This window comes from Defluviimonas sp. D31, from assembly GCF_033436765.1.
Lineage (GTDB): Bacteria > Pseudomonadota > Alphaproteobacteria > Rhodobacterales > Rhodobacteraceae > Albidovulum.
On the sequence record NZ_JAWQFN010000011.1, the window covers coordinates 1 to 52,591 of the forward strand.

Below are 52,591 nucleotides of genomic sequence, written 5' to 3' on the forward strand. Positions count from 1 at the left end.
GCCTTCGGCGAGGCGCTGCGTCCCGAGTTCAAGACCTACGCGGCGCAGGTCAAGAAGAACGCGGCGGCGATGGCGGACGAGCTGATGAAGGGCGGGATCGACGTCGTTTCGGGCGGCACCGACAACCACCTCTGCCTTGCCGACCTGCGTCCCAAGAAGGTGACCGGCAAGGCCGCCGAGGCGGCACTCGGCCGCGCCCACATCACCTGCAACAAGAACGGCGTGCCGTTCGACCCCGAAAAGCCCTTCGTGACCTCCGGCATCCGCCTCGGCGCGCCGGCCGGCACCACCCGCGGCTTCGGCGAGGCCGAGTTCCGCCAGATCGCCCGGCTGATCATCGAGGTCGTCGACGGTCTCGCGGCCAACGGCGAGGACGGCAACGGCGCGGTCGAGGAGAAGGTCAAGGCCGAGGTCGCGACGCTCTGCGCCCGCTTTCCGCTCTACCCGAGCCTCTGAGCCCGGCAGACCCGAACACGGCAAGGCCCCCGCGGAAACGCGGGGGCTTCGTCTTTGGGGGCGCAGCTTGAATTGGTCCGATTCGAGGGACGAACCTGACGTTTGATGTTCCACGAAGAAGCCATTCTTACTCTGCCGGCATCTGGCTTACGTCGCCCTGTGCAGGGCGGATGTAGAGCGACCGGATCCTTGCCCAGAAAGTCGCACGGCGGGATGCACGCCCGGCGACCGACTTTTCGAAACGGCGGTCGTTAGTGAGATACCGTTTGTTCTGCCGGTCTCGCTCTTTCGCGGCATCGAGCGCGTTCATGAATGCGCCGGGAACCGTTGCGTTATAAAGTATCTCGTGCAGCATCTGACTTCTCCCTTTGGTGAGCGACGGCTGATCCGCCGCGCCAACGAAGATCAGTCTCCGCGCCGCCTGTGATTGTCCCGTCAGCGCGGCTGTGAGTGGGCACTTGCGAGCGCTAGGACAAACGTGATTTCGCCGTTATTAATATCCTGATGATCGTTATTTCGCGCAGCCGAACCAAACCATGCTTCGCTTGAGCCTCTTTGGGCGCTTCTCGCTGACCGATGCGGGCGGTGCCGAAATTCCGATCAAGTCCCAGAAGGCGAAGGCGCTTCTTGCCTATCTTGCGCGGCCTCTTGGGCGGGCGCGGAGCCGGGAGGAAATTGTCGCGCTCCTCTGGTCCGACCGGGCCGAGGCCCAGGGTCGCGCCTCGCTTCGACAGCTGCTGACCGGGCTGCGCAAGGTTCTTGGGGCGAAGGCGGGCATGGCACTGCACACCTCGGATGAGGCGGTGGCCCTGAAGCCCGAGTGTATCGTGCTCGACTCCGGTGCGCCCGGCGAGGAGCTGCTGGCCGGCTTTTCCCTCCGCGACCCCGCCTTCGAGGACTGGCTTCGCGACGAGCGGCTGGCGGAGGAGAATGGCGCCGGCACCGGACCGGCGTCGCCCGGCGCGCCGGCGGCTGCGAAGCGCGGTATCGCGTGCTGCCCTTCGCCAATCTCATCGGCGACCCGGCGCAGCAGTACTTCTCTGATGGTATCACCGAGGACATCATTACCGAGCTCAACCGTTTCCGATCGCTCTTCGTGATTGCGTCGAACTCATCCTTCGCCTTCCGCGAGCGGGAGGTCGACCCGGTCGATGTCGGCGAGAAGCTGGGGGTTCGCTTTCTGGTCCAGGGCAGCGTGCGCAAGGCGGGCAACCGGGTACGGATCTCGGCCCAGCTCATCGACGCCATGACAGCGGGCCATCTCTGGTCCGACCGCTACGACCGCGAGATTGCCGACATCTTCGCGCTGCAGGACGAGATCGCCGCGAGCGTCGCAACCATGGTCGGGGGCCATGTCGCGACCGCCGACCGGGTGGAGGCGTTGCGAAAGCCGCCGAACGACATCGACGCCTATGATCTGGTGCGCCGGTCCGACTGGCTGTATTTGAGCGACAGCACTTCTCCCGAGATCCCGAGACTCCTGGAAAGGGCGGTCGAACTCGATCCGAGCTTCGCGGAAGCCCACGCGAAGCTGGCCGCCCATCGGGCTTACGAGGCCTTCACGCAGGCACTACCGTTATCGGAGGTCGCAGCCGAGGTGCAGCGCCACGCGGCGGCTGCGTCGCGGCTGGTTCCCGGCGAGTCTGATGTCCATGTCGAGCTTGCCAAGGCCTATGCGCTGGTCGGCGAGCACTCGACCGCGCGGCATCACCTGAAGCGGGCGATGGCGCTGAACCCCAACAGCTTTATCACGATGGTGCATGGTGCCGAGACAATGACGCTTCTGGGAGACCATAGCGAGGCACTGGATCTGGTCGAGCGCGCGATGCTGCGGGATCCGTTCAAGGGGTTTAGCTTCCGGGAAGATCTGTTCGACATCAATTTCATGCTAGGCCGCTACGAGGCAGCCTTGGAGCAGTTCGTCGGCTGGCCCGACCCGGCGATCCACATGAGGCTCGCGAAGGCGGCCGCGCTGGCACATCTCGGTCGGACGGAGGAGGCCGCAGCGGCCTTGCGCGATCTGGAGGCGCGACGACCGAAAGGCTGGGACGCGCGCGTTGTCGCGCAGAACTGTTGTCGGATGTGCGCCCGGCCGGAAGACGGGGAGCGCTGGCTCGAGGGGTTCCGCAAGGCCGGATTGGTGGTCTAACCGCTCTGCAGGTGCAGCAGGACGGCTTCTCCGGGCTCGGACCGGACCAACACGACTTGGGACATGCCCTTGTCATTTGGGGGCCGCAATTCGTTCCGGACCATACCGAGCGCGGCCTCCTCACACCGGCCCGCCGCCCGGATTTTCCTACGCCGCGCGCCGCCAATCACCTATCCTCGACCGATATACGGAAAAGCTGAAAGGGCGTTCAGGATGGGAAACTGCGTGAAATTGCGGCCCGGCGAGACCTATTCGGGCAAGCAGGGTTTCGATTACTTCGAGGGCATCGCGAAGGAGACTGTTGGAAGCACTGGCGTCTGCATGCATCTTCTGACCATCCCTCCGGGCGGGCGCGCCAAGGCGCACAAGCACGAGTCCCACGAAACCGCGATCTATGTGATTTCCGGCTCGGCCAGGATGTACTGGGGCGAGAAGCTGGAACATGTCATGGAAACGAACGCGGGCGACCTGATCTATATTCCCGCCGACACGCCGCACCTTCCCTTCAACGACGGAACCGAGCCCGCGGTCGCGGTGATCGCGCGCACGGATCCGAACGAGCAGGAAAGCGTTGTCCTGCTGCCCGAACTGGAGGCACTCGTACCCGGCTGAGATTGTGGCCCCGAGCAGCAGCAAGGGGGCGACAACGCCCGCGCTTCGTGCCATCAACGCCCGATGATGACCCGTGGCACCCACCAGATCGAACGCGCCCTCGGCACCTGGATGCGCGCCCGCCTGCCGCATGGGCTGGCGGAATTCGTGATGTTCGTCCTGAAGCAGGGCTGGGCCTCGCTCTTCGGCGGGCTGCTTCTGGCCGCGCTGATCGTCAGCAAGGCGATCTGGCAGCCGGACTGGGCTCTCCAGCGTTACGACGCGCTCCTGATCTTCGCCGTATCGGTGCAGGCGCTATTTCTCTGGGCGCGGCTCGAGACCTGGAACGAGGCGAAGGTGATCCTGCTCTTCCACCTCACCGGCACTGCGATGGAGATCTTCAAAACCGGCGCGGGATCCTGGAGCTATCCCGAGCCCGGCCTCCTGAAGCTCTGGGGCGTGCCGCTCTTTTCGGGCTTCATGTATGCCTCTGTCGGCAGCTACATGGCGCGGGTGATCCGGATCTTCCAGATGCGTTTCACCCCCTATCCGCCCTACTGGATGACGATCGCGCTGGCGGCGGCCATCTACGTCAACTTCTTCGCGCACCACTACCTGCCCGACATCCGCCTGGTCCTCTTCGCCGCGACGGTCCTGCTTTTTGCCCGCACCCGGATCTGGTTCCGGATCGGCGAGCGCGACTACTGGATGCCGCTGCCGGTCGCCGCCCTGCTCACCAGCTTCTTCCTCTGGGTCGCCGAGAATGTCGGCACCGGAACCGGAACTTGGCTCTATGCCGGGCAGAACCCGCTCGACCGCGTCTCGTTCGCAAAGCTCGGCTCGTGGTACCTGCTGCTCTATGTGAGCTTCGTCACCGTGACGCTGGTCTACCGAAGCGTGCTCGGGGCCACGGCACCCGCCGCCGGGGACGCGGTCACAGGAAACCCCGCCACGACAGGAGCGCCGCAACCACAAGGGCGGTGACGAGCAAACCCGTCGCGATCCCGGTCAGGATGTCCATGACAAGCGCCTTGCGGCGCAGCCCGGCGCCGATCGGCTCAAGCTCGCGCAGGCAACGGTCATAGGCCGAGGCGATCCGCTCGTGATCGAGCCGCACCCGGAGCTTTGGCACCTGATCCTCCTCGGCGGCGCGGGCCAGATAGCCAGCATCTCGGCGCAACTTCCGCGACAGGCCACGCCCGCCGCGCCGCAGCTTTTCGGCGAGTCCGTCGCCGCGGATCCCGAGCCGGTCCTCGAGCAAATCGGCGATCCGCCCGGCCTTCTCGTGCACGGTAGCTTCACGCATGCCTTCCCCTCCGCCGACCAGACTACCGCGCCGCCGCCCGGCCCGCAACGCACTGGAAGCCGGCGCGGTGCTCGGCTAGGAAGGGGCATGTTGACCTTCACCGATCATGGCGCCCCGACCGCGCTTCCGACTCTTCTCATCGTGCATGGGCTCTTCGGCTCGGCGCGCAACTGGGGCGCGATCCAGCGCCGGCTTGCCTCCGACCGCCGCGTCGTGGCGGTCGACATGCGCAATCACGGCGAAAGCTTCCGCGCCGAGCGCCACGGCTATCCCGAGATGGCCGGCGACCTCGCCGAGGTGATCGAGGCGATCGGCGGCCCGGTCGATCTCGTCGGCCATTCGATGGGCGGCAAGGCGGCGATGCAGCTCGCGCTCACCCGCGGCGATCTCGTCCACCGGCTGGTCGTGGCCGACATCTCGCCGGTCGCCTATGGCCACAGCCAGGTACCGCTGGTGGAGGCGATGCAGGCGCTCGACCTCGACGGGATCGCCGCGCGGTCGGAGGCGGACCAGCGGCTCGCGGGCGCGGTCGCGGATCCCGGCGTGCGGGCCTTCCTGCTGCAATCGCTCGACCTGAAGGGCGATGCGCCGCACTGGCGGCTGAATCTCGAGGTGCTCGGGCGCGAGATGGGCAAGGTCACCGGCTGGCCGGGAACCGAGGGCCGGTACGAGGGGCCGACGCTGATGCTCGCCGGGGCAGAGTCGGACTACGTCCGGCCCGAGCACCGGGCCGAGACCAAGCGGCTCTTTCCGAACGCCCGCTTCGCCAAGATCCCCGGTGCGGGGCATTGGCTTCATGCCGACAAGCCGCGGGAATTCGAGGCGGCGTTGCGGGCGTTTCTCGCCTGACACCCTAGCAATCGAGATCGAACCACGCCACGCCGGTGTCGCCGGGGATCTGGGTGACCATCGAGTTGGGGATCACCCGGCAGCCTGTCACCTCCGCCGCCGCCTCTTCCATCAGCCTTGGCACCGGGGCGCGTTCGGCGCGGGTGAGATAGCCCATCCGCACCACCTCGGCCCGGCTGCCGGCATGGTAGACGACGAAGCGGATTCCGCCCATGGTCACCTCGTCGCGGATCGCGCCGAACATGCCCGGCGAGGGCGAGGCGCAGGCGGCGAGGAGGAGGAGGGCGGGAACGATACGCATGGCGCCACCATGCGCGCCCTTGGTTAACAACTGCTTAACACCCTGATTCTACCCTTGAAATGCTGCCTCCAAGTGCCCAGAATTGCACGGAATAGAACATGGAGAGATGACGATGCTGCGCCTGATCCTGCCACTCCTCGCGCTTTTCGCGCTTACCGCCTGCGAGACGGTCAAGGGCGCGGGGCGGGATATCGAAACCGCCGGCGACGCGATCAGTTCGGCGGCGCAGGACGTTCAGTCGGGGATCTGAACGGGCTCAGTTGGCGATCCGGCCGGCGAGGCCGGCGGCTGAGGCGCCGATCCCGGAAACGGCCGAGGAAGCCTTGATTTTCGGGGCGGAAGCCGGGGTCAGCCGGAAGCTCGAGCCCGGTTTCTGGCTGTCGTGGAGCGCGTAAAGGCCGAGGATGAGGATCCCGGCGACGAGGAACTTGGCCATGTCGGTCCTCCCGGTAGACCGCGACAGGGTAGCCGCACAATCGGGCGGAAATCGGGCGCGGCGGCGGGCGGCTTTCCGTGCAGCCTGCGTCTGCCTTCCGTACCGCCAGCGTCCCGACAGCGGGCGCTCAGGCCCGCGCGTCGGGCGTGAGGCCGGCGGCGATCCGGGCGAGGACCCGCTCGGCCTCCTCGGGGTCGAAATCGGTGCCGTAGCGCTTGCGCACCCCGAGGCCGGAGAGGAGATGGTAGCGGCTGGCGGCGACGCCGTGGCGGGCGAGGCAGTTCTTCACGCAGGCGAGCGCGCAGCCGTCGAGGGCGACGACGGGGCGGCCTGACCTGGCGGTCCGAACGAGCTTCGGCACGTCGCCGCCGACGCCGGCGATGCAGGACATCTCCGCGAGCCCCTGCCGGTCGAGCCGGATCGCGAGGTGATTGGCCATCTGCGCGGCGCTGGAACAGCCCGAGCAGGCATAGACGAGCGGCAGGTGATCGCGTGACGGCATGGCGGGCCTCCGCTTCGGGTCGCGCGGGCAGGCTAGCAGCGGCGGGGCGGGCCGGACGCTTGGACAAAGTGACGCAAGGGGAAGCGGTGTGCCCGGAGGACCGGCAGGTGCGGGTCCAGTGGACCCGCGCCCGGTCCAATTGGCCGGAGGCGTGAGCCGGATGGTGAGGCGTGGTCGGGCCTTGGCCCGATCAATCGCTCCAGTGGAGCGATTGAAACGCCGAACGCCCGGTCTGCAAAGACCGGGCCGGGTGGGGTTATCGGGAAGCGCCGTGCGTTTGGAAATCAGAGCGAAGTGGTTGTTACATTGGCACACCAAACGATTGCGGTAACAAGAAATTTCCCACTTGGCTTACAACTCAAGATTGCTAAGGTGCTCACGTACATTCGAAGGTATTGCCAAGCGAACATCCCAAACTTCGATGCTGGTGGCGCGCTTCCGGCGTTTGTCGGCTCCGACCCGACCAAACCTGCTGTTAGATCGCCCTACAAGACGCACATGGACTTTCTTGTCACACGTTTTCTCACCTCAAAGGAGCGCGCGAAATTACTTCTTGGCCTTAATGAATACAGAAAGCATCTTTGGTCAGGAGGCTTCATTTCCGGGATGCAGTGGATCGACGGCAGTTTCGTTGAAGACGTCGAAACAACGCGCAGACGGCCTCCAAAGGACGTAGACGTCCTTACTTTGTTCAATCGCCCACTGAAGTATCACGGTGATATTATATCCTGGAAGAGCGATTACAAGGCATTCATACATAAACGTTTTTTTGACACTCAAGTTCTAAAACCAATATATGGTTGTGACTGCTATGGCTTGGATCTCGACACTGACGCCTATAACATCGTAGGGAATGCATCATATTGGTTTGGCTTATTCTCCGAACAAAGATATAGCCTTAGAAGAAAGGGCATTGTGGCCATTCCACTAGCAACTGACAGAATGGAATTTGACAAGATAGAAACACAAATTCGGGTGAAATTTGATGTCTAAACTTGTTGATCTCGCCCATCTCAGAAATCAGGTAAACGAAGTAACCTTTTTGGCGGAAGAAGCCGCCGAAAATGGTGATGTCGTGGCCGAAATGAACTTTCGAACTCGAATTGAAGTAATAAAAGACGAGATCAGAGAACTCGAAAGAACTGATACAAATACGGCCGAAATTGCAATTTTGTTTGATGGAAAGCCCGTGGAGGGCAGGATCTCCATTGAGGCGAGATTTGCCGCCAAGGCACTCTCCATGTTCCAAGATATTGTATCAAAGCTTTACGCAAGCGGCACCAAGCTTGGCTTAAAAGGAGCGCGCGGAAAGGTCCGAGGCCTGGAAGGCTCGTCCTTGCGAATAACTGATCTCGCAAGGGGATCATTTGGATTTGTTCTTGAAGAATCTGAGTCAAGACAGTCATCGGGACTACCAACGGCGATGCGGGAAGCACTGGACGAGGCGACCAACACCATCACGGAACTTACAAATAAAGACGACGACGCATTTCTCACCGACGTTAGCGAGATCAACCCAAGGATCTTTGGATCACTAACCAAATTCTTTCGTCATTTGCATACCAACGGAGCAGAATTAAAAACCAATTGCCAAGATAGAAGCTTACGATTTCGACATGAGGATATTGCGAGGGCATATAAGAGACTCTCAGAGTCTCACGCTCAGGTTAAGAAGGAAACCTGGAGAGGCACATTGGTTGGCCTTTCACCGATAAGCAGATCATTCGAGTTTCAACCCACAGATCGGTCTGATGTTCTTTCTGGAAAGTTTGGTCGTCAATTCAGCCAAGACTACCTAGAAAGAATCAAGAACGATGGAATCACACTTGGGAGTGATTTCATCGCAATCATAGAGGTAGTCACCCTTCGGAAACCGAATGGCGAAACCAGCGTGACCTATACAGCCTTAGAACTAAACGAAGCCCGATAGGACCGCGCCTCACCCATCCATCTTCAACGCCGAGATGAACGCCGACTGCGGGATCTCGACTTTCCCGAACTGGCGCATCTTCTTCTTGCCGGCCTTCTGCTTCTCCAGAAGCTTCTTCTTCCGGGTGACGTCGCCGCCGTAGCATTTCGCGGTCACGTCCTTGCGCATCGCGGCAATGGTCTCGCGCGCGATGACCCTCCCACCAATGGCGGCCTGGACCGGGATCTTGAACATGTGGCGCGGGATCAGCTCCTTCAGCTTCTCGCACATCACCCGGCCGCGGCTCTCGGCGCGGTCGCGGTGGACCATGATCGAGAGCGCGTCCACCGGCTCGTCGTTGACGAGGATCGACATCTTCACGAGGTTGTCCTCGCGGTATTCGAGCATCTGGTAGTCGAAGCTCGCATAGCCCTTGGTCACCGATTTCAGCCGGTCGTAGAAGTCGAAGACGACCTCGGCCAGCGGCAGGTCGTAGACCACCATCGCGCGGGAGCCGGCATAGGTCAGGTCCATCTGGATGCCGCGGCGGTCCTGGCAGAGTTTCAGGACGTCGCCGAGGTAGTCGTCGGGGACCATGATCGTCGCCTTGATCCGCGGCTCCTCGATATGGTCGACGTAGGTGAGGTCGGGCATGTCGGCGGGGTTGTGGAGCTCGCGCACCTCGCCGTCGCGCATGTGGAGCTTGAAGACCACCGAGGGCGCGGTGGTGATGAGGTCGAGATCGTATTCGCGTTCGAGCCGGTCGCGGACGACCTCGAGGTGGAGAAGGCCGAGAAAGCCCATGCGGAAGCCGAAGCCGAGGGCCGCGCTGGTCTCCATCTCGTAGGAGAAGCTGGCGTCGTTGAGGGCGAGCTTCTCGATGGCGTCGCGGAGCGCCTCGAAATCGGCGGCGTCGACCGGGAAGAGGCCGCAGAAGACCACCGGCTGGGCGGGCTTGAAGCCCGGGAGCGCCTTGGCGCAGGGCTTCTTCTCATGGGTGATGGTGTCGCCGACGCGGGTGTCGCGGACCTGCTTGATCGAGGCGGTGAAGACGCCGATCTCGCCGGGGCCGAGTTCGGCGATGTCGACCATCTGGGGTTTCAGGACGGCGAGCTTGTCGACGCCGTAGAGCGCGCCGGTCTGCATCATCTTGATGCGGTCGCCCTTGCGGATCACGCCGTCCATGACGCGGATCATGACGACGACGCCGAGATAGGGGTCGTACCATGAATCGACGAGCATCGCCTTCAAGGGGGCGCTGCGGTCGCCCTTCGGCGAGGGCAGGCGGGCGACGATAGCCTCGAGCACGTCGGGGATGCCGATGCCGGTCTTGGCGGAGATCGGCACGGCCTGCGAGGCGTCGATGCCGATCACGTCCTCGATCTCGGCCTTGACCTTCTCGGGCTCGGAGGCGGGCAGGTCGATCTTGTTGAGGACCGGGACGAGCTCGTGGTCGGCGTCGATCGCCTGGTAGGCGTTTGCCAGCGTCTGGGCCTCGACGCCCTGGGTCGCGTCGACGACGAGGAGCGAGCCCTCGACGGCGCGCATCGAGCGGGAGACCTCGTAGGCGAAGTCGACATGGCCCGGCGTGTCGATGAGGTTGAGGATGTAGGTCTTGCCGTCCTTCGCGGGGTACTCGATGCGGACGGTGTTGGCCTTGATGGTGATGCCGCGTTCTCGCTCGATATCCATCGAGTCCAGCAACTGGGACTTCATGTCGCGTTCGGCGACGGTCCCGGTCAGCTGGATCAGCCGGTCGGCAAGGGTGGATTTGCCGTGGTCGATATGGGCCACGATGGAGAAATTGCGGATCTGGGCGAGCTCGGTCATGATGGGCGGGATATGCGCGGGAAATGGCGGGCGGTCAATGGGGGAGAAGGGTCCGGGGGCGCCGGTTGTCTCACTCCTTGCGGCTGATGAGCGCGCTGGCGATCTGGCCGACGAGTGCCACGAAGAGGCCGATGCCGAGCAGCATGTAGAGGATGGTGAAGATCTTGCCGGCATCGGTCTGGGGGACGAAGTCGCCGTAGCCCACGGTCGCCATGGTCGCGACGCAGAAGTAGAGCGCATCGAGCCAGCGCCAGCCCTCGACATTGTGGTAGAACATGGTGCCGCTGAGGATCGTCCCGAGAACGAGGAAGACCGTGGTGCGGAAGGCCGGATCGCGCCAGGACCGACGGATTGCGCGGAAGAGCCGCGCCAGCGTGAGAAAGAACTGAACCATGCGCGCTCCGGGGCTGCGTCACCTGCGGCCCGAGACTGGCGCATGGCGCCGGGGGGCGCAAGTCCGGGGCGCGCGCTTTCGGACGGGAGCGGAGCGGGCGAGGCTGGCGCTTCCCTCCCCCCTCGTGGGGGAGGGAGAGGGAGGGGAGGCTCTGGACGCCGGTCGGATCGCTCTGGTCCGGTGGGGTTTCAGGCGAAGCGCACGCCGCCAGCTTGCGCCCTGAGCCGCGGGTCGCGGGATTTCACGAGGAGCGGCCGGCCCGACAGGGCCTCGTCGCAGCGCTCCAGCGTCTCGCGTTCCAGCCGCGCCATCGCCTCGGCCGTGTAGAAGGTCAGGTGCGGCAGCATCAGGACGTTCGGGAGGGCGAAAAGCGGGCTCATGACATGACCGGAGAGGCTCAGCGGTTCGGCGGAGAAGACGTCGAGGCCGGCGCCGGCGATCCTTCCCTCGGTCAGCGCGGCGACCAGTGCCGTCTCGTCGACCAGCGCGCCGCGCGAGGAGTTGATGAGGAAGGCGGTCGGCTTCATCGCGGCGAGTTCGGCGGCACCAATGATGTGGCGGGTCGTGTCGTTCAGGGTGCAGTGGAGCGAGACGACATCCGATTGCGCCAGCATCTCGTGCAGGTCATCGACCTTTTCGACGCCATGCGCGGCCATGTCCTCCGCGCTCATGCCCGGCGTGCAGGAGATCACTCGGGCGCGGAACCCCTGCCCCGCCATCCGCGCGAAGCTCTTGCCGATGCGACCCAGCCCGACGATGCCCACGGTCTTGCCGGCGATGTCGCTGCCCATCCAGCGCGCGGTGGGCCAGGCCCAGCCCTCGGCCCGCATCTGCCGGTCGAGCGGCACCAGTTTCTTCGCGAGCGCGAGCATCAGGGTGAAGGCGCCCTCGGCCACGGTCTCCTCGGCATATTCGGGGATGTTGACGACCGGGATGCCCCTGGCGATCGCGGCGGGAATGTCGATCGCGTCGATGCCGACGCCGTATTTGACGATGCCCTTGAGCCGGGTCGCGGCGGCGATCACCCGCGCGGTCACCGGCGTGTAGCACATCAGGAGGAGATCGGCCCCGGCCACCTCGGCGGCGAGCGCGGCCTCGCTCACCCCCTCGGGCAGCAGGACGAGTTCGCCGCGCCTTCGCAGCTCGGCGTCCAGGTCCGGCGTTTCAAGTTCGCAATCGGTCCGGACGATCTTCATCGCTTCGCTCCCCCTTGGCGGCCACCCGCGCCGGCCGGTTCCGTGCTATGATAGAGGGGCGGCCGCGCGGACCACCAGAGGAAGCGATGCGATGAAGGAGATTGCCTACAACGTGCGTGTCACCGGCCATGTCCAGGGCGTGGCCTACCGCGCCTGGGCGCGGTCCGAGGCGGGGCTTCTCGGCCTCAGGGGCTGGGTCCGCAACCGCGGCGACGGCTCGGTCGAGGCGCTTCTGGCCGGGCCCGAGGCGGCCGTCGAGGAGATGGTCGCGGCGATGAGCGACGGCCCCGGCGCGGCCCGGGTCACCGATGTCTGGACCGAAGCCGCCGACCCCGCCACGGCACCGGACGGGGAGTTCCGGATCACCGGCTAGCGCGCGCGGCGCCGGATCACCCGACCGGCAGCACCTGCCGTTTCACCATCGCACGGAGCGCGAAGGAGGAGCGGGTCGAGCGGATGCCCGGCACCCGCATCAGCTTTTCCTCGAGGAAGCGGTCGAAATCGGCGAGGTCGGCCGCCACCACCCGCATCAAGATGTCGCGCGATCCGGTCATCAGGTGGCATTCCATCACCCGGTCGAAGCCCTTCACCGCGCGTTCGAAGGCCTCGATCGCGTCCTTCGACTGCTTTTCGAGCTCGACCCAGATGAAGATCGAGACCGGCAGGCCGACCCGGTGCTGGTCGATCCGGGCCGAATAGCCCTCGATCACGCCTTCGGATTCGAGCCGGGCGAGGCGGCGGGCGCAGGGCGTCTGCGACAGGCCGATCTCGGCGGCGAGGTCGGTCACGGTGAGCCGGCCGTCGCGCTGGAGGGCCGCGAGAATCCGGCGGTCAATGGCGTCCATGGTGTTATTCTCCAATATAATCGACTTTTTGGGCGTTAGTTCCCACATTATCAATACAAAAGGGTGTTTATTGGCGAAAACCTCCGCGCGAGCGGTGATATTCTGGACTCCGCATCATTCACGGAGCCTGCCATGCAGATCACGCCGGTCGAGACCGCCGAGCACGAGGAAGTCTATCGCGTCGAGGACAGGGAGGCGGGGCTCGTCGGCTTCATTGCCGTGCATTCGACCGCGCTCGGCCCGGCGGCGGGCGGCCTGCGGATGCGGGTCTACCGCAGCGAGGACGAGGCGCTTGACGACGTGCTCCGGCTCTCGCGCGGGATGACCTTCAAGAACGCGGCGGCGGACCTGCCGCTCGGGGGAGGCAAGGCGGTGATCCTCGGCGATCCGGGCCATGACAAGACGCCGGAGCTTCTGCGCGCGATGGGGCGTGCGGTCGAGACGCTCTCGGGCCGCTACTGGACCGCCGAGGACATGGGGATGACGACCGCCGACATGGCCGTTCTGGCCGAGACGACCGCTTATGTCGCGGGGCTCGCGGGCGGCGCCTTCGCCTCGGGCGACCCTTCGCCGGTAACGGCGCGCGGGGTCTTCAATGCGGTCCGGAGAGCGGCGCGGCACCGGCTCGGACGCGAGGATCTCGACGGGCTGACGGTCGCGGTGCAGGGGCTCGGCAATGTCGGGCGGCATCTCTGCGCGCTGCTCCACGGCGAGGGGGCGCGGCTCATCGTCACCGACATCGACCCCGCCCGCGTCGCCGGCGCGATCGCGGAATGGTCGGCCGAGGCGGTGGCCGAGAGCGAGATCTACAGCGCGGGCGCAGATATCTTCGCGCCCTGCGCGATCGGCGGCATCCTCAACGAGGCGACGATCCCCGAACTGCGGGTCTCGGCGGTGGCGGGCGGCGCCAACAACCAGCTCGCGACGCCCGAGGACGGCGCGCGGCTGGCGGCGCGGGGCATCCTTTACGCCCCGGATTTCGTCGCCAACGGCGGCGGCATCATCAATGTCGCGGCCGAGATCCTGAAGATCGCCGACCGGCCGAGCTGGGTCGCGGCCAAGCTCGACGCGCTCGACCGGACGATGGAGGCGATCCTGAGCGCCGCCGCGGCCGAAGGGGTCGGCCCGAACGCGGTGGCCGAACGCATCGTTGCCGAGCGAATGCGCCGCGCTGCCGCCTGAGCCCTTGACGGCGGCGCCGCGCGGGCCGATCTATGCGGCAAAGCGAAGGGTAAAAGCGATGAAGTTCCTCATCCCGGACATGAGCTGCGGCCATTGCAAGGCCGTGGTCGAGCGCACGATCATCGACCTCGACAGCAATGCCGACGTGGTCGTCGATGTCGCCGGCAAGACCGCCGTGGTGAAGACCACTTCGGCGCCCGAGGCGATCCTGACCGCGCTCAAGGCCGAGGGCTATCCGGCAAGGCTCGTCGGCTGAGACGGCTTGCCGGGCGGGGCATGCCCGCCCGGCCCGGCTTCAGTCGAGCGCCGACTTGAAGGAGGGGGCCGCGTCCTGTGCCGCCTTCATCGCGGCCATCGCGTCCTCGACCGAGATGAGCTTGGTGGTGCGGCCTGCGGACATCGAACCGGACCCCCCGACCAGCATCGAGCCGGCGATCATCGCCTTGTCGTCGGGCGCCTCGACCAGCGCGACGATGTCATCCGTGCCGAAGCAGAAGAACATGTGGTGCAGCTTGCCGCCGATCGCCTCGATCATCTTCGCGGCCGCTGCCCTGCGGTCCTGCGGCTTTTCGACCATCGCCTTGATCGCGGCCGGCGCGTAGCTTCCCTGAAACAGATAAAATCCCATGTCCCGTCCTCCCTTGTGTGATTGTTGAAGGCGGGATTGTATCATGCGCGGCGACAGTTTTCCTGGGGAATAGGGTATCGTCGCCTCAACCCCTGTGGAGTAGACGGGCGATGAGCGCGTCCGAGCCGGATTCGACGAGGTCGAGCACGGTGTCGAAATCGCCGGTGTAATAGGGGTCGGGCATGTCGCGCGGCGCGGAACCCGGCACGCCGTCGAGAAAGAGCGCGAGCGGGGTGGCGTTGCCGCGGGGCCGGAGCGCCTCGAGCGCGGCGCGGTTGGCGCCGTCCATCGCGAGGATGAGATCGAAGGCGGCGAAATCCGCCGCCGCAGCCTGGCGGGCGCGCAGGCGGGAGAGGTCGTAGCCGCGCCGCAGGGCGGCGGCGATCATCGGCGGATGCGGCGGATTGCCGACATGCCAGCCGCCGGTGCCGGCACTGTCGACCGTGACGGAGAGCCCGGCGGCGGCGGCGCGGGCGGCGAAGACCGCCTCGGCGGCGGGCGAGCGGCAGATATTGCCGAGACAGACGAAGAGTATACGGTGCATCGTGGGCCTCCCGGCCCCGGGCGATGCCAGAAGGACGGAAGGATGTCAAAACCCGGTGCCCATATCGTGATCCTGACCGGCGCGGGGATCTCGGCCGAGAGCGGGCTCGGCACGTTCCGCGATGTCGGCGGACTCTGGTCGCGCTACGACTGGCGCGATCTCGCGACGCCCGAGGGATTCGCGCGGGATCCCGGTTTCGTGCTCGATTTCTACAACTGGCGGCGCGAGCGGGTGCGGGCAGCGAAGCCCAACCCGGCGCATCTGGCGCTGGCGCGGCTGCAGCGCGACTGGGAGGGCGAGGTGACGCTCGTCACCCAGAATGTCGACGACCTGCACGAGCAGGCCGGAAGTGCTCCGGTGATCCACATGCACGGCAGCCACCTGACCGCGCGCTGCGCCGCCTGCGGCCACCGCTGGCCGGCGCCGCGGGAGATGGCGCCCGAGGACCGCTGCCCCGCCTGCGGGGCGGAGGCGGCGCGCCCCGACGTGGTCTGGTTCGGCGAGACGCCGCACCATCTGGAGGCGATCGGCGCCGCACTCGCGGCGGCCGATCTCTTCGTCGCGATCGGCACCTCGGGCACGGTCTATCCGGCGGCGGGCTTTGCCGGTGCCGCCCGCGCGGCGGGCGCGCGGACGCTGATGCTGAACCTCGAACCGGCGGAGAACGCGGGGCTCTTCGACGAGGCCCGCCACGGCCCGGCGAGCCGGATCGTGCCCGACTGGGTGGCCGGGCTCTGCCCCGGCGCGGCGCCCTAGCGGGCGCTGTCGACCGGGATCTCGACCGCGACCTCGCCGGCCTTCTCGAAGGTCAGCGTGACGGCGACGCTCTCGCCCTCGGCGGGGCGGCTTTCCAGTCCCATGAACATCACATGGTCGCCGCCGCGTTCGAGCGCATGACTCGCCCCGGCGGGGAGCGCGATGCCGCCCTCGATCGGGTGCATCTGCATCGCGCCGTCGGCGCCCATCGTGTGGGTGTGAAGCTCGGTCCTGGCGGCGATGCCGGAGGCGACGCCGATCAGGCGGTCGTCGCTGTCGCCCTGGTTCTCGATCACCATGAAGGCGGCGCCGGCCATCGCACCGGGCATGACGCGGGCATAGGCGTCGCTGACCACGATCGTGTCGGCGGCAGCGGCGGGAAGGGCGAAGGCGACCGCGGCGGCGGTCAGGGCGGATTTCAGGAATGTCATGTTATTTCCTCTGGTTTCGGTGTCATCGAAGGGCGATCACACCGGAACCGGAGGCCCCCGCGCGCCGAAGGGCGCGAGAACGGCAGCGCCGGGCACCCGCTTCGCCGCGGGCAGGCTCGTCTCGACCGGCGTCACGGGGCGCGCTGCCTCCGCGGGCGCGGAATCGGCGAGTGCTGCGAGGAGGCCGGGCGCGAGGTCGGGGCAGAGATGGGCGGGTCCGGAGGGCGCGCCGGTCGCGTCGCGCGGCACCTGGACGAGGCCCGCGCCGGAGCACAGCACGAGGATCTCGCCACCGGCCCGGACCTGGCCGCGCGCGGCGGCGGCTGCGACGCCCATCGCGGCCATCGCGAGGGCGAGCGTCAGGATCAGTACGGAACGGAGCGGCGGCCGGGTCATGGCCCCGTGATAAGGCCAGGCCGAGCGGAAGGGAAAGGGACAAAACGAAGCGGCCCCGCCGAAGCGAGGCCGTCTCGGGTCACCTCAGGCGGTCCGCTCAGGCGGCGGGCGCGGCCTTCGCGATGTCCTTCTTGATCTTCAGCGCCTTCGCCGACAGCTCTTCGTCCTTCGCCTTGGCGAGGAAGGCGTCGAGCCCGCCGCGATGGTCGACCGACCGCAGGGCCGCGGCCGAGATCTTCAGCTTGTACGACTGGCCAAGCACGTCGGAGATCAGCGTGACATCGTTGAGGTTCGGCAGGAAACGACGGCGCGACTTGTTGTTCGCGTGGCTCACGTTGTTGCCCGACATCGGGCCCTTACCGGTCAGTTCGCAAACGCGCGACATGGGTTCGTTCCTTGTTTCTCGGGCCTTGCGCCCGGCGTTCCTATAACATCAATGGGCGCTGCCGTGGCAGCCCCCCGAATTCCGTTCGCGCCGTTTACGGCCAAAGCCGGGCGAGGTCAAGCGATTCATCCCGCCCGTCCAGCCCGCGCGAGGCTGGACAAGCCCCGGCCGGAGGACCATCCTTCGCGCATGCCCCATGACGACCCCGATCATCCGCATTCCCTGCTGCCCTCTGACCCCGCGCTGAGGGTGAAGGCGCTGGAGACGATCCTCACGGCCAAGGGCCTCGTCGATCCGGCCGCGCTCGACGCGATCCTCGAGACCTACGAGGAGAAGGTCGGCCCCCATCTCGGGGCGCGGGTGGTGGCGCGGGCCTGGAGCGATTCCGCCTTTCGCGACCGGCTCCTGGCCGATGCGACCGCCGCCGTCGCGGAGCTTGGCATCTCCGGCCGGCAGGGCGAGCATGTCGTCGCGGTCGAGAACACGCCCGAGACCCACAACATGGTCGTCTGCACGCTCTGCTCCTGCTATCCGTGGCCGCTTCTTGGCATACCGCCGGCCTGGTACAAGTCGGACGCCTACCGCGCCCGCGCGGTGCGCGAGCCGCGCAAGGTGCTCGCGGAGTTCGGTGTCGCCCTGCCCGAGGGGCAGAGTGTGCGGGTCTGGGATTCGACCGCCGAGGTGCGCTACCTCGTGGTGCCGATGCGGCCCGAGGGGAGCGAGGGGCTGGACGAAGCGGCGCTGGCGGCGCTCGTCACCCGCGATTCGATGATCGGGACCGGCCTTCCGGAGCGTCCGGCATGAGCCGGGTCCATGACATGGGCGGGCGCTACGGCGACGGCGCGGTGGTGCCCGAGCCGCAGGACGCGCCGCCCTTCGCCGTGGACTGGCACCGCAAGGCCTTGGCGCTGACGCTCGCGGCGGGCGGGCTCGGTGCCTGGAACATCGACACCTCGCGCCATGCCCGCGAATGCCTCGCGCCGAAGGATTACGCGCGCTTCTCCTATTACGAGAAATGGCTCGCCGCACTTGCCGACCTTCTCGTCGCGAAGGGGCTTGTGACGCGGGCGGAACTGGCCGCGGGCCGGGCCGATCCGGCGCCCCTGCACGCGCGCGCCTTCCGCGCCGAGGCGGTCGGCGCCGCGCTTGCGCGCCGGGTGCCCTATGCGCGGCCCGGCCCCGCCCCGCGCTTTGCGGTCGGCGACCGGGTAAGGACCCGGCTGCCGGCGCGGAACGCCTTCGTGGCGGGCGGGCATACCCGCCTGCCCTCCTATGCCGCCGGCCAGACCGGCACGGTGGTGCTCGTCCACGGGCCGCATGTGCTGCCGGATACCAACGCCCACGGGCTCGGCGAGAATCCCGAGCCGCTCTACACCGTCGCCTTCGCCGCCACCGATCTCTGGGGCGCGGCCGAGGGCCCCGGCGACGAGGTAACGCTCGACCTCTGGCAAAGCTACCTGGAGGCGCCTTGACCACGCCCGCGCAGTTCGACGAGCCCTGGCAGGCGCAGCTCTTCGCGCTGACCGTGGCGCTGAACGAGGCCGGGCGTTTCGGCTGGGCCGACTGGACCGCGGCCTTCGGCGCCGAGCTGAAGGCGCGCGGCGCGGTGCGGGAGCTTGACGGCGGGGCGGATTACTGGGCGGCCTGGCTGGCGGCGCTCGAAGGGCTGCTCGACCGCTCCGGCATGGCGGCGCGTGGCGAGGCCGAGCGGGTCCGGGCCGACTGGGAGCGGGCCTATCTCGCGACGCCGCATGGCCAGCCGGTGCGGCTGGAGGGCTGAGCGTCAGTCCTCGATCCGGAAGAGCTTGTCGCGCGCGGTGGCGCCGCGCACCAGCGTGAGCCGCGACTTCGCGATGCCGAGCGCCCTGGCGAGCAGCTTCACCACCGCGGCATTGGCCTTGCCGTCCTCGGGCACGGTGGTGACCTGCACCCGGATCGCGCCATCGACGAGCGTGACGGCGTCGCGCGAGGCCTTCGGCGTCACCCGCACCGCGATCTCGGCGCCGGGCCGGGCGAGATGGCTGAGATCGGTCATGGCGTTCTCCTCTGGCCCAAGTCCTAGCCCGCCGCTAGGCTGGCCGCCAGAGCCCGGGAGGATCCGATGACCACCGCCTTCTTCACAGACGAGCGCTGCTTCTGGCATGGCGGCGGCAACTATGCCTTCACGCTGAAGACCGGCGGGCTGGTGCAGCCTGGCGCCGGACTGCCGGAGAGTCCGGAGACCAAGCGGCGGTTGAAGAACCTTCTGGAAGTCACGGGACTCGCTCGGGAAATGGCGATCCATTCCGCGCCGGAGGCGAGCCGGGAGGAGCTTCTGAGGGTCCACCCCGCAAGCTATCTCGACGCCTTCGCGGCGGCCTCGGAGGCGGGGGGCGGCGAGCTTGGCCTTCGCGCGCCCTTCGGGCCGGGCGGCTACGGGATCGCGGCGCTGTCGGCGGGGCTGGCGACCGGGGCGCTGCGGGCGGTTCTGGAGGGGCGCGCGGAGAACGCCTATGCGCTGTCGCGCCCGCCCGGCCATCACTGCCTGCCCGACTGGCCGAACGGCTTTTGCCTTCTGAACAACATCGGCGTCGCGATCCGCGCGGCACAAGGCGCCGGGCTCGCGCGGCGCATCGCGGTGGTGGACTGGGACGTGCATCACGGCAACGGCACCGAGGCGGTGTTCTGGACCGATCCCGAGGTCCTGACGATCTCGCTGCACCAGGAGCGCAACTACCCGCTCGACACCGGCGGGCAGGAGGCGCGCGGCGCGGGCAAGGGCTTCGGCTTCAACATCAACATTCCCCTGCCCCCGGGCACCGGCCATGCGAGCTATCTGGAGGCGATGGAGCGGATCGTGCTGCCGGCGCTTCACCGCTTCCATCCCGAGGCGATCGTGGTGGCCTGCGGCTTCGATGCCTCGGCGGTCGATCCCCTGGGCCGGATGCTGGCGACGGCCGAGACCTTCCGGGCGATGACCCGGCAGCTTCGCGAGGCGGCGGAGGCCTTGTGCGGCGGCCGGCTCGTCCTTGTCCACGAGGGCGGCTATTCGGAAGCCCATGTGCCGTTCTGCGGCCATGCGGTGCTGGAGGAACTGACCGGCTCCGCGATCCGCGCGCCCGATCCGCTTGGCGAGACGCTCGCGGCGCGCCAGCCGGGGCCGGAGTGGCAGGCCCATGTCTCGGCCCATATCGACCGGCTCGTGGCCTATTTCCTTTGACCAAAGCGGCTTGACCCCGGCGCGGCGCTGACCGAAATCAGGGCGAGACCCGAACGGAGCACGACATGCCGATCCCCAATCCCGCCGCGATGGAATTCTTCCTCAACCGCCGCTCGCGGCCCGCGAAGATCCTGACCGCCCCGGTGCCCTCGCGCGAGGAGCTTCTGCCGATCCTGACCGCCGCGGCGCGGGTGCCCGATCACGGCAAGCTCGAACCCTGGCGGTTCCTCGTGCTGGAAAAGCAGGCACTTGCCCGGCTCGCGGCGCTGGCGCGGCGGCGGGGCGCCGAGATGGGGCTGGAGCCGGAGCGGATCGAGAAGGGCGTTCTGCAGCTCTCGGAAGCCGATCTCGCGGTCGCGGTCGTCCGTGTGCCGCGCCCGACCGTGAAGGTGCCCGAGATCGAGCAGATCCTCTCCGCGGGCGCGGCCTGCCTGACGCTTCTCAATGCCGCGCTAGCCTCGGGCTGGGGCGCGTCCTGGCTCACCGGCTGGCACGTCCATGACGCGGAGTTCTGCCGCGAGGGTCTGGGGCTCGGCGCGGGCGAATGGGTGGCGGGGCTGATCCATATCGGCACCGAGACCACGACCCCGCCCGACCGGCCCCGGCCTGATCTTGCGGCGATCACGACCTGGGTGTCGGAATGATCCTCGGCGATTTCCTGAAGGCGCTCGGGCAGCTCTCGGACCGGCGCTTTCTCAAGGTCGTGCTCCTTGGCGTGGCGCTGTCGCTGGCGCTTCTGGTCGCGGTCTACGCGGGCTTCGCGCAGGTCGTGGCCTGGCTCGTGCCGGACACGATCTGGTTGCCCTTCGTGGGCGAGGTCACCTGGGTCGAGAGCCTGATGAGCTGGGGCTCGCTCCTCCTGATGATCGGACTCTCGGTCTTCCTCATGGTGCCGGTCGCCTCGGCCTTCACCGGGTTTTTCCTCGACACGGTCGCCGACGCGGTGGAGGACCGGCATTATCCCAGCCTGCCGCCGGCGCCGAACGTGGCCTGGATGGACGCGCTCATCGACAGCGTCAACTTCTTCGGCGTGCTCGTCGCGGTGAACGTGCTGGCGCTGGTCCTTTACGCCTTCGTCGGCCCCTTCGCGCCGCTGATGTTCTGGGCGGTGAACGGCTACCTGCTCGGGCGCGAGTATTTCCAGATGGCGGCGATGCGGCGGCTCGGGCGCGAGGGCGCGCGGGCGCTGAGGAAGCGCCATTCCGGCCAGATCTGGATCGCCGGGATGCTGATGGCCGCGCCCTTGTCGCTGCCCGTGGTTAACCTCTTGATCCCGGTCCTCGGGGCCGCGACCTTCACGCATCTCTTCCACCGGCTGTCGCGGGAGCGGTAGTCACGGGTCTGTTGGAGCAGTTGGTCGGGTTTGCGGAGAAACCGGGATCTGGACCAATTCACCTGAACGGTTCTATTGGAGCCTCATCGCAAAATCCTGCTGCAAGCGCCTGAAAACAGTGTGGAAACGAGGCGGGCAGCGTATTCTCCCCCGCCCCGTCGATCGCGCATTTCAGGGCTTGTACCAGATCGGTGACGTATAGGCGCGATCCTGAACCGAAGGTGGAACGGAATCGGGCAGCGGGACGCCATAAAAGGCTGCGTCATGGGTCGTCCAGCGCGGCTTCGGTATCTCGATCACCCGCGCATAGTAGAAGGCGTCATTTGCGGCATCGAAATCGGGATCCTGCCAGAAGCCTGCCAGTGCCGCAGCGCCGATCGTGTTGCTGTAGGTCGCATTCTCGATGTCGACGGTCGATCCGACCGGTTCCCGCGCGCGGCCATCCTCTCCGATGACCCGGTCACCGGAGACGACCACGTCATACACGCGTTCGTGCGTTTCGCCGGCATCGTCGATCCAGCCCTTAATGATCTGGACCCGATCCAGGTTTGCGCCATCCGGATCGCGCAGCGCATGGATCAAAAAGCGCGGGGCCGCGCCTTCAGGTGCGTTCGCAAGGTCGCCGCCCATCGGCACTCCGTTCCGGTATCCATTCGCGACAAAGTCGGGGGCGCCGACGTCTTCCGCATCGAATTCCCAGCCCCCGAACACCCGAACCCGGATGCGCGAGCCGGTTGTTGCATAGGCTTCCTTTCGGGTGATCGCGCCATACACCTCATCGCGCGTGTTCTCTCTTGCCCAGACCGCGGTCAGCCCGGCCGCCGATTCCTGGGCCGTCAGGATGCGCAGTGCGGGATCGTCGGCCGGAATGACTTCCATATTGTGCCGGTTTGCCGAGGGCTCGGTGTGCTGGTACTTGCCGAAGTAGTTGTCCTCGCGCGTGGCCGGGATCGCCGTATGCGTGTCGGTCGTTCCATAGAAGCCGAACTTGAACGGGTTCACGCCGATCTCGCGCTCGACCTCGAGGCCGACCTTGAGGGCGGAGCGAGCGTACTCGTACCTGAGCATTTCGGGCTTCTTGGCCGCGGTACCCGAGAGGTTTGCAACATCCCAGGATTCGAAATCGGCGAACTCGTCATCGGGTGACAAGGTCGGATGGGTCTCCTCGTCGCCCTTGATCTGTGTCATCTCGTGCATCGGCTCCCACCGAACGCGCTTGGCTGCGTATTCGGCGTCCATCGGAGTGCCATCGAACTTGGTTGGTGCGAACATGAGCCCGTTCGACATGTTGGCGTTGTGCGGCACCGCGATGACCTCACCGCCGGTTTGCGCCTCGTATCCCGCCAAGTAGTCCCAGAGCAGCTCGGGGTCGGACCCCTCGAAGAAGCTGAACGGCCGGGTGCGCGACGTCTTGTCCGCGCCATCCTTGAAGATCACCACCCGATGCAGATTGTCGCCCTGGGGCGTGAAGGTCCATTCGAACCCCGCCAGGGACGTGAACGTGCCGGGGTCATTGTATTCGTCCACCGTCTCGACGATGTCGAGCCACATGTCTCCGTCCAGATCGAGACCTGCCGTGGGATCGCGGCCCTGAACGGTTCCAATGTCGATGATGTCCGCGAAGGCGGTCATGCGCCCTTCCTGGCCGGAGTTGAACAGCTCGTAGGTGCGCCGGCCCCACTCATCCGCGAGAAGGCGGGGGTCGGCGGTGCGCATCGCGGTTGCGAGGCCAAGCATCTCGGCGTGTTCGGTGATCGCCAGAAAGTCGAGCGGGCGGATCAATTGCACCGGCTGACCCGTGTTGGAGATGATCCGTTCGCCCCGCGCGACGCGGAAAGCATCATGCATGTTCAGCGAGGTGCCGATCAGCCCGGCGTCGAAAGAGATCTCCGTGTGGAAATGCAGGTCGCCGAAGAGCACCCTGTCGGGATAGGAGCGGCCGACAAAGGGCGAGTAGACTTCGCCGCCGCCCATTGTCTCACCGGGAACACCACCGTCATAGGCTGCTGCGTCGGTGGCCGTCAGCGCGAGCAAGGCCAAGCCAGAGCAAAGTGCCACGCGTTGGGCTAAAAAAAAAGCGATGCGTTCATGATCTGTCCTCTCTCAGTAACTCGGTTCTCCTCAACACAGGCCTCTGAACGCGCCGGCGGACCATAACATGAAAGTGAGGGCACTCCAAACCGACCGGGGTTCAAGCCGTGTCGTGGACGTTCAAATCGAGAGGTCCGGGAAGAAACCGGCTGATGTCGGGTCCGGTGGTCACGGCCCTCGGGGCTGCGACATTCACGCATCTCTTCCACCGGCTGGCGCGCGAGCGGCAGGCGGCGGGCGAGGCCCAAAGCGACCGCATCAACGCCATGCGGGCATGACGGGCATCGCTTCCAGACGGGACGGTTCTACACGCTTGCTGTGCCTTGAAGGGGGCGGTTCAGATCGGCGCGGAATTACTTGGCGACACGAATGCTCAGGAGCGTCTTCCCGAGGCGCTTCTGCACCGTCGTCGTCGCGCTTTGCGCGCCGCGATTGGCGCCGTCGTAAGCCGATTGCCCGGTCTCCTTGTAAAGCGCCGCCGCGGCATCGAAGTCCTTCGCCAAAATCAAGTCCGCAATCTGAGGTGCCAATGCGATGAGCACGTTTACGTTCTCGAAAGCGGCTTCGGCGCCCTTCAACTCGTCCTCCGTGGCGACTTTGCTTTTTGTTACGCTGTTATACGCGGTGGCGACTTCCCCCGCGGCCTTGTCCGCGTTGCTGCGGATGGCGTAGTCGTTTCCGATCTCCTTTTCCATGACGCGCCAGCCGCCGCGCTCCGCCTCGATGCTGTAGACGAGGAAATGGTTCACCTGGCTGGTCATCCTTTCAAGCACCTGTAACGAGGTCAGCAATCGCAGTTCATCGGACGCTTTCGCGGCCAGTTCCTTGACGGTTTCCTGCGCGTGTGCTGACAGACCAGAGAGGGCGAGACAAAGGCCGGTCAGGACGGCCATCCAAAATGAGCGCATTTCCTGTACTCCTGTCACTAATGCACTGACCGTGGCATGGCATCGACCCTTCTGACAACCCGAGCCCGTGTCCGGGTGGCCGCCAGTGGCGGTCCGCTCCCGGCTGGCATCCGGTGGTCTTCGGACGTGTACGGCGCCTGATCGCGCGGCCGTGGCCTGCCGGGTAGCCTCAGCGGCAGTGCAGCGACATCCGTTTCACCTGCCGCTCCAGCCCGGAGGAAACGGTATAGGCCGCCCCGACGGCGACCACCTGGGCCGGGACGGATTGCTCCGCATAAAGACCGGTCGCTTGCCGGATCTCTCCGGCTTCGAGCAGCGGCACCATCGAATGGCCGGCCGAGACGATTGCGTCCGCGCTCGTTTCGATCTCGGACAGCCGCGCCTGCGCATCGTCGTCCATCGGCAGGCGGCGGCCGGAGATCAGGATGGACTTGATCGCGCTCTGGCCCTTGTCCATGCGCTTGCCGAGAAACCCGGTCGGCCCGAAGAAGCCGCCGTCATCCAAGCTGCTGATGACGACACCCTGCGCGACCTCCAGGATCGCCTCCGACTGTGCCTGCATCAGGGTCGCGATCTCCAGCTGCAGTTTTCGGAAAACGGCGACGGCGGCGTGATGGTTCGCGATGTCCTGCGGATTGCACGCGGCCGATTGTGCGGTCGAGCGCAGGGGCGCCAGGCTGGTCACTGCGCCGACGAGGAGGCCTGCCAGGAGGCAGAAAAGCCGTCTTCCATACAGATGGCTCTTCATGGAACCCTCTCCAAAGCCGCCATTCCGCACTCTATCATGAAAGTCGGGGGGAGTCCGTCGCAGGCCCGGAGACGCCGGCGAGCTCGCGGGTCAGCCGCTGAAGCGCCGCCTCGCAGAGGTGTCGTTTCGGAAACGCCATTCCGGCCGGCTCTGGGTCGCCGGGATGATGATGGCCGCGCCGCTGTCGCTGCCGCTCGTCAACCTGGTGGTCCCGGTCCTTGGGCCGGCAACCGTCACGCATCTCTTCCACCGTCTGTCGCGGGAGCGTTAGTCGGTCGAAGGCGGCGCCGGTCCTGCTGACGGGGCGGCGACGCCTGTTGCGGAGCCTGGGCGGCTGCCGGACACCGCAGCTTTCAGGTGGTCACCATGATCTTGCCGCCAGCGGAATTGTCTTCCATCGCGCGATGCGCCGCCACGATCTCGTCGATCGTGAACGTCCTGCCTATCGGCGGTTTGAAGACCCCTTTTTCCACCGCATCCACGACCTGTTGCAATGGCGTCGAGACGAAGTCCTCGGCGCCCCCGGAATAGGTGGTGAGGTTGACCGCGGTCGGGATGGAGCCCATCGGGCTGAAGCGTTCGAATTCCCACGAGTTTCCCACCATCCCCGTCATGCAAACGGAGCCGCCCGCAGCCGCGCATTGGAGGCTGTCGAGCAAGGTTGTGGTTCCGACGAGTTCGAGAACCCGGTCTACCCCGCCCGGGTATCGTTCTCGAACGGAGGTCGCGATCTCGCCCGCGTCGATGAACACGTCATCCGCGCCGTTCTTCAGCAACATCTCCCGCCTGTCTTCGCGCCGGGATGTCGCCAGAACACGCAGCCCCGCTTGCTTGGCCAGGATCGCTGCGGTCAATCCCACCGACGTCGTCCCGCCGCGGATGAGAAGCGTTTCGCCGCGCTTGGCCCGGAGCGCCGTATTGAGCGATCCCCATGCGGTCTGAACCATCTCGGGCAGCGCCCCGAGCACCTTCCAAGGCAATTTGGTTCTGAGTTTCTGAACCTGGCCGGCGGGAACGAGGGTGAATTCCGCGTATCCCCCGTCGAATTGCCTCCCCATGCCGCCCATCGCGGTCGCCACCGCGTCGCCTTCGGCGAATGCGCCGTCCGGGGCGGAGACGACCTCTCCCACAGCTTCGATTCCCAGAACGCGCGGGAAAGGCACATCGGGAGAATGGCCCTGGCGTGTGAAGAGCTCGGACCTGTTCAGGCCAAAGGCCCGCACTCTGACAAGGACCCAACCAGGTTTCGGTTTCGGAACCGGGAGGGTTTCAATCTTGAGTACGTCGGGTCCGCCAGGCTTTCGGATCACGACCGCCTTCATGGTGCTCATCACCTGATCTCCAAGTGAAAAGCAGACTTTAAACGCAGTGCGGAATTATGTCACCACGAGTGCAAGGCAGACGCGCGCACCGCCTTGCCCAAAGCAAAACCGCGGGGGATTCACCCCGCGGTTCCATCTTCGCATCCCCTGAGAGGTCAGGCCGCGCGCGACAGGAGGACGTCGTCCACCTTCTTCTGCGCGCCCGCCTCGTCGACGCCGGACACGGCGGCAACCTCGCGGGTCAGCCGCTCGAGCGCGGCCTCGTAGAGCTGGCGCTCGGAGTAGGACTGCTCGCGCTGGTCGTCGGTGCGGTGCAGGTCGCGGACCACCTCGGCGATCGCCATGAGGTCGCCCGAGTTGATCTTCTGCTCGTATTCCTGGGCCCGGCGCGACCACATCGCGCGCTTGACCTTGGCCTTGCCCTTCAGCGTCTCGAGCGCCTTGGTGACCAGATCGGGCGAGGAGAGCTGGCGCATGCCGATCTCGGTCGCCTTGTGCGTGGGCACGCGCAGGGTCATCTTGTCCTTCTCGAAGGAGATGACGAACAGTTCGAGCTTCAGCCCGGCGATCTCCTGCTCCTCGATCGACATGATCTTGCCGACGCCGTGCGCCGGGTAGACCACGAATTCGTTGGGGCGGAAGTCGTTCTTCTTGTTCTTAGTCATATAGGCCTATCCTCGCACGGACCCCCACCATCGAGACCAAACGATACCGCCGGGGATACGCGATCTCCGGACAGCAATCATACTTGGCCTGATACACCTTCCGCTGCGGAGGGACGCAACGGCGACGGTGAGCAATCCTCATCCAGTTGTAACGGAAATATATCAGAAAAATGGCATATCTGGAAGCGCCGCATCGCGGCGCGGCGGACGAATACGACATATAGTACCGCTAAATCGTGGTTGCTTTGCGCGGTTTTCCGCCGGTACGGCGCAGACTTAGCGAATCGGCGGCGCCCCGGGGCGCGGCTCGAATCAATCGCCCGCGCCGGGGGTCTCGGAGAAATACTTGTCGAGCTTGCCGGTCTCGCCGTCGCGTTCCTCGGCCTCGGGGAGCGGGTCCTTGCGCTGCGTGATCACCGGCCACATCTCGGAGTACTTCCGGTTGAACTCGACCCAGGTCTCGAGATCGGGCTCGGTGTCGGGGCGGATCGCGTCGGCGGGGCATTCCGGCTCGCAGACGCCGCAGTCGATGCACTCGTCCGGGTGGATGACCAGCATGTTCTCGCCTTCGTAGAAGCAGTCCACCGGGCAGACTTCGACGCAGTCGGTGTACTTGCAGGCGATGCAGTTGTCGGTGACGACATAGGTCATGGCGCGGATCCGGGCATTGGCTTCACGCTGCTACCTAGCCCCATGACGGGGATCATTCAAGACGGGCCGGGACGGAAAGAGCGGCCGGTCGCGGCCCGGCCCGGACGCCGGGATATCATTCCTCGGGCGGGGCTTCGGGCAGCACGGTGTCGCGCGGTTCGGCCGCATCCGGGGCGAGATCGTCGTAGAGCGCCTGCGCCTCGGGCGCGGGGCCGCGGCGGGTGCCGCAGGCGAGGATGCGGACCACGCGGATCCGGCCGCCATGCGGAAAGGTCAGCACGTCGCCCGGACCGACGGCATGGCCGGGCTTCGCGGTCTTCGCGCCGTTGAGCCGAAGATGCCCCGACGAGACCGTCGCGGCGGCGAGGCTGCGGGTCTTGAAGAACCGCGCCTGCCACAGCCACTTGTCGACGCGGATCCGCCCCTCGGCCGCCAACGCCGCCTCAGAACTTGTCCTTGAGCCCCATCAGCGCCGCGGCGAAGGGGTTGTCGGGGTCGATCCGGTCCTTCTTCGGGGGGCGCGATTCGAACTGGCGGCCGCCCTGCTCGTCGCGCTTGCCCTTGGCGCCCGGCTTGCCCTTGCCGCGCTTGTCGCCGCGCTCGCCACGGTCACCGCGCGGCTTGCCCTCGCGCTTTTCGCCGCCCTCGCGCGGGCCGCGGTCGTTGCGGCGGCCGCGCTCGGCGCGCTCGCCGCGCGGCGCGCGCGGACGCGGCGCCCAAGTGAAGGTGTAGTAGACCTCGGTCTCGGTCACGGTCTGGAGGGCGGCTTCCTCCTCGGTGATCGGATTGGCGGTCTGGCCCTCCTCGGTCGGCGCGGCCACGGGTTCGGAGCGCACCTTCTCGCGCTCGCCCTTCTCGCCCTTGTAGCCGAGGCCGGCCATCAGGTCGGCGAACTGCTCGAGCGTCATGCCGGTGATCGAGAGCATGTCCGGGTTGGCCTCGAACCCGGCCTTGCTGTCCTGGCCGCGCAGGATGTCGGCGAGCCGTTCGAGCATGTCGATGCGGATCGCGCGGGCGCCGGCCGGGTGATAGCCCGAGAGCGTGTAATAGCCCTTCGGCACGTCGGGGATGTTCGGCACCGTGACCAGACCCGGCGGCGGGCTTTCGGGAAACTCGTCGAGCCCCTCGTTAAGCGACCAGAGCACGAGCCGGAGCCGCGTCGGCGCGGGTTTCAGCAGGAGCGGCTGGAAGATCGTGTATTGGCCGAAGCGCACGCCGTGCTTTCTCAGCGCGCCGCGCATGTCCTGGTCGAGCGCCTTGACCTCGTCGGCCACGCCCTCGCGCGGCAGGACGCCCAGCGCCTCCACCAGCCGGAAGGCGAAGCCGCGGGCGAGACCCGCGAGCGCCTCGTCGCGCTGGAGCATCAGCAGCGGCTCGAACAGCGTCGCCACCCTGCGGTCGATGAAATGCTGGAGCCGGCGGCGCACCTTCTCGGCGACGTCAAAGCCGGCTTCCTCGTCGACGAAGGCCTCGACCTGCGGCTTCAGCGCCTCGGCGCCCTTCACGAGCTTGCCGGCGGCGGAGTTGCCCCACATGAGGCCGCCCTGCTCGGTGAAGTCGAGCTCGGTGTCCGGCGCGTTGTAGAAGCGGTCGGCGCGCAGGTGGAATTCGGGCTTGAGCGCCTCGTAGGCCGCCTGCTTCAGCGTCTTCGCCTCGTCGGGCGAGGCCGATCCGTCCTGCTTGAAACGGAACCCTTCGAGACGGCCGACGAATTCGCCTTCCACCGTCACCTCGCCCTTGTCGTTCACCTCGGCCACAAGGCTCTCCTTCTGCTTGAGCCGGCGAAGGAGGACGCTCGTCCGCCGGTCCACAAATCTCTGCGTCAGCGCGCCATGCAGCGCGTCCGACAGACGGTCTTCTACAGCGCGCGTCTCCTCGCGCCAATGACTTTCGTCGGCGACCCAGCCGGAACGCTGGGCGACATAGGTCCAGGTGCGGATATACGCCAATCGCTTGGAAAGCGAGTCGATGTCGCCCTCGGTCTTGTCGATGCGGCGAATTTGCGCGGCGAGCCAGTCGTCGGGGACGTGGCCGTCCTGCAGGAAGCCGAAGATCCGTTGCAGCAGATTGGCGTGTTCCTGCGACGAGATGCCCTGGAAATCCGGGATCCGGCAGACGTCCCAGAGGAGGCGCAAGTCGCGCGGATGCCGGACCCGGTCGCGGACCTGGCCGATCTCGGCGAGCGACTTCAGCGCGCGCAGATCGTCCGCCTCGCGCCCGCGCATCAGCCATTCGTTCTGCGGCGGCGCTTCTAGGGAGGCGATCAGCCGGTCAACCGTGCCGAAGTCGAGGTCACCCGAACGCCAGTTCAGCCGCTCGATCGGGCGGAAGCGGTGGTTTTCGATCGCGCTCACGACCTCGTCGTCGAGCGGCGACGCCTCGCCGGTCACGCCGAAGCTGCCGGGCGTCATGTGCCGCCCCGCCCGCCCGGCGATCTGGGCCAGCTCGTGCGGGAAGAGGTGGCGCATCCGCCAGCCGTCGAACTTCGCGGTGGCCGAGAAGGCGACGTGGTTGATGTCGAGGTTGAGCCCCATGCCGATCGCGTCGGTGGCGACGAGGTAATCGACGTCGCCGTTCTGGTACATCGCGACCTGGGCGTTGCGGGTGCGGGGCGAAAGCGCGCCCATCACCACCGCCGCGCCGCCCTTCTGGCGGCGGATGAGCTCGGCCATCGCATAGACATTTTCAACCGAAAACCCGACGATGGCCGACCGCGCGGGCATCCGGCTGAGCTTTTTCGAACCTGCGTAGCTCAGGGTCGAGAACCGCTCGCGCTTGAGGAACTGCACCTTCGGCACCAGCGCCGCGATCGCGCCGCGCATCGTGTCGGACCCGAGAAACAGAGTCTCGGAGAGGCCGCGGGCATGGAGCAGCCGGTCGGTGAAGACGTGTCCGCGTTCCGGGTCGGCGCAGAGCTGGATCTCGTCCACGGCGAGGAAATCGGCGCCGATATCGGTCGGCATCGCCTCGACCGTGCAGACCCAGTACTGGGCGCGGGCGCCGACGATGCGCTCCTCGCCGGTCACGAGAGCCGCGACCGCGGGGCCGCGGGCGGCGACGATGCGGTCGTAGACCTCGCGCGCAAGGAGGCGCAACGGCAGGCCGATCACGCCGGTGCGGTGCGCCAGCATGCGTTCGATCGCGTAGTGGGTCTTGCCGGTGTTCGTCGGTCCGAGGACCGCCGTGATCCTCGTCTCCGCCGCCATGGGATGCTCCTAGAGTCTGGTGCCGGAGGTCTTGCGCTCTAGCTGCGCGAGCAGCTCCTTTATCCGCTCCTGGTGCGGATGTATAGCGAGCGCGGCGCGGTAGGCTTCCATCGCGCGAGAATCGTAGCCAAGCTCCTCGAAGATCATGCCGAGCCCCGACAGCGCGCCGAAATGGTGGTCGTTGAGCGCGAGCGTGCGGCGGATGTCGGCGATCGAGGGACCGAACTGGCCCGCCAGGTAATAGGCGGTGGCGCGGGCGTTCCAGCCCTCGGCGAAATCGGGCGCGTGGTCGGTGAGAGCGGTGAAATGCTCTATCGCGGCATCGGTATCGCCCGCCTCCAGCGCCTCGCGGCCGCGCTTGAGCAGGAGGTCCATCGCCGGCGAGCCGGAGTTCGACCATTCGCGGAGGATATCGGACTGGGTTCTCTGCCACTCCCGGTTGTCCGGATCGGCGAGTTCGGCGTAAAGTTCGTCGAGCGTCGCCGCGCCGGCGGAAACCGGCAGAGCGAGGAATAACGCGGCGGCACAGGCCGCGAAAACCGATCCGAGCGGGGTGGCGAAACGTCCCATATCGGGGCAGAGTGTAGCCGATGCGCGCCGGTCAGCGAAAGTCCCCCGGCGGTCACAATTGGAGGAAGAATGAGCGACGTTGTGAATGCGGCCGTGACGGCCCTGAACGAGAAACTCTCCGGCGGATTCGCCGGTCGCGCGAAATTCGTCATCGAGGGCGAAGGCGCGCTGATGCTCGACGGCGCCGGCGTGCGCGCGGGCGACGAAGAGGCCGACGTGACGCTCACGGCCGACCGCGAGACCTTCGAGGGAATCCTCTCGGGCGACGTGAACCCGACCGCGGCCTTCATGCAAGGCAAGCTCAGCGTCGACGGCGACATGGGGCTCGCCATGCAGCTGGGCGCGGTTCTCTCGTAACGCGATGGAGCGCGCGCCGTTCCACGCAGATGTGGCCGAGGCGCCCGCAGGCGAGACCTGCGCCTGGCTTGACACCTCGGACGGCGTGCGCGTCCGCGCGGCGCATTGGCGCGAGGGGGCGAAGGGGACGGTGCTGATGTTCCCCGGCCGCAGCGAATATGTCGAGAAATACGGCCCCGCGGCGACGGAATTCGCGGCGCGGGGCTACGCGATGGCGACGATCGACTGGCGCGGCCAGGGCATCGCCGACCGGCTTCTGGACGACCGGGCGCCGGGCCATGTCGGGGCGTTCCTCGACTACCAGAAGGATGTCGCGGCGCTGATGGAGTTCGTCCGCGCCGAGGGCCTGCCCGAGCCCTATTTTCTCGTCGGCCATTCGATGGGGGGCTGCATCGGGCTAAGGGCGATCCATGACGGTCTGCCGGTCCGCGCGGTAACCTTCTCGGCGCCGATGTGGGGCATAAAGATGCACTGGGCGCTGAGGCCCGTGTGCTGGACGCTGGTCACGCTCGCGCCGCCCTTGGGGCAGGGCCACCGGATGGTGCCGACGACCTCGCCGATGACCTATGTGCTGGAAGCCCCGTTCGAGGGCAACGTGCTGACCCGCGACGCGGAGATGTTCGACTTCATGCGCCGCCAGCTCATTGCCCATCCCGAGCTCGCGGTCGGCGGGCCGACGCTGCAATGGCTCGGCGAGGCCCTGCGCGAGACTCGGGCGCTGCGGCAGATGCCCTCGCCCGCCCTGCCCTGCCTGACCGTGCTCGGCGCCGAGGAGCGGATAGTCTGCATTCCGGCGATCCACGACCGGATGCACCGCTGGCCGGGATCGGAGTTCGACCTCGTCGGCTCGGCCGAGCACGAGCTGATGATGGAAGGCCCCGAGATGCGGGACAAGTTCTACCGCCGCGCCACCGAGCTTTTCGACGCGAACCGCTGACAGGTCAGAGCGGGATCTTTCCGAAGCTCGACCGGAGCGCCTTCGACCAGGCCTCGCTGGTGCGGCGGAAATCGGCGTCGCCGGGCTCGATCCGGCGCTGCTGGGTGACCCGGCATTCGTCGCGCGCGATCACCGCGAGGTCGAGCGGCATCCCGACCGAGAGGTTGGAGCGCAAGGTCGAATCCATCGACAGCAGGACCGCCTTCTGGCCGTCGGCGATCGAGGTGTCGGGCCGCACGATGCGGTCGAGGATCGGCTTGCCGTACTTGTGCTCGCCGATCTGGAGGAAGGGCGTGTCCTCGGTCGCCTCGATGAAGTTGCCCTCGGGATAGACGAGGAACATCCGCATCACCCCACCCTTGCGCTGGCCGGCGACGATCATCGAAGCCGGGCCGAACTGGCCGCCGGTCCGGAGCCGCTGGTCGACCGCGTCGCGCACCGACCAGAGCGTCGCGCCGACGATCTCGGCCACCTTCAGGAGCGTGGGGGCAAGGAGGATCGAGGTCTCGGGCGAGGCCTCGGGGTCCTCGACCGCCTCCTGCAGCTTGGCGATCGTGGCTTGCGTCACCGAGAGGCTGCCGGCGGTGAGGATCGCGACGACGCGCTCGCCCGGCACCTCGAAGCTGAACATCTTGCGGTAGGAGGAGATGTGGTCGATCCCGGCATTGGTGCGGGTGTCGGACAGGAGCACCATGCCCTCGTTCAGCAGAAGCCCCACGCCATAGGTCATGTCCGATATCCCCTCTGCCCCGACCGCGTCACACTAGGGCCGGGCGCCAGCGCCCGCAACACCCGGCCGCAGGGTGATTTCCGGTCCTTGCCGCTTGCCTTGCCCGGCCCGCCGACCCTATGTCTGGGGCGGACAGAAAAGGAGTATCCCATGCCCATCCGCCTGCCGCGCCCGGTCTTCGACACCAATGCCGCCGCCGGGGGGCTCGGCGATCTGCCGGAATGGGACCTGAGCGATCTCTACACCGCCCCCGACGCGCCGGAACTGGCGCGCGACATGGGCTGGCTGGAAAAGGCCTGCGCCGATTTCGCCGCGAGCTACGAGGGCAAGCTTGCCACGCTCGACGCGGGCGCGATGCTCGGCTGCATCCGCGCCTACGAGCGGATCGAGGCGGTGGCGGGCCGGATCATGTCCTACGCGGGCCTGCGCTACTACCAGAACACGGTCGACGCCGCGCGCGCCAAGTTCATGTCGGACTGCCAGGACAAGGTGACAGACTTCACCACGCCGCTGGTCTTCTTCTCCTTGGAATTCAACCGGATCGAGGACGAGGCCTACACGTCGCTTTTCAGCGCCAATGCCGACATCGCCCGCTACAAGCCGGTCTTCGACCGGATGCGGGCGCTCAGGCCGCACCAGCTTTCGGACGAGCTCGAACGCTTCCTGCACGACCAGTCCACGGTCGGCGCCTCGGCCTGGAACAAGCTCTTCGACGAGACGATGGCGGCCCTGGAATTCACGGTGAAGGGCGAGGCGGAGCCCCTGAACCTCGAAGCCACGCTCAACCTCCTGTCGGAGCCCGAGCGCGAGCGGCGCGAGGCCGGGGCGCGGGCGCTGTCGGAGGTTTTCGGAAGCAATGTCAAGCTCTTCGCGCGCGTTCATAACACGCTCGCCAAGGAAAAGGAGATCGAGGACCGCTGGCGCAAGATGCCTACGCCGCAATACGGGCGGCACCTGTCGAACGATGTCGAGCCGGAGGTGGTGGAGGCTTTGCGCAACGCCGTGGTCGCCGCCTATCCGAAGCTGTCGCACCGCTACTACCGGCTCAAGGCGAAGTGGATGGGGCTCGACAAGCTGCAGGTCTGGGACCGCAACGCGCCCCTGCCGATCGAGACCAAGCGCACCGTCGGCTGGGAGGAGGCGCGCAAGACCGTGACCTCGGCCTATGCCGCCTTCTCGCCCGATCTCGCCGCGCTGACCGAGCCGTTCTTCGACAAGGGCTGGATCGACGCCGGCGTGAAGCCCGGCAAGGCGCCGGGCGCCTTCGCCCATCCGACGGTGACGGAGGTGCATCCTTACGTGATGCTCAACTACCTCGGCAAGCCGCGCGACGTGATGACGCTGGCGCATGAGCTTGGCCACGGCGTCCATCAGGTGCTGGCGGCACCGCAGGGCGAGATGCTGGCCTCGACGCCCTTGACGCTGGCCGAGACCGCGAGCGTCTTCGGCGAGATGCTGACCTTCCGCAAGCTCCTCGCGCAGGCCAAGGATCAGAACGAGCGCAAGGTGCTGCTGGCCGGCAAGGTCGAGGACATGATCAACACCGTGGTCCGCCAGATCGCCTTCTACGACTTCGAGTGCAAGCTCCACGCCGCGCGGCGCGCGGGCGAGCTGACGCCCGAGGACATCAACGCGCTCTGGATGAGCGTGCAGGGCGAAAGCCTTGGCGATGCGTTCGAGTTCATGGAGGGCTACGAGACCTTCTGGGCCTATATCCCGCATTTCGTCCACTCGCCCTTCTACGTCTATGCCTATGCCTTCGGCGACGGGCTCGTGAACGCGCTCTACGCGGTCTACGAGGAAGGGCTGCCGGACTTCCAGGCGAAGTATTTCGAGATGCTGAAGGCGGGCGGCTCGAAGCACCACAAGGCGCTCCTGAAGCCCTTCGGGCTCGACGCCAGCGATCCGAAGTTCTGGGACAAGGGGCTGTCGATGATCGCCGGAATGATCGACGAGCTGGAGGCGATGGAGGGATGAGCCCTGGCCGGGACGCGGGGCCGGGTCTTGTCCTGCATGTCCCGGGCCACATGCTCGGCCCTGACGAGGCCGCGCTGCCTGGGCTCTTCCAGAAGCTCGCGGCCGGGTTCCGCTCGCGTGGGGTAAGGGTGGAGACCCGCTGGCGCGACCGCGTGGCGCTGGCGGAGATGGGCGAGACGGCGGACCTCCACCTGATCCACAACGGCGCCGTCCGCCATCCCAGGGTGCTGAACACCGGCCTCGCCTACGTTTTCCCGTTCTGGTACTGCGACGCCCACGGCATCTTCGCGGACTCGAGCCTCGCGAGTGCCGCGTTCGATCCCGGCGCCGAGGATCCCGAGGCCGCAGCGTCCTTCTTCGCCGCCCATGCGCGGCGGATCGTCGGGCAGCGGCTCAGCCGCTACGGCCAGCCCAACCGCCGCGCTGAATTCGCTGGCGGCGCGATCGCGGTCTTCCTGCAGGGCGACAGCGAGCCGGTCGAGCGGATGCGCCACATGCGCGAGGCGGAGATGTTCGAGGCGGTCGTCGCGGCACGAGGTCACCGCGAGGTGCTCGTCAAGGCGCATCCGCGCAACCGCTCCGGCGACACCGGGGCGATCCTGGAGCGCGCCCGCGAGTTGCAAGGCGTGACGGTCACCGATGCCAATGTCCACGACATCCTCGCGGCCAGCGCGGTCACGGTCTCGATCTCGTCGGCCACGGCTCTTGAGGGGATGTTCCACCGGGTGCCGGCGGTGCTCTGCGGCCGCTCGGACCTGCACCACTGCGCCGAGACCGCGCGCGACCCCGGCGCGGTGGCCGGTGCGCTTCGCACCGCGCTGGGGCGGCGCTATCCGTTCGAGGCATTCGTGCACTGGTTCCTCGGCGCCGGCATGCTCAACACCGGGCACGACGACCTTCTCGACCGGGTGGTGGCGCGGTTCCGGGCCCAAGGCGTCGACATGGCCGCGCTCGGCCTGCACGGTTGACCGTTTGAAGCGCCTTCCGAGACCTGGCCGAAAGTTTGCCGCGATGCGCTGAAATCCATCAGACCAACCGTGCCCGCGGCCCTTGTCGGCGCGAACCGGTCGCGAAGCATTCGACCTGTCCGACGGCCCCGGACGCGAAGAAGGTGTGCACGCGTCTGTTCCCATCCATCTCCAAGAGCGCTCAGCGCGCGTGGCGGTATAGTTCCAGCTCCTCGGCGATCAGCGGCCGTTCCTCAAGCGTGACCTGCACGGCGAACGGCAAACCCTCCCTGAAGCCCCTTATGCGCACCGTCTGACCGACCCGGAGCGCCCGGACCATCTCAATTGCCGCGTCCAGGCTGTCGATCCTGGCCCCGTCCACATGGGTGATGATCTCGCCGCCGAGAAGGATCTGCGTCGGCCCCCATCGGACCGGCCATGCCCCGCCTTTCAAACCCGCGCGATCGGCCGCGCTTCCGGGCTCCACGGTCTCAACCAGGAATCCGGCGGTCTGGTCCCATTCCTGCGAGGGTACGCCGAGCATGAGCATGATCGCCGGAGTGGTAAACTGCCCATAGAGCCCGTGCCATGGCCGGGAGACGCGCCCCTTTTCGATCAGCTCGTCGACCACCGGCAGCAGCACCGATAGCGGAATGGCGAAACCGAGATCCTCTCCCCGTCCCGGTTCGATCCCCTTTGTCATCATGCCGATCATCCGGCCGCATTCATCGACGAGCGGTCCGCCGGAATTGCCGGGGCTGATTGCTGCGTCGGTCTGTACGAACGGCGACAGCCAGCTCGACGTCGTGACCGGCAGGACGCGGCCGTAGCCCGAGACGATGCCGCTCGAGATCGATTTGCCAAGCCCGAGCGGATAACCGATCGTGTAGGCCGTCTGGCCGATCGTGACTTCCGAATTCTCGGCGCTGGCAATCGGCACCTTCTTGTCCGCACCCCACCGGGGCCGGAGGACCGCGATATCCAGCGGCGGGTCGATGCCCACCACCGTCGTTTCGGCGCCGCCCTCCTCCGTGAAGACCACCACGGTGCTGGCGTCAGCCACGACATGGTAATTCGTCACCACATAGCCGTTGTCGAGGACGATCCCCGATCCGCCTCTGGGCAGCAGCCGGTCCGCCACCAGAAAGGGGTTGATCGCGATAGAGAACACTTCGACAACCGATTTCCCCGTCGACGTGAAGATTTCGGATGCCGAGATTTCGCAATGTCCACCGGCTGCCCGCACGGGACCGGCGGCGGTCACCATCGCGATCATGGCACCGACAAGAAGGACTGCCGCCGAGAAAAGTTGCCCTTCGGTGCAGCTTGCCGTCCTGCTGCCGCCCTGTCGGGTTCCTTCCGGGTTATTTTCCATAAAGCCTTGATACGGAACTTTTGCGAGCACTGCGTTGATCTGCAACAGCGCAGAAACAGGGCCCGGCCACCGGCGGCCTTTCATGCCTGCAGTTCCGGTCGTCGATCGGCGCTTACATCGGCTGGATGTCGGCGAAATGCGGCGGCAGGTCGTGCACCGGCACCTTCACGAGGTCCTTGGCGAGGTCGCCATGAAGCGCCGCGGCAGGGGCGCCGCTCAGCTTGGCGCGCAGGGCGCCGAGCATCTTCGGCGGCGCGGCGACGATGAGACGGTCGGGCTTGACGCGCGCCCAGGTCTCCTGCACCGCCTCGACGACATGCTGGGCGAAGTTCGAGCGGGCGATTTCCTGATCGTGTTCGTGGGTGTCGAATCCGTGGCGCGCCGTGCCGCCGGGACCGCCGGTCTGGCGTCCGGGCCGGTCCTCGTACTCGACCTGGGCGTCGGCGAACTGGGCGACCGAAAGCCCGGCGCGTTCCGTCAGCCCCTTGCCGATCCCGTCGTTGATGAGAAGCCGGGCATTTTCCTCACCGGCGACGAGCACAAGCGTGCGTACTGGCTTCATGACCATCCTCCGCTTTCTTGTATGCCCTCCAATATAGCGCAAACCCGCGTTCATTAAACCGCGGTGACCGCCCGGGCGTCACTCCGCCGCAGCAAAAACCCGGTCGATCATCGCCTGGGTGCCCCTGGCATCCTCGAGCCGCCAGGGATAGGGCGCGCCGCCCCGGATCGCGTGGCCGAAGGCCTCGACCTGGAGGCGGTATTGCCGCGCGCCGGGGAAGCGTTCGAGATGATCGGGCTGTCCCGCGCGGAAAAGGTGCAGCTGCGCCTCGCCGAAAAGCCCGGCGTTGAACGGCGCGGTGAGCCGGAGGAGCCCCGCCTCGCCCTGGAACACCACCTCCTGGCGCGGAAAGAGCCGCATCGACGTCATCGCGTGGAAGCTGAAGCGCCCGCCCGGCCCCTCCATGTCGCCCGAAACCAGTGCGAAGGTGTCGACGCCATTCTCGCGCTCGATCCGGGTGCGGAGCGCCACCGGCTCGGCCCCGGTGGCCCAGCGCAGCGAGCCGTAGGCATAGACGCCGATATCGGGGATCGAGCCGCCGCCGGTCTCGGGGCGGTTGCGGATATTGCCGGGGTCAGCGCGGTTGTCGTAACTGAAATGGGCATCCGCATGGAGCACGCGCCCGATCGCGCCCTCGGCGATCAGCGCCCGCGCCCGCTGCCATTGCGGGTGGTGGACGATCATGTAGGCCTCGGCGGCGACAAGCCCGGTGGCGTCGCGAAGCGCGATCAGCGCGTCGATCTCGTCCGCCGTCATCGCGATCGGCTTTTCGGTCAGTACATGCTTGCCGGCCTGAAGCGCTTTCCTTGTCCATTCGACATGGAGGTGGTTCGGCAGCGGGATGTAGACCGCCTCGATGCCGGGATCGGCGAGCAGCGCCTCGTAGCTGGCGTGAACCTTCAGGTCCGGGCAGAAGGCCCGGAACCCCTCGGCCTTGGCGGGATGCGCGGTCGCGAGTGCGGCGAGCCGCGCGCCCTCGGCCTCGTGGATCGCGCGGGCCATATGTTCGCGGGCGAAGTTCGAGGCGCCGAGAACGCCCCAATTGACGGTGGTCATGCCTACCCTCCCGCAGCCTGCGCTATCGCTCATTGCTACCCGACGGCTCCGCGTCCGGCAAGAAAGGGCGGCGCGGGCCGGGGGGATCGGTAGTGCCGGCCGGTCAGGCCGGCACTACCATGCCCTTGTCCTTGGCGAGCTTGCGCATCTCGTTTTGCAGCTTCTCGAAGGCGCGGACCTCGATCTGGCGGATCCGCTCGCGGCTCACCTCGTACTGGCCGGAAAGGTCCTCGAGCGTCACCGGCTCGTCCTGCAGCCGGCGCTGGATCAGGATGTCGCGCTCGCGGTCGTTCAGGACCTCCATCGCGGATTCGAGCAGCTCGCGCCGGATCGCCAGCTCGTCGGCCGCCTCGTAATCGGCCGCCTGGTCGGCATCCTCGTCCTCGAGCCAGTCCTGCCACTGGGCGGTGCCCTCGCCGTCCGAGCCGATCGTCGCGTTCAAGGAGGCGTCGGAACCCGCCAGCCGGCGGTTCATGTCGATCACCTCGGCCTCGGTCACGTTGAGGTCATGGGCGATCTTCTCGACATGCTCGGGCCTGAGGTCGCCCTCCTCGAGCGCGCCGATCTTCGACTTCGCCTTGCGGAGGTTGAAGAAGAGCTTCTTCTGCGCCGAGGTGGTGCCGAGCTTCACGAGGCTCCACGACCTGAGGATGTATTCCTGGATCGAGGCGCGGATCCACCACATCGCGTAGGTGGCAAGCCGGAAGCCCTTTTCCGGGTCGAAGCGTTTCACGGCCTGCATCAGGCCGACATTGGCCTCCGAGATCACCTCGGCCTGCGGCAGGCCATAGCCGCGATAGCCCATCGCGATCTTCGCCGCGAGGCGCAGGTGCGAGGTGACCATCTTGTGGGCGGCGGAGCTGTCCTCGTGGTCCACCCAGCGCTTGGCCAGCATGTATTCCTCTTCGGGCTCCAGCAGCGGGAACTTGCGGATTTCCTGCAAGTAGCGGTTCAGCCCCTGTTCGGGGCTCGGAGCGGGAAGATTGGCGTAACTCGTCATTCAGACCCCCTGTTCCTTACAAGGACCAAGCAACCTAGGCGCGCATGGATATCGGCGCAAGGCGCAAGGCCTATCATCGGTAGTTTAACGTCAGATGAGCCGGTTTCCGTCGCTCTGCCAGATTTGTGTCGGTCCGATCACGGTCTTGTCAGAAATTGTAAAGCATTTTAGTCGGAATTGCGCGAGTTGTCATCGAGAACCGCGATGAGCCCGGCGAAATCCTCCGGCAGCGGGCTTTCGAATTCGAGCCGTTCGCCCGTCACCGGATGGTCGAAGCCGAGCGTCGCGGCATGGAGCGCCTGGCGCGGGAAGGCGATGACGGCTTCCGCCGCCCCCTGCCCGAGCGCCTTTGCCGCCGGCTTGCGTCGGCCGCCATAGGTCTGGTCGCCCACGAGCCCGTGGCCGACATGGGCCATGTGGACGCGAATCTGGTGGGTGCGTCCGGTCTCGAGCCAGCATTCGACGAGCGCCACCGACGGCGGGGTGCCGAAGCGGTCGAGGACGCGCACCCGAGTCACCGCGTGGCGGCCGCCGTGGAACAGCACCGCCTGACGCTGGCGGTCGGTCTTGTGGCGCGCGAGCTGGGTGGTGATCTTGAGGATCCCGCCCGCCTCGAAATTCGTGCCCTTAACGCCGTGGAGGCGCGGGTCGGCGGCATCGGGCACGCCATGCACCAGCGCGAGGTAGCGCCGGGTGACGCTGTGCTTCTCGAACTGCTTCGCGAGCCCGTGATGCGCCCGGTCGGACTTCGCCACCACAAGGAGCCCGGTCGTGTCCTTGTCGATGCGGTGGACGATGCCCGGCCGCCGCTCGCCGCCGATGCCCGAGAGCGTCTCGCCGCAATGATGCAGGAGCGCGTTGACGAGCGTGCCCGCGGGCGAGCCCGGCGCGGGATGGACCACCATGCCGGCGGGCTTGTCGATGACGATGAGGTCGTCATCCTCCCAGATGACATTCAGCGGAATGGCCTCGGGCCGGGTCTCGACCGCCTCGGCGGGGCCGAGCGCGATCTCGAAGACCTCGCCTTCGACGACCTTAGCCTTGGCGTCGGTGACGACTGCGCCGGCGCGCGTCACCGCGCCCTCGGCGAGAAGCTTCGCCAGCCGCGAGCGCGACAGGGCGGCTTCCTCTGGCACATCGCGGGCCAGCGCCTTATCAAGGCGGTCGGGCGGGTTCTCCCCGATCACGACGGTAAGGACAGGGCCGGTGGCATCCGACATCAATCAAGCTCCGAACGACGAGGGCACCGGCACGCCGCCGGAGCTCCGCTTCCTGAAAGTGCTGGTCTCGGTGCTGGCCGGGACCATGATCGTCGGCCTGATAACGATCATCGGGCTGCTTGTCATCCGCTTCCCGAAGGCGCTGGAGCCGCGCCCGGCGCTGCCCGCGGCGATCACCCTGCCCGAGGGCGCGAAGGCCGAGGCGGTGACGATGGGCCGCGGCTGGGTCGCGGTGGTGACCGAGGCGGACGAGATCCTGATCCTCGACGCCGAGACCGGCGAGCTGCGCCAGCGCGTCGCGATCACTCCGGCGGAGTGACGCCGCCCTGCCGGCCGGCCGCCCAGCGGTTGAGCCAGGCAAGCGCCGCGAGCGAGAGGCCGAGGGCGAGAAACGAGGCGACCCGCGTCAGGCCGGTAAGCCCGGAGGCGTCAATCAGGAAGACCTTGGCGATGGTGAGGGCGATCACCGCCATGGCGATGCGCCTCAGGTCCCGCGAGCGCCGTGCGATGGCCTGGTACAGGAGGACCGCGCCCACCAGCATCAGCGCGATGGTGTAGCTGTAAAGTTCGGCTTGCGTAACACCCGGCACCGAGAGGTCGTCGCCGCGCCAGAGCCGGCGGATCTCGAGCCCGGCGTAGAGTGCCGAGTAGGCCACGCCGACCGCCCCGAGGCCGACCCGCAGCCAGCGCTTCAGATGGCCGAGCCGCGCCGCGCCCAGAAGCAGGAGGAGCCCCGGCAGGCCGTAGGCGACGAGGAGCGTGTCAGCGACCGGCGGGCCGTAGACAAGCCATTCCGACGCGTCCGGCCCGCCGATGAACCGGGCAAAAAGCGGGTTCGCCGGCCCGGTCGCGAGCAGGAGCCCGCCGAAGCCGATCAGCGCCGCGACCCCGGCGATGGCCCAGCGCAGCCAGCGCAGCACGCCGCCGAGCTGCAGCCGGTAGAGCTGCACCAGCATCAGCACCAGCCAGGGCATCGCGTTGAGCGCGAGCCCCCAATGCGAGAAGAGCCAGTCGCCGGTCTCGCGCATCGTCAGCCAGCGGGTCAGGAGCACGTTGACGGTGAGCGCCGCATAGCCCGCGAAGGCGCTTTCGAGAAAGACCCGCGCCGCGCGCCGCGCGAGCCCGGCCATGAGCGCGAGCCCCGCCGCCATCGCCGCCGCCGCGCCGCCATAGGAGGCGATGGCCTCCCACAGGGCGGCGCGGTTCACCGCCCAGTCCAGACCGGGGTCGATCACCAGTCGCCACGAGAGCACGATCACCGCGGCCTGGATGAAGAGCCCCATTTCGGGCAGCCGGAACCGCCGGTCGAGCGCGGCGGCGACGACGACGAGCGCCGAGAGCGCCAGCGTCAACGCGCCTTTGGTGGTGATAAGGAACAGCGCGAGCGCGATCAGCGACAGAGCCGAGAGCGTGGCATAGGCCGCGCGGCGGCGGTCCTCGCCATCGGCGCGGGCGAAGCCGAGCGCCAGCGCCACCATGATCGCGGCGAGGCCGATGACATGGAGCGCCCAGGTGTAGGCGCCAAGCACCGCCGAAGGCGCCCAGAAGAGCTCCATCACCAGCGCGGCGAGCGGTGCCATGAGGGCAGCGCCGGCGGCCCAGAAGGGCTTGAGCCGCCCTGCCCCGCTGCTCGCCCAGGCCGCCGCCAACGTCACCGCGAGCGCGAGCGCGAGGAGCAGCGTCGCGGTCATCGGCGGCGCGGTCTCGGGTTCGCGGAGGTGGATGGCGCGGGCGGCGAACTCGCGGGCGAGCGGCCAGCGGTCGAGGCCTTCGAAACCGAGGCGCAACAGGAACCCCGCTGCCGGCAGGAGCGTCAGGTCGGAGAGCGCGGGCGCGCGGCCCGACCATGTGGTGAGCGCGAGCGCAAGTGCGGCGAGGCAGAGGAAGACGAGGAGGCTCTCCGCCCCGGTCTCGGCGGGCAGGAGCGTCAGGATGACCGCCGCCAACGCCACCGCGCCACCGGCGAGCCGGGTGGGGAAGAAGGGCCAGCCGCCCTGCCCCTTGCGCCAGAGCGCCTCGGTGAGCATCGGCCCCTGATGGTCGGGCAGGAGCCCGCGCGCCGGGATCAGGATCGCGAACGCCGCGAGTGCGGCGAGCGTAAGCGCGTACCAGCCGCCACCGCCGGTCCCGGCAAAGGTCAACCAGGCGCCGCCATGCCCGAGGGCCAGCGCCAGGACCGAGACCCATGCCCAGCGCCGGATCGTGTCGATGGCGAACCCTACGCCCGCGATCAGTGAGAAATAGGCATAGAGCCAGTAGGGCGTCTCGCTCTCACCGCCTACCAAGAACGGCGCTGCCGTTGCGCCGAGGAGGCCGACCGCAGCGAGGAATGGCCCATAGAACCAGCCGAGAACGACGGCGAGGACGGCGGTGGCAACAAGCCCGGCAAGGGCAGTCTCCGGCCCGATCAGCCCGTAGAGCTGGCGCGCGGCGAGGACGGCGCCGAAGATCGAGACGAGCCCGGCGCCGGAGAAGGTCGAGGGAAGATAGGCGGTGGCTTGGCGCTCACTGTCGCCCCAGCGTCGGCGCAGCCATTCGCCCGCGCCGATGAGCGCGAAGCCGAGGAGGATCGCAGCGGCGACCCGCATCGGTGGCGGCAGGAGGCCCTGCTCGACCCCGTACTGAACGAGGAAGATCCCGGCGAGCGCCAGCGACAGCGCCGAGACCGCGTAGACCCAGTTCGCGACCAGCCAGTCGCCAAGCGCCGAGCCCCTCTCGGGCCGCGCCACAGCCACCGGCTCGGTGCTCCGCGCGGCGGCGGGGGGCAGGTTCTCCCAGGGGCCGGGCACGACCGGAGGCGCTTCGGCCGCCTCCGGTAACTCGGGCGCCGGAGGTTGCGGCTCCGCGGCCATTTCGGACAGCTCCGGCACGGCCGGCGTTTCGGGCGTTTCGCTACGCGACGCGCGGACCGAGGCGCGCAGTTCCGTCACCTCGTGCTCGATCATGTAGGCGCGCCGTTCCAGCACTGACAGCCGGCGCTTGAGGCCCGAGACCGCGACCATGAGCACGATCACCGCGACCGGGACTGCGAGCGCCACGAGCGCCGCGAATACGAGCAGTGCTTCCATGCCTCACCTCCCCTGCCGCCCCGGATCTGCGTCCGGGCTCATCGCCTCCATTGATACCGAAGGCGGTCCGCGAGGAAAGTCAGGAATTCCCCTTGGCCTCTCCCGCCCCGCCGAAAAGCCCCGCGAGGCCGCGGCTGACGAGGTTCGTGACCTTCGGCTTCGGCAGGGCGGCGAAGGGCAAGGGCCGGCAGACCTCGATCGCGGCGACGCCGACCCGCGCGGTCAGAGCGCCGTTGATCACGCCCTCGCCGAAGCGGCGCGAGAGCTTCGACAGAAGCCCGCCGCCCGCCACCGACTGGATCAGGTCGTCGCCGACCGCGACCGCGCCGGTCGCGACGAGATGGGCGAGGACCGCGCGCAGGAGCCGCCAGCTGCCAATCGTGCCGGCGCGGCCGCCGTAGATCTCGGCGATGCGGCGCACCATGCGCAGATTGGCGATGAGCGCGGCCGCGACATCGGCGAGCGCCAGCGGCACGATCGCGGTCACCGTCGCGACCTGCCGCGACGAGGCCTCGATCTCGGCCCGCGCGGCGCGGTCGAGAGGCGCCATCAGCTCGGCCTCGGCGAGCGTGAGGAGCGCGTCGGCATCGAAGACCTCGCCGCGCCGCTCGGCGAGCCGGGAACGGCCCCAGGCGGTGTCCTCGCGGGCCTCGTAAAGCGCGACGAGCCGGTCGGCGACGCGGTTCGCCTGTTTCAGATCGCCCGAGGCGAGGGCATCGAGCGCGGCGCGGTGCACCCGGTCGAGCCGCGCGAGGCGGCCATAGGCGGCCCATTCCCGGAGGGCAATCAGGACGGCCGCGAGAAGGAAGAGCCCGACCAGCGCCGCCGCGATTCCGCCGAGGAGCGGGTTCTGGGCGAGAAGCGTCTCCACGAAGCGCCAGGCGGAGATCGACAGCACGAAGCCGAAGAGCGCACCGGCCGTGGTCCAGAAGAACCGGCCGAGCGGCGACCGGCGCCGGGCCCCGAGCGCCGCCACCGTCTGCATCGCCCGGCCCTCGGGCTGCAGCTCGGGAACCGGCGGCGCCTCAGCCGGACTCTCCGCGGCGGGCCGCTCCATCTCGATCAGCACCGGACCCTTGGGTTTCGTCATGCCGCACCTCCCGCCTTCCGCACTAGCCGGACATCCGGCAGCCGCTCCGCATTGCCGCTGCCGTCCGTGCGTTCGGATTCCACAAATCCGCGCGCCGCGTAAAACCGCAGCGCCCCGGCATTCGCCTGAAAAGTCCAAAGCGAGAGATCGGGCTCCGCCGCCCCCGCTGCCGCCAGCAGCGCCGATCCGACGCCCCGCCCGCGCGCTGCCCCGGCCACATAGAGCGCGTCGATCTCGACGCCCTGACGGGCGAGAAAGCCCACGACCCCGTTTGCCCGCGCCACCAGGACCTCGTGGCTGGCGAGAAGTCCCGCGACGAAGCCGCGGTCCTCCGTCCGGCTGTGGAGCCGCGGCATCCAGGGGGTCGCGTCGATCCAGTCCGACAGGATCGACGCCATCGCCGGAACGTCCTCCGGCCCCGCGCTCTCGACCACGATCCTCACAGCCGGTCCCCGATCAGGAATTCCGCCGCGCGGTCGAGCCGGATATGCGGCGGTCCCTCGCCCGGCTTCAGCTTCAGCACCGCCGGTGCGAAGGCCATCACCGCGTAATCGGCGTCGAGCCATTGGGTCGCCCCCTCCCGTGCGGGGGCTATGAGGGCCGCGGGATTGTCGGGCAGTTCGCCGGGATAGAACGCCGCCTCGCGCCCGCCGTCGAGGAGGCGGCCCCGCACGCAGTCGAGCACGCGGCCCTCGTGGCGGACGCTTTCTTCGACGGTGGCGCGCAGGGAGGCGATCGCCATCGCAGCGGTCTCGGCCCCGGCGAACTCGGCCCGGTCCTTGGCGTCACGCATCAGCGCCGCCATGATCCGGGTCAGCTTGGCATGTTCGGAATGGTGCAGGTGATCGGCCTTGGTCGCGGCGAAGAGAATGCGTTCCACCCGGCGCAAACCCAGAAGCCCGGTGAGCCAGCCGGTGCGGCCCGGCCGGAACGCCGCGAGGATGCCGGCCATCGCCCGGCGCATATCCTCGACCGCGCGGGGGCCGGCATGGATCGCGCCGAGTGCGTCGACCAGCACGACCTGACGGTCGATCCTGGCGAAATGGTCGCGGAAGAAGGGCTTCACCACCTTGGCCTTGTAGGCCTCGAAGCGCCGCTCCATCTCGCGCCAGAGCGCGCCGCGCGGGATCTCGGCAGGCTTCGGGAGGGGCGCGAAGGTCAGGACCGGCGAACCCGCAAGCTCGCCCGCCAGGAGGAACCGGCCCGGAGTGCAGTCCGAATAGCCCGCCGCCCGCGCGGCGCCGAGATAGGAAGCGAAGCCTTCGGCGAGCGCCTTCGCCCGCATCTCGTCATGCGCCGCCGCGGCGTCGAGCCCGGCGATCTGCGCCAGATACCCCGCCGCCTCGGCGCGGTTCTCGATCCGGGCGAGCACCTCCGCGCTCCAGCCGGCATAGTCCTGCTCCATCAGCGCGAGGTCGAGAAGCCACTCTCCGGGATAGTCGACGATGTCGAGATGGAGCGTGCGCGGGCCCCGCATCCCGCCGAGGAGCCCCGCCTCGGCGAGCCGGAACGACAGCCGCAGCTCGCTCACGGCGCGGGTGCTCTCGGGCCAGCGCGGCGCGGGGCCGGTGAGCTCGTCGAGATGCACCTCGTAGTCGAAGCGCGGCACGGTGTCGTCGGGCTGCGGCTGGAGGAAGGCCGAGAGGATCCGCCCTTCGGCGGCGGCCCTGAGACCGGGCATCCGGCCGCGGTCCATCAGGTTGGCGACGAGCGAGGTGATGAAGACGGTCTTGCCCGCCCGCGAAAGCCCGGTGACGCCGAGCCGGATCACCGGGTCGGAAAAAGCCTCGGTCAGCCCCGAGCCGAGCCCGCCGAGCCCGCGCAGAAGATCGTCCGCGATGTCACCGATACCCAAGACCTGCCCCTCGCCTTTCCGCCCAAGATAGGCGCCCCGGCCGCGCCTGTGTAGGGGCGATTGCCAAGCCGCGCACCGGTCGCTAGGGAAGGCCATGCCCCGCTACGCGCTTCTCATCGACTATCACGGCGGCCCGTTTTCGGGCTGGCAGCGGCAATCCGGCCAGCCCTCGGTGCAGGAGGCGGTGGAAACCGCGCTAAGAAAGCTCGAAGCGGAAGCCCCCGGCATCGCGGCGGCGGGGCGCACCGATGCCGGCGTCCACGCCACGGGACAGGTCGCGCATTGCGACCTTGCGAAGGGCTGGGACCCGTTCCGTCTATCGGAGGCGCTGAACTTCCACCTGAAACCTTCGCCGGTCGCCATCCTCAAGGCCGCGCGCGTCGCCGACGACTTCCACGCCCGCTTCTCGGCCAACGAGCGGCGCTACCTCTTCCGTCTGATCGCGCGCCGCGCGCCGCTCACCCACGACGCGGGGCTGGCGTGGCGGGTGCTGAACCGGCTCGACGTGGAAGCGATGCGCGAAGGTGCCGCCCATCTCGTCGGCCATCACGACTTCACCACCTTCCGCTCGACGCTCTGCCAGTCCAATAGCCCGGTGAAGACGCTCGACGAGATCACGATCACCGAGCACGCGATCCCGCAGGGCACCGAGTACCGCTTCCAGCTCCGCGCGCGGTCGTTCCTGCACAATCAGGTCCGCTCGATCGTCGGCACGCTTGAACGGGTCGGCGCCGGGGCCTGGGCGCCCGGGGCGGTTCGCGAGGCTCTCGAGGCGCGCAGCCGCGCCGCCTGCGGCCCGGTCTCGCCGCCCGACGGGCTCTACCTCACCGGCGTGGGCTACCCGGACAATCCCTTCGGGTGATGCACTCCGCCCGCCGGGGACTTTCCGACGTTCGGTTACCGGATGCTTCGCGACGGCGCGCCCGGCGGTCCGACGACGCGGGCCCTTTACCCTTCGCCCTCTCTCCGCATAGGGTTTCACGACCACGGTCATCCCCGGGCGGAGCGCATGTTTCAGGACGACTTTCCCCTTCTCGGCACGCCGAGCCTCCTCGCGCTGATCCTGCACGGGGCCGAGGCCGGACCGGTGACGCTCGACGACTGCGCGGACCATCTCGACGCGCTCTTCCGCGCGGCCAACGAGAGGCCGGCGCTGCCCTCGGATGCGATCCGCGACCGGCTCGCCCGCCATATCCGCCAGCTCGAGATCGCCCGGCTCGTCGAGCCGGTCGGGGACGGCGCCTACCGGCTCACCGACCGCGGCAGCGAGACGATGCGGCACCGGACCGGCAGGATCGACCTGCCCGACCTCATGTCCTATCCCGAATATGCCGCGCATATCCGTGAGAGCGGCGCCCGGCCGCCGGCGGCGGATGCCCGCGGTGCGAGCTACGACGAAGGCTACGAGGCCCGACGCGCCGGCCGGCGGTTCACCGAGAACCCCTACACGGTCAATTCCGTCGATCATCTCTGCTGGGAGAACGGCTGGATGGAGGCGCTCGACGACGAGCAGCCGTGATGCCGCGCGGCCGACGCCCCTGATTGGCGGGGTCCGGTTTTCCCGACCTGCGGCGCGGCGTCCTCCGTGCTATCCTGTCTGCATTGACGAAAGGCATTTCGAAGGGGCCGACGGGTGGCAGAGGCCGGGGTCCCGACATTCCAAGCGGATCCCGGCCGGCAACACATCATCTCACGTCCCCGCCAGCGGACCGACACATTTCTGGATCCGCGCCGGCCGGCCCCCATGTCCTTCCGTGAACGAAGGAGAGAGCCATGAACCGCCAGGCCCCGCGCCCGCCCGTTCCGAAGCCGCGTCCCGGAGACCGGAAGCCGCGCCCCCCGCGTGTCACCTACCGGTTCACCGACTGGGCCGCGATCTAGCGGAGAGTTCCGAAGGCCGCTGACGCCGGTATGCGGCAAACCGGCCTCGCGCCTGACCCGGCGCCCCGGCCTTGCGCAAAGACCCTTCCGGGCGGAGCTCAGGCGTTCAGATCCTTGAGCAGCCGCCCATGCTTTCTCACCTCGGTCAGGACATCGCCAAAGGTCACGATCCCCATCCCCTTCAGCATCGGCAACAGCTTCAGGAACGCCTCGGCCGTGGCGATCGTGTCGCCGATCGCGGTGTGGCGTGCCTCCTCGGGGATCGTGATGCCGAGCCGCGCGGTCAGCGCGTCGAGCGAATGGCTCTCGGTCTGGCCGTAGACCACCGCCGAGAGAAGCACGGTGTCGAGGATCGGGTGGTCGAAGGCCTGCCCGATCTCCGCCTCGCGGCGCTTGAGAAAGGTCATGTCGAAGGGCGCGTTGTGGGCGATCAGCACCGCGCCCTCGGCAAAACGGTGGAATCGCACGAGCGCCTCGGCGATGCCGGGGGCGCCGGCGACCATCTGGTCCGAGATCCCGTGCACCGCCGTCGCGCCGGGCGGGATCGGGCGGCCGGGATCGACCAGCATGTCGAGAACCTCGCCCTGGACGCGCCGCCCGTTCACAAGCCGGAGCCCGGCGATCTGCACGATCTCGTCGCCCGACTCCGGCAGGAGCCCCGTCGTCTCGGTGTCGAAGACGACGTAGGTGAGATCGCCGAGCGGCGTCGCCGCGAGCTCCGCCGCCGGCGGCTTCAGGAGCAGGTCGAAATCGTAGACCACCTGCCGCGCGATCGGCGCCACGCGGCCCCCCGCCCGGCGCGCCTCGCGGATCGGCAGGAGCACGGAGGCCTCGCCGTCGCCCAGTTCGGGCCAGCATTCGGTGGCATGGGAGGCCAGAACCGCCCGCCCGGTCGCCTCACCCGCCGCCGGGTCGAGCGGTTCGGCGAGCCAGGCCTCGAGCATGCCCACGGTCAGCGCCGGCCCGGTCCAGCCAAGCGCGATCATCGCGCCGGCGCCCTCCTCGGCGAGCCGGAGCGTTACCGCTGCGGCGATCCCTTCCGCCTTCAGCCGCCGCGCGATCCCGGCCAGAAGTGCTACGATCTCGAACCCGTCGCAGCGCAGGATCAGTTCGTCGGCCTCGGCAGTGACCGCGACGCCCGCCGCCTCGGCCCGCGCCCGGAAGCCGTCGACGAGATCGGCCGAGCGCGTCGACGGCAGCGCCGCCCAGCTGCCGCGCGCCGCGTCGTAGCGGGCGGCAAGCTCGTTCACCGAGGTCGCGAGGGTTCCGACCTCCTGAAGCAGCGCCGCGTTCAGCGCCTCGCTGCCCGAGTCCTCGGCGAGGACGCCGATGACGGTCTGCAGATTTGCGGCCGGGCGGCGGATCCGTTCGAAGATCTCCTCCAGAAGCCGGTCGCGGCCGGCATGGGCGGCCAGATCGCCGGTCACGTCGCGCAAGGTAAGCACATAGCCCGGCGCCGCCCCGCCGCCTTCGAGAAGCCGCATCCGCCCCGAGAGCACCCGCGCCCCGTCGCGGGTCGCCACCAGAAGGTCCGACACCGCCTCGGCATCGCCCGCGGCCACCAGCCGATCGTAGGCATGCATCAGGGGCGCCTCACGCAGGTAGTCGAAGACCTTGCGGTCGAGACCGGGCGCCGCGCCGGCGCCGAGGATGTCGGTCGCGGGGCCGTTGTAGAACACGAGCTGATGCGCGCCCGAGCAGAGGAGCACCCCCGCCGGAACGTCCGAGAGCAGTGCTTCAAGCCGGGCCTTCTCCTCCTTGAGGCGGGTCGTCTCGCGCTCCACCGCCGCGGCAAGGGCCGTGCGGGTGTCGGCGAGCGCGCCGGTCAGGGCCGTCGCGGCCGGGCCGAGATCGCCGAGGTAGCGTCCCGGCGCCGCGTCGAAGGCGCCCGCCCCGTCGGCATGGGCCTGCGCCCGCATCCCCGCGGCGAGCCGGTCGAGCGCGCGGCCGACATTCTCGTCGAAGAGCAGCCAGACCCAGGCCGCGATGCCGATGATCCCGAAACTCGCCACCGCGCCCGCCGTGACAAAGGCCGATTGCGTTTCGGGCAGCCCGGAGTGCTGAAATCCGAGCCAGAGCCCACCCACCACCGACGCCACCCCGCCCACGGCGATCGCCGCGAAGAAGAGAAGCAGCCGCTGGCGCAGGCTCAGGCCCTTACCCATCGCCTCCCGCCCCTCCGGCGCCGGCTTCTAGAAGCTTGCGAACTTCGTCGCGCAACTCTTTGAGTTCGAAAGGTTTCGCGATGAATCCGTCAGCGCCGAGCGCGAGCCCCTTGCGGCGTTCCATCGCCGAGCCGCGCGCGGTCATCATCAGGATCTTCACATCCTTGAGCTTCGGATCCATCCGCACGTTCTGGCAGATCTCGTAGCCCGAGACCTCGGGCAGCATCACGTCGAGCAGCACCAGATCCGGCGCGGTGTCGCGGATCTTCGGCAGCGCCTCGGCGCCGTTGGCGATGCGGTCGTGCTCGTAGCCCTCGCGCGTCAGCACATAGTCGAGCGCCAGCGCGATATTGTCCTCGTCCTCGACGATGAGGACCCGGTGGCGTTTCTTAGCCTCAGCCATTGCCTCCTCCCTCGCATGCCGCCCGGAGCGTGGGATCCTCCGGGTCGAGTTCCTGCCAGTCCGCCGCCGCCAGATCGGCAGCCGTCGCCTCGGCCGCGCTGGCATCGACGCGCCGTGCGCCGGCGCAGTCGAAGAGCACCGTGAGCCCGTAGGAGGGCCGCCAGCGCTCCATCAGGTAGAGCTTCGCGT

General features: G+C 67.7%; 64 protein-coding genes and 1 pseudogene (1 of these 65 cut by a window edge). 28 read left to right on the plus strand and 37 right to left on the minus strand.

The genetic code is table 11. The features are described 5' to 3' along the window. Positions 1-456: pseudogene (glyA, locus tag R5H32_RS17020) on the plus strand (serine hydroxymethyltransferase); the annotation flags it as partial. Between the two features lie 127 nt (positions 457-583). Here glyA and R5H32_RS17025 read toward each other — a convergent pair. Next, positions 584-811, minus strand: a complete 228-nt coding sequence (locus tag R5H32_RS17025; RefSeq protein WP_318339896.1) for a hypothetical protein — start codon at positions 809-811, stop codon at positions 584-586. A gap of 181 nt (positions 812-992) precedes the next feature. Here R5H32_RS17025 and R5H32_RS17030 point away from each other — a divergent pair, with 181 nt between their 5' ends. The 4 genes from R5H32_RS17030 (at position 993) to R5H32_RS17045 (ending at position 4,180) form a co-directional block, all read left to right on the plus strand. After that, complete coding sequence (locus R5H32_RS17030) at positions 993-1,556, plus strand: hypothetical protein (protein ID WP_318339897.1); 564 nt, start codon at positions 993-995, stop codon at positions 1,554-1,556. Then, positions 1,448-2,605 carry a hypothetical protein gene (locus tag R5H32_RS17035; protein WP_318339898.1) on the plus strand — a complete coding sequence of 386 codons (1,158 nt, stop codon included), beginning with the start codon at positions 1,448-1,450 and terminating at the stop codon, positions 2,603-2,605. The genes R5H32_RS17030 and R5H32_RS17035 overlap by 109 nt, the downstream gene beginning before the upstream one ends. 213 nt (positions 2,606-2,818) lie before the next feature. Further along, positions 2,819-3,217, plus strand: coding sequence for a cupin domain-containing protein (locus R5H32_RS17040; RefSeq protein ID WP_318339899.1), 399 nt, complete (start codon positions 2,819-2,821; stop codon positions 3,215-3,217). A gap of 66 nt (positions 3,218-3,283) precedes the next feature. After that, entirely contained in the window at positions 3,284-4,180 is an 897-nt protein-coding gene (locus R5H32_RS17045) for a DUF817 domain-containing protein (protein WP_318339900.1), read from the plus strand. Here R5H32_RS17045 and R5H32_RS17050 read toward each other — a convergent pair. Further along, positions 4,131-4,502 carry a hypothetical protein gene (locus R5H32_RS17050; RefSeq protein WP_318339901.1) on the minus strand — a complete coding sequence of 124 codons (372 nt, stop codon included), beginning with the start codon at positions 4,500-4,502 and terminating at the stop codon, positions 4,131-4,133. The genes R5H32_RS17045 and R5H32_RS17050 overlap by 50 nt on opposite strands. An 87-nt stretch (positions 4,503-4,589) precedes the next feature. Here R5H32_RS17050 and R5H32_RS17055 point away from each other — a divergent pair, with 87 nt between their 5' ends. Then, a complete protein-coding gene (locus R5H32_RS17055; protein WP_318339902.1) occupies positions 4,590-5,351 on the plus strand; it encodes an alpha/beta fold hydrolase in 762 nt (253 codons plus the stop codon). Positions 5,352-5,355: 4 nt separating this feature from the next. On the opposite strand, the gene R5H32_RS17060 is transcribed toward R5H32_RS17055, so the two are convergent. Beyond that, positions 5,356-5,652, minus strand: a complete 297-nt coding sequence (locus R5H32_RS17060; RefSeq protein ID WP_318339903.1) for a hypothetical protein — start codon at positions 5,650-5,652, stop codon at positions 5,356-5,358. 106 nt (positions 5,653-5,758) lie between these two features. Between R5H32_RS17060 and R5H32_RS17065 the strand changes: the two genes are divergently transcribed. Next, positions 5,759-5,902: an entericidin A/B family lipoprotein gene (locus tag R5H32_RS17065; protein ID WP_412099034.1), complete on the plus strand. Its 144-nt coding sequence runs from the start codon at positions 5,759-5,761 to the stop codon at positions 5,900-5,902. 6 nt (positions 5,903-5,908) lie between these two features. Here the strand turns inward: R5H32_RS17065 and R5H32_RS17070 are convergent, their stop codons facing one another. Next, positions 5,909-6,088, minus strand: a complete 180-nt coding sequence (locus R5H32_RS17070; RefSeq protein ID WP_263338975.1) for a hypothetical protein — start codon at positions 6,086-6,088, stop codon at positions 5,909-5,911. Positions 6,089-6,215: 127 nt separating this feature from the next. Further along, positions 6,216-6,590 carry a putative zinc-binding protein gene (locus R5H32_RS17075; RefSeq protein ID WP_318339904.1) on the minus strand — a complete coding sequence of 125 codons (375 nt, stop codon included), beginning with the start codon at positions 6,588-6,590 and terminating at the stop codon, positions 6,216-6,218. Positions 6,591-6,896: 306 nt separating this feature from the next. Between R5H32_RS17075 and R5H32_RS17080 the strand changes: the two genes are divergently transcribed. Together R5H32_RS17080 and R5H32_RS17085 are read left to right on the plus strand one after the other, a co-directional pair. Then, on the plus strand, positions 6,897-7,583 hold the full coding sequence (locus R5H32_RS17080; protein ID WP_318339905.1) for a DUF6932 family protein: 687 nt from the start codon (positions 6,897-6,899) through the stop codon (positions 7,581-7,583). After that, positions 7,576-8,520, plus strand: coding sequence for a hypothetical protein (locus tag R5H32_RS17085; protein ID WP_318339906.1), 945 nt, complete (start codon positions 7,576-7,578; stop codon positions 8,518-8,520). The genes R5H32_RS17080 and R5H32_RS17085 overlap by 8 nt, the downstream gene beginning before the upstream one ends. Positions 8,521-8,529: 9 nt before the next feature. Here R5H32_RS17085 and lepA read toward each other — a convergent pair whose 3' ends face one another. The 3 genes from lepA to R5H32_RS17100 all read right to left on the minus strand — a co-directional run bounded on the left by lepA (position 8,530) and on the right by R5H32_RS17100 (position 11,919). Next, positions 8,530-10,329 carry a translation elongation factor 4 gene (lepA, locus tag R5H32_RS17090; protein WP_318339907.1) on the minus strand — a complete coding sequence of 600 codons (1,800 nt, stop codon included), beginning with the start codon at positions 10,327-10,329 and terminating at the stop codon, positions 8,530-8,532. Between the two features lie 70 nt (positions 10,330-10,399). Next, positions 10,400-10,723 (minus strand): potassium channel family protein, encoded by a 324-nt coding sequence (locus R5H32_RS17095; RefSeq protein WP_318339908.1) that lies wholly within the window; start codon positions 10,721-10,723, stop codon positions 10,400-10,402. Positions 10,724-10,911: 188 nt separating this feature from the next. Then, entirely contained in the window at positions 10,912-11,919 is a 1,008-nt protein-coding gene (locus tag R5H32_RS17100) for a C-terminal binding protein (RefSeq protein WP_318339909.1), read from the minus strand. 91 nt (positions 11,920-12,010) lie between these two features. On the opposite strand from R5H32_RS17100, the gene R5H32_RS17105 reads away from it, so the two are divergent. Further along, on the plus strand, positions 12,011-12,292 hold the full coding sequence (locus tag R5H32_RS17105) for an acylphosphatase (RefSeq protein WP_318339910.1): 282 nt from the start codon (positions 12,011-12,013) through the stop codon (positions 12,290-12,292). 16 nt (positions 12,293-12,308) lie between these two features. Here R5H32_RS17105 and R5H32_RS17110 read toward each other — a convergent pair whose 3' ends face one another. Beyond that, entirely contained in the window at positions 12,309-12,764 is a 456-nt protein-coding gene (locus R5H32_RS17110; RefSeq protein ID WP_318339911.1) for an Lrp/AsnC family transcriptional regulator, read from the minus strand. A gap of 132 nt (positions 12,765-12,896) precedes the next feature. Between R5H32_RS17110 and R5H32_RS17115 the strand changes: the two genes are divergently transcribed. Beyond that, positions 12,897-13,946 carry a Glu/Leu/Phe/Val family dehydrogenase gene (locus R5H32_RS17115; RefSeq protein WP_318339912.1) on the plus strand — a complete coding sequence of 350 codons (1,050 nt, stop codon included), beginning with the start codon at positions 12,897-12,899 and terminating at the stop codon, positions 13,944-13,946. A 58-nt stretch (positions 13,947-14,004) separates the two neighbouring features. Further along, on the plus strand, positions 14,005-14,202 hold the full coding sequence (locus tag R5H32_RS17120; protein WP_318339913.1) for a heavy-metal-associated domain-containing protein: 198 nt from the start codon (positions 14,005-14,007) through the stop codon (positions 14,200-14,202). A gap of 39 nt (positions 14,203-14,241) precedes the next feature. Here R5H32_RS17120 and R5H32_RS17125 read toward each other — a convergent pair whose 3' ends face one another. Then, the gene (locus R5H32_RS17125; RefSeq protein ID WP_318339914.1) at positions 14,242-14,574 is read right to left on the minus strand and encodes a GYD domain-containing protein; all 333 of its coding nucleotides are present in this window, start codon (positions 14,572-14,574) and stop codon (positions 14,242-14,244) included. 85 nt (positions 14,575-14,659) lie between these two features. Further along, positions 14,660-15,118 carry a low molecular weight protein-tyrosine-phosphatase gene (locus R5H32_RS17130; RefSeq protein ID WP_318339915.1) on the minus strand — a complete coding sequence of 153 codons (459 nt, stop codon included), beginning with the start codon at positions 15,116-15,118 and terminating at the stop codon, positions 14,660-14,662. Between the two features lie 42 nt (positions 15,119-15,160). Between R5H32_RS17130 and R5H32_RS17135 the strand changes: the two genes are divergently transcribed. Next, positions 15,161-15,874, plus strand: coding sequence for an NAD-dependent deacylase (locus tag R5H32_RS17135; RefSeq protein ID WP_318339916.1), 714 nt, complete (start codon positions 15,161-15,163; stop codon positions 15,872-15,874). Here R5H32_RS17135 and R5H32_RS17140 read toward each other — a convergent pair. The 3 genes from R5H32_RS17140 to rpmB form a co-directional block, all read right to left on the minus strand. After that, entirely contained in the window at positions 15,871-16,305 is a 435-nt protein-coding gene (locus R5H32_RS17140) for a copper chaperone PCu(A)C (RefSeq protein ID WP_318339917.1), read from the minus strand. The two genes, R5H32_RS17135 and R5H32_RS17140, sit on opposite strands and share 4 nt — an antisense overlap. 36 nt (positions 16,306-16,341) lie before the next feature. Then, entirely contained in the window at positions 16,342-16,701 is a 360-nt protein-coding gene (locus tag R5H32_RS17145; protein ID WP_318339918.1) for a hypothetical protein, read from the minus strand. 97 nt (positions 16,702-16,798) lie between these two features. Next, a complete protein-coding gene (rpmB, locus tag R5H32_RS17150; protein WP_318339919.1) occupies positions 16,799-17,086 on the minus strand; it encodes a 50S ribosomal protein L28 in 288 nt (95 codons plus the stop codon). Between the two features lie 189 nt (positions 17,087-17,275). On the opposite strand from rpmB, the gene nthA reads away from it, so the two are divergent. The 3 genes from nthA to R5H32_RS17165 are packed head-to-tail and all read left to right on the plus strand — an operon-like array spanning position 17,276 to position 18,866. After that, positions 17,276-17,890: a nitrile hydratase subunit alpha gene (nthA, locus tag R5H32_RS17155; RefSeq protein ID WP_318339920.1), complete on the plus strand. Its 615-nt coding sequence runs from the start codon at positions 17,276-17,278 to the stop codon at positions 17,888-17,890. Next, positions 17,887-18,558 (plus strand): nitrile hydratase subunit beta, encoded by a 672-nt coding sequence (gene nthB, locus R5H32_RS17160; protein WP_318339921.1) that lies wholly within the window; start codon positions 17,887-17,889, stop codon positions 18,556-18,558. The genes nthA and nthB overlap by 4 nt, the downstream gene beginning before the upstream one ends. Continuing rightward, on the plus strand, positions 18,555-18,866 hold the full coding sequence (locus R5H32_RS17165; RefSeq protein ID WP_263339017.1) for a nitrile hydratase accessory protein: 312 nt from the start codon (positions 18,555-18,557) through the stop codon (positions 18,864-18,866). Before nthB ends, R5H32_RS17165 begins: the two co-directional genes overlap by 4 nt. 3 nt (positions 18,867-18,869) lie before the next feature. On the opposite strand, the gene R5H32_RS17170 is transcribed toward R5H32_RS17165, so the two are convergent. After that, entirely contained in the window at positions 18,870-19,121 is a 252-nt protein-coding gene (locus tag R5H32_RS17170; RefSeq protein WP_318339922.1) for a DUF167 domain-containing protein, read from the minus strand. A 66-nt stretch (positions 19,122-19,187) separates the two neighbouring features. Here R5H32_RS17170 and R5H32_RS17175 point away from each other — a divergent pair, with 66 nt between their 5' ends. From R5H32_RS17175 to R5H32_RS17185, 3 genes are all read left to right on the plus strand, one after another. Further along, a complete protein-coding gene (locus R5H32_RS17175) occupies positions 19,188-20,285 on the plus strand; it encodes a class II histone deacetylase (RefSeq protein WP_318339923.1) in 1,098 nt (365 codons plus the stop codon). A gap of 65 nt (positions 20,286-20,350) precedes the next feature. Then, on the plus strand, positions 20,351-20,929 hold the full coding sequence (locus R5H32_RS17180) for a nitroreductase (RefSeq protein WP_318339924.1): 579 nt from the start codon (positions 20,351-20,353) through the stop codon (positions 20,927-20,929). Continuing rightward, positions 20,929-21,618, plus strand: coding sequence for an EI24 domain-containing protein (locus tag R5H32_RS17185; protein WP_318339986.1), 690 nt, complete (start codon positions 20,929-20,931; stop codon positions 21,616-21,618). Before R5H32_RS17180 ends, R5H32_RS17185 begins: the two co-directional genes overlap by 1 nt. Positions 21,619-21,789: 171 nt before the next feature. Here the strand turns inward: R5H32_RS17185 and R5H32_RS17190 are convergent, their stop codons facing one another. Further along, positions 21,790-23,652 carry a DUF3604 domain-containing protein gene (locus R5H32_RS17190; RefSeq protein WP_318339925.1) on the minus strand — a complete coding sequence of 621 codons (1,863 nt, stop codon included), beginning with the start codon at positions 23,650-23,652 and terminating at the stop codon, positions 21,790-21,792. A gap of 209 nt (positions 23,653-23,861) precedes the next feature. On the opposite strand from R5H32_RS17190, the gene R5H32_RS17195 reads away from it, so the two are divergent. After that, on the plus strand, positions 23,862-23,987 hold the full coding sequence (locus tag R5H32_RS17195) for a hypothetical protein (protein ID WP_318339926.1): 126 nt from the start codon (positions 23,862-23,864) through the stop codon (positions 23,985-23,987). A 75-nt stretch (positions 23,988-24,062) separates the two neighbouring features. Here the strand turns inward: R5H32_RS17195 and R5H32_RS17200 are convergent, their stop codons facing one another. Continuing rightward, complete coding sequence (locus tag R5H32_RS17200; protein ID WP_318339927.1) at positions 24,063-24,602, minus strand: hypothetical protein; 540 nt, start codon at positions 24,600-24,602, stop codon at positions 24,063-24,065. A gap of 184 nt (positions 24,603-24,786) precedes the next feature. Beyond that, positions 24,787-25,302 carry a hypothetical protein gene (locus tag R5H32_RS17205; protein WP_318339928.1) on the minus strand — a complete coding sequence of 172 codons (516 nt, stop codon included), beginning with the start codon at positions 25,300-25,302 and terminating at the stop codon, positions 24,787-24,789. Positions 25,303-25,483: 181 nt separating this feature from the next. Here R5H32_RS17205 and R5H32_RS17210 point away from each other — a divergent pair, with 181 nt between their 5' ends. Further along, positions 25,484-25,636 (plus strand): hypothetical protein, encoded by a 153-nt coding sequence (locus tag R5H32_RS17210; protein ID WP_318339987.1) that lies wholly within the window; start codon positions 25,484-25,486, stop codon positions 25,634-25,636. Between the two features lie 82 nt (positions 25,637-25,718). Here the strand turns inward: R5H32_RS17210 and R5H32_RS17215 are convergent, their stop codons facing one another. From R5H32_RS17215 to R5H32_RS17240, 6 genes are all read right to left on the minus strand, one after another. Beyond that, positions 25,719-26,696, minus strand: coding sequence for a zinc-binding alcohol dehydrogenase family protein (locus R5H32_RS17215; protein WP_318339929.1), 978 nt, complete (start codon positions 26,694-26,696; stop codon positions 25,719-25,721). A gap of 146 nt (positions 26,697-26,842) precedes the next feature. After that, the gene (locus tag R5H32_RS17220; protein ID WP_318339930.1) at positions 26,843-27,352 is read right to left on the minus strand and encodes a CarD family transcriptional regulator; all 510 of its coding nucleotides are present in this window, start codon (positions 27,350-27,352) and stop codon (positions 26,843-26,845) included. A 312-nt stretch (positions 27,353-27,664) separates the two neighbouring features. Further along, the gene (gene fdxA, locus R5H32_RS17225; protein WP_263339033.1) at positions 27,665-28,003 is read right to left on the minus strand and encodes a ferredoxin FdxA; all 339 of its coding nucleotides are present in this window, start codon (positions 28,001-28,003) and stop codon (positions 27,665-27,667) included. Positions 28,004-28,118: 115 nt separating this feature from the next. After that, on the minus strand, positions 28,119-28,421 hold the full coding sequence (locus R5H32_RS17230; RefSeq protein WP_412099037.1) for an RNA-binding S4 domain-containing protein: 303 nt from the start codon (positions 28,419-28,421) through the stop codon (positions 28,119-28,121). A gap of 25 nt (positions 28,422-28,446) precedes the next feature. Next, entirely contained in the window at positions 28,447-31,209 is a 2,763-nt protein-coding gene (locus R5H32_RS17235; RefSeq protein ID WP_318339932.1) for a helicase-related protein, read from the minus strand. Positions 31,210-31,218: 9 nt separating this feature from the next. Next, positions 31,219-31,779: a tetratricopeptide repeat protein gene (locus R5H32_RS17240; protein WP_318339933.1), complete on the minus strand. Its 561-nt coding sequence runs from the start codon at positions 31,777-31,779 to the stop codon at positions 31,219-31,221. Between the two features lie 69 nt (positions 31,780-31,848). Between R5H32_RS17240 and R5H32_RS17245 the strand changes: the two genes are divergently transcribed. Together R5H32_RS17245 and R5H32_RS17250 are read left to right on the plus strand one after the other, a co-directional pair. Beyond that, positions 31,849-32,136 (plus strand): SCP2 sterol-binding domain-containing protein, encoded by a 288-nt coding sequence (locus tag R5H32_RS17245; RefSeq protein WP_318339934.1) that lies wholly within the window; start codon positions 31,849-31,851, stop codon positions 32,134-32,136. Between the two features lie 4 nt (positions 32,137-32,140). Then, positions 32,141-33,073 (plus strand): alpha/beta hydrolase, encoded by a 933-nt coding sequence (locus R5H32_RS17250; protein WP_318339935.1) that lies wholly within the window; start codon positions 32,141-32,143, stop codon positions 33,071-33,073. 4 nt (positions 33,074-33,077) lie between these two features. On the opposite strand, the gene R5H32_RS17255 is transcribed toward R5H32_RS17250, so the two are convergent. Further along, positions 33,078-33,803 (minus strand): peptidase, encoded by a 726-nt coding sequence (locus tag R5H32_RS17255; protein WP_318339936.1) that lies wholly within the window; start codon positions 33,801-33,803, stop codon positions 33,078-33,080. 150 nt (positions 33,804-33,953) lie between these two features. Here R5H32_RS17255 and R5H32_RS17260 point away from each other — a divergent pair, with 150 nt between their 5' ends. Next, the gene (locus tag R5H32_RS17260; RefSeq protein WP_318339937.1) at positions 33,954-35,780 is read left to right on the plus strand and encodes a M3 family oligoendopeptidase; all 1,827 of its coding nucleotides are present in this window, start codon (positions 33,954-33,956) and stop codon (positions 35,778-35,780) included. Next, on the plus strand, positions 35,777-36,748 hold the full coding sequence (locus tag R5H32_RS17265) for a hypothetical protein (protein WP_318339938.1): 972 nt from the start codon (positions 35,777-35,779) through the stop codon (positions 36,746-36,748). Before R5H32_RS17260 ends, R5H32_RS17265 begins: the two co-directional genes overlap by 4 nt. Before the next feature lie 181 nt (positions 36,749-36,929). Here R5H32_RS17265 and R5H32_RS17270 read toward each other — a convergent pair whose 3' ends face one another. The 5 genes from R5H32_RS17270 to R5H32_RS17290 all read right to left on the minus strand — a co-directional run bounded on the left by R5H32_RS17270 (position 36,930) and on the right by R5H32_RS17290 (position 41,940). Then, complete coding sequence (locus tag R5H32_RS17270) at positions 36,930-38,186, minus strand: S1C family serine protease (RefSeq protein ID WP_318339939.1); 1,257 nt, start codon at positions 38,184-38,186, stop codon at positions 36,930-36,932. A gap of 28 nt (positions 38,187-38,214) precedes the next feature. Then, a complete protein-coding gene (locus R5H32_RS17275) occupies positions 38,215-38,664 on the minus strand; it encodes a host attachment protein (protein WP_318339940.1) in 450 nt (149 codons plus the stop codon). Positions 38,665-38,742: 78 nt separating this feature from the next. Continuing rightward, on the minus strand, positions 38,743-39,720 hold the full coding sequence (locus R5H32_RS17280; protein ID WP_318339941.1) for a Gfo/Idh/MocA family oxidoreductase: 978 nt from the start codon (positions 39,718-39,720) through the stop codon (positions 38,743-38,745). A gap of 103 nt (positions 39,721-39,823) precedes the next feature. Then, positions 39,824-40,720: an RNA polymerase sigma factor RpoH gene (gene rpoH, locus R5H32_RS17285; RefSeq protein WP_318339942.1), complete on the minus strand. Its 897-nt coding sequence runs from the start codon at positions 40,718-40,720 to the stop codon at positions 39,824-39,826. A 167-nt stretch (positions 40,721-40,887) separates the two neighbouring features. Continuing rightward, positions 40,888-41,940 (minus strand): RluA family pseudouridine synthase, encoded by a 1,053-nt coding sequence (locus tag R5H32_RS17290; protein ID WP_318339943.1) that lies wholly within the window; start codon positions 41,938-41,940, stop codon positions 40,888-40,890. Here R5H32_RS17290 and R5H32_RS17295 point away from each other — a divergent pair. Beyond that, positions 41,927-42,259, plus strand: coding sequence for a DUF6476 family protein (locus R5H32_RS17295; protein ID WP_318339944.1), 333 nt, complete (start codon positions 41,927-41,929; stop codon positions 42,257-42,259). The two genes, R5H32_RS17290 and R5H32_RS17295, sit on opposite strands and share 14 nt — an antisense overlap. On the opposite strand, the gene R5H32_RS17300 is transcribed toward R5H32_RS17295, so the two are convergent. From R5H32_RS17300 to R5H32_RS17315, 4 genes are all read right to left on the minus strand, one after another. Then, positions 42,243-45,008: a DUF2339 domain-containing protein gene (locus R5H32_RS17300; protein ID WP_318339945.1), complete on the minus strand. Its 2,766-nt coding sequence runs from the start codon at positions 45,006-45,008 to the stop codon at positions 42,243-42,245. The genes R5H32_RS17295 and R5H32_RS17300 overlap by 17 nt on opposite strands. Before the next feature lie 79 nt (positions 45,009-45,087). Further along, complete coding sequence (locus tag R5H32_RS17305) at positions 45,088-46,098, minus strand: TIGR01620 family protein (protein ID WP_318339946.1); 1,011 nt, start codon at positions 46,096-46,098, stop codon at positions 45,088-45,090. Further along, a complete protein-coding gene (locus R5H32_RS17310; RefSeq protein WP_318339947.1) occupies positions 46,095-46,541 on the minus strand; it encodes a GNAT family N-acetyltransferase in 447 nt (148 codons plus the stop codon). The genes R5H32_RS17305 and R5H32_RS17310 overlap by 4 nt, the downstream gene beginning before the upstream one ends. After that, a complete protein-coding gene (locus tag R5H32_RS17315; protein ID WP_318339948.1) occupies positions 46,538-47,953 on the minus strand; it encodes a YcjX family protein in 1,416 nt (471 codons plus the stop codon). Before R5H32_RS17315 ends, R5H32_RS17310 begins: the two co-directional genes overlap by 4 nt. 94 nt (positions 47,954-48,047) lie before the next feature. Between R5H32_RS17315 and truA the strand changes: the two genes are divergently transcribed. Together truA and R5H32_RS17325 are read left to right on the plus strand one after the other, a co-directional pair. Then, positions 48,048-48,815, plus strand: coding sequence for a tRNA pseudouridine(38-40) synthase TruA (truA, locus tag R5H32_RS17320; protein WP_318339949.1), 768 nt, complete (start codon positions 48,048-48,050; stop codon positions 48,813-48,815). A 147-nt stretch (positions 48,816-48,962) separates the two neighbouring features. Then, entirely contained in the window at positions 48,963-49,472 is a 510-nt protein-coding gene (locus R5H32_RS17325; RefSeq protein WP_318339950.1) for a hypothetical protein, read from the plus strand. A 460-nt stretch (positions 49,473-49,932) separates the two neighbouring features. On the opposite strand, the gene R5H32_RS17330 is transcribed toward R5H32_RS17325, so the two are convergent. The 3 genes in view from R5H32_RS17330 to R5H32_RS17340 are tightly spaced (each overlapping or abutting the next) and all read right to left on the minus strand, a layout consistent with a single transcriptional unit that may run on beyond the window. Continuing rightward, positions 49,933-51,999 carry an exonuclease domain-containing protein gene (locus R5H32_RS17330; protein ID WP_318339951.1) on the minus strand — a complete coding sequence of 689 codons (2,067 nt, stop codon included), beginning with the start codon at positions 51,997-51,999 and terminating at the stop codon, positions 49,933-49,935. Then, the gene (locus R5H32_RS17335; RefSeq protein ID WP_318339952.1) at positions 51,992-52,402 is read right to left on the minus strand and encodes a response regulator; all 411 of its coding nucleotides are present in this window, start codon (positions 52,400-52,402) and stop codon (positions 51,992-51,994) included. The genes R5H32_RS17330 and R5H32_RS17335 overlap by 8 nt, the downstream gene beginning before the upstream one ends. After that, a protein-coding gene (locus tag R5H32_RS17340; RefSeq protein ID WP_318339953.1) for a hypothetical protein crosses the window boundary here: on the minus strand, positions 52,395-52,591 show its final stretch. The gene runs 334 nt beyond the window's last position; the window shows 197 of its 531 coding nt (coding positions 335-531); the start codon falls outside the window, past its right edge — the gene reads right to left on this strand; it ends in the stop codon at positions 52,395-52,397. Before R5H32_RS17340 ends, R5H32_RS17335 begins: the two co-directional genes overlap by 8 nt.

Excerpts from the sequence above, each read along its gene's own strand:
- R5H32_RS17025 (WP_318339896.1), bottom strand. The coding sequence starts at position 811 with ATGCTGCACGAGATACTTTATAACGCAACGGTTCCCGGCGCATTCATG.
- R5H32_RS17030 (WP_318339897.1), top strand. The coding sequence starts at position 993 with ATGCTTCGCTTGAGCCTCTTTGGGCGCTTCTCGCTGACCGATGCGGGC.
- R5H32_RS17040 (WP_318339899.1), top strand. The coding sequence starts at position 2,819 with ATGGGAAACTGCGTGAAATTGCGGCCCGGCGAGACCTATTCGGGCAAG.
- R5H32_RS17045 (WP_318339900.1), top strand. The coding sequence starts at position 3,284 with ATGACCCGTGGCACCCACCAGATCGAACGCGCCCTCGGCACCTGGATG.
- R5H32_RS17050 (WP_318339901.1), bottom strand. The coding sequence starts at position 4,502 with ATGCGTGAAGCTACCGTGCACGAGAAGGCCGGGCGGATCGCCGATTTG.
- R5H32_RS17055 (WP_318339902.1), top strand. The coding sequence starts at position 4,590 with ATGTTGACCTTCACCGATCATGGCGCCCCGACCGCGCTTCCGACTCTT.
- R5H32_RS17060 (WP_318339903.1), bottom strand. The coding sequence starts at position 5,652 with ATGCGTATCGTTCCCGCCCTCCTCCTCCTCGCCGCCTGCGCCTCGCCC.
- R5H32_RS17065 (WP_412099034.1), top strand. The coding sequence starts at position 5,759 with ATGACGATGCTGCGCCTGATCCTGCCACTCCTCGCGCTTTTCGCGCTT.
- R5H32_RS17070 (WP_263338975.1), bottom strand. The coding sequence starts at position 6,088 with ATGGCCAAGTTCCTCGTCGCCGGGATCCTCATCCTCGGCCTTTACGCG.
- R5H32_RS17075 (WP_318339904.1), bottom strand. The coding sequence starts at position 6,590 with ATGCCGTCACGCGATCACCTGCCGCTCGTCTATGCCTGCTCGGGCTGT.
- R5H32_RS17085 (WP_318339906.1), top strand. The coding sequence starts at position 7,576 with ATGTCTAAACTTGTTGATCTCGCCCATCTCAGAAATCAGGTAAACGAA.
- lepA (WP_318339907.1), bottom strand. The coding sequence starts at position 10,329 with ATGACCGAGCTCGCCCAGATCCGCAATTTCTCCATCGTGGCCCATATC.
- R5H32_RS17095 (WP_318339908.1), bottom strand. The coding sequence starts at position 10,723 with ATGGTTCAGTTCTTTCTCACGCTGGCGCGGCTCTTCCGCGCAATCCGT.
- R5H32_RS17100 (WP_318339909.1), bottom strand. The coding sequence starts at position 11,919 with ATGAAGATCGTCCGGACCGATTGCGAACTTGAAACGCCGGACCTGGAC.
- R5H32_RS17105 (WP_318339910.1), top strand. The coding sequence starts at position 12,011 with ATGAAGGAGATTGCCTACAACGTGCGTGTCACCGGCCATGTCCAGGGC.
- R5H32_RS17110 (WP_318339911.1), bottom strand. The coding sequence starts at position 12,764 with ATGGACGCCATTGACCGCCGGATTCTCGCGGCCCTCCAGCGCGACGGC.
- R5H32_RS17115 (WP_318339912.1), top strand. The coding sequence starts at position 12,897 with ATGCAGATCACGCCGGTCGAGACCGCCGAGCACGAGGAAGTCTATCGC.
- R5H32_RS17120 (WP_318339913.1), top strand. The coding sequence starts at position 14,005 with ATGAAGTTCCTCATCCCGGACATGAGCTGCGGCCATTGCAAGGCCGTG.
- R5H32_RS17125 (WP_318339914.1), bottom strand. The coding sequence starts at position 14,574 with ATGGGATTTTATCTGTTTCAGGGAAGCTACGCGCCGGCCGCGATCAAG.
- R5H32_RS17130 (WP_318339915.1), bottom strand. The coding sequence starts at position 15,118 with ATGCACCGTATACTCTTCGTCTGTCTCGGCAATATCTGCCGCTCGCCC.
- R5H32_RS17135 (WP_318339916.1), top strand. The coding sequence starts at position 15,161 with ATGTCAAAACCCGGTGCCCATATCGTGATCCTGACCGGCGCGGGGATC.
- R5H32_RS17140 (WP_318339917.1), bottom strand. The coding sequence starts at position 16,305 with ATGACATTCCTGAAATCCGCCCTGACCGCCGCCGCGGTCGCCTTCGCC.
- R5H32_RS17145 (WP_318339918.1), bottom strand. The coding sequence starts at position 16,701 with ATGACCCGGCCGCCGCTCCGTTCCGTACTGATCCTGACGCTCGCCCTC.
- rpmB (WP_318339919.1), bottom strand. The coding sequence starts at position 17,086 with ATGTCGCGCGTTTGCGAACTGACCGGTAAGGGCCCGATGTCGGGCAAC.
- nthA (WP_318339920.1), top strand. The coding sequence starts at position 17,276 with ATGCCCCATGACGACCCCGATCATCCGCATTCCCTGCTGCCCTCTGAC.
- nthB (WP_318339921.1), top strand. The coding sequence starts at position 17,887 with ATGAGCCGGGTCCATGACATGGGCGGGCGCTACGGCGACGGCGCGGTG.
- R5H32_RS17170 (WP_318339922.1), bottom strand. The coding sequence starts at position 19,121 with ATGACCGATCTCAGCCATCTCGCCCGGCCCGGCGCCGAGATCGCGGTG.
- R5H32_RS17175 (WP_318339923.1), top strand. The coding sequence starts at position 19,188 with ATGACCACCGCCTTCTTCACAGACGAGCGCTGCTTCTGGCATGGCGGC.
- R5H32_RS17180 (WP_318339924.1), top strand. The coding sequence starts at position 20,351 with ATGCCGATCCCCAATCCCGCCGCGATGGAATTCTTCCTCAACCGCCGC.
- R5H32_RS17195 (WP_318339926.1), top strand. The coding sequence starts at position 23,862 with ATGTCGGGTCCGGTGGTCACGGCCCTCGGGGCTGCGACATTCACGCAT.
- R5H32_RS17200 (WP_318339927.1), bottom strand. The coding sequence starts at position 24,602 with ATGGCCGTCCTGACCGGCCTTTGTCTCGCCCTCTCTGGTCTGTCAGCA.
- R5H32_RS17215 (WP_318339929.1), bottom strand. The coding sequence starts at position 26,696 with ATGAGCACCATGAAGGCGGTCGTGATCCGAAAGCCTGGCGGACCCGAC.
- R5H32_RS17220 (WP_318339930.1), bottom strand. The coding sequence starts at position 27,352 with ATGACTAAGAACAAGAAGAACGACTTCCGCCCCAACGAATTCGTGGTC.
- fdxA (WP_263339033.1), bottom strand. The coding sequence starts at position 28,003 with ATGACCTATGTCGTCACCGACAACTGCATCGCCTGCAAGTACACCGAC.
- R5H32_RS17235 (WP_318339932.1), bottom strand. The coding sequence starts at position 31,209 with ATGGCGGCGGAGACGAGGATCACGGCGGTCCTCGGACCGACGAACACC.
- R5H32_RS17240 (WP_318339933.1), bottom strand. The coding sequence starts at position 31,779 with ATGGGACGTTTCGCCACCCCGCTCGGATCGGTTTTCGCGGCCTGTGCC.
- R5H32_RS17245 (WP_318339934.1), top strand. The coding sequence starts at position 31,849 with ATGAGCGACGTTGTGAATGCGGCCGTGACGGCCCTGAACGAGAAACTC.
- R5H32_RS17250 (WP_318339935.1), top strand. The coding sequence starts at position 32,141 with ATGGAGCGCGCGCCGTTCCACGCAGATGTGGCCGAGGCGCCCGCAGGC.
- R5H32_RS17255 (WP_318339936.1), bottom strand. The coding sequence starts at position 33,803 with ATGACCTATGGCGTGGGGCTTCTGCTGAACGAGGGCATGGTGCTCCTG.
- R5H32_RS17260 (WP_318339937.1), top strand. The coding sequence starts at position 33,954 with ATGCCCATCCGCCTGCCGCGCCCGGTCTTCGACACCAATGCCGCCGCC.
- R5H32_RS17265 (WP_318339938.1), top strand. The coding sequence starts at position 35,777 with ATGAGCCCTGGCCGGGACGCGGGGCCGGGTCTTGTCCTGCATGTCCCG.
- R5H32_RS17270 (WP_318339939.1), bottom strand. The coding sequence starts at position 38,186 with ATGAAAGGCCGCCGGTGGCCGGGCCCTGTTTCTGCGCTGTTGCAGATC.
- R5H32_RS17275 (WP_318339940.1), bottom strand. The coding sequence starts at position 38,664 with ATGAAGCCAGTACGCACGCTTGTGCTCGTCGCCGGTGAGGAAAATGCC.
- R5H32_RS17280 (WP_318339941.1), bottom strand. The coding sequence starts at position 39,720 with ATGACCACCGTCAATTGGGGCGTTCTCGGCGCCTCGAACTTCGCCCGC.
- rpoH (WP_318339942.1), bottom strand. The coding sequence starts at position 40,720 with ATGACGAGTTACGCCAATCTTCCCGCTCCGAGCCCCGAACAGGGGCTG.
- R5H32_RS17290 (WP_318339943.1), bottom strand. The coding sequence starts at position 41,940 with ATGTCGGATGCCACCGGCCCTGTCCTTACCGTCGTGATCGGGGAGAAC.
- R5H32_RS17300 (WP_318339945.1), bottom strand. The coding sequence starts at position 45,008 with ATGGAAGCACTGCTCGTATTCGCGGCGCTCGTGGCGCTCGCAGTCCCG.
- R5H32_RS17305 (WP_318339946.1), bottom strand. The coding sequence starts at position 46,098 with ATGACGAAACCCAAGGGTCCGGTGCTGATCGAGATGGAGCGGCCCGCC.
- truA (WP_318339949.1), top strand. The coding sequence starts at position 48,048 with ATGCCCCGCTACGCGCTTCTCATCGACTATCACGGCGGCCCGTTTTCG.
- R5H32_RS17325 (WP_318339950.1), top strand. The coding sequence starts at position 48,963 with ATGTTTCAGGACGACTTTCCCCTTCTCGGCACGCCGAGCCTCCTCGCG.
- R5H32_RS17330 (WP_318339951.1), bottom strand. The coding sequence starts at position 51,999 with ATGGGTAAGGGCCTGAGCCTGCGCCAGCGGCTGCTTCTCTTCTTCGCG.
- R5H32_RS17335 (WP_318339952.1), bottom strand. The coding sequence starts at position 52,402 with ATGGCTGAGGCTAAGAAACGCCACCGGGTCCTCATCGTCGAGGACGAG.